General features: G+C 71.2%; 53 protein-coding genes, 2 tRNA genes and 1 pseudogene (1 of these 56 running past the window's edge). 34 read left to right on the top strand and 22 right to left on the bottom strand.

Going from position 1 to position 54,986, the window contains the following annotated elements; translation table 11 throughout:
• Window positions 1-2 precede the first annotated feature (2 nt).
• Window positions 3-494 carry a GNAT family N-acetyltransferase gene (locus ACN9M0_RS15100; RefSeq protein ID WP_366038426.1) on the top strand — a complete coding sequence of 164 codons (492 nt, stop codon included), beginning with the start codon at window positions 3-5 and terminating at the stop codon, window positions 492-494.
• On the opposite strand, the gene ACN9M0_RS15095 is transcribed toward ACN9M0_RS15100, so the two are convergent.
• Window positions 460-927, bottom strand: coding sequence for a carboxymuconolactone decarboxylase family protein (locus ACN9M0_RS15095; RefSeq protein ID WP_366038427.1), 468 nt, complete (start codon window positions 925-927; stop codon window positions 460-462). The two genes, ACN9M0_RS15100 and ACN9M0_RS15095, sit on opposite strands and share 35 nt — an antisense overlap.
• 194 nt (window positions 928-1,121) lie before the next feature.
• Window positions 1,122-1,865, bottom strand: a complete 744-nt coding sequence (locus ACN9M0_RS15090) for a GNAT family N-acetyltransferase (protein WP_426403756.1) — start codon at window positions 1,863-1,865, stop codon at window positions 1,122-1,124.
• Window positions 1,866-1,960: 95 nt separating this feature from the next.
• Between ACN9M0_RS15090 and ACN9M0_RS15085 the strand changes: the two genes are divergently transcribed.
• Window positions 1,961-2,788: an LLM class F420-dependent oxidoreductase gene (locus tag ACN9M0_RS15085; RefSeq protein WP_366038429.1), complete on the top strand. Its 828-nt coding sequence runs from the start codon at window positions 1,961-1,963 to the stop codon at window positions 2,786-2,788.
• Between the two features lie 136 nt (window positions 2,789-2,924).
• Window positions 2,925-5,507: a bifunctional FO biosynthesis protein CofGH gene (locus ACN9M0_RS15080; protein WP_426403755.1), complete on the top strand. Its 2,583-nt coding sequence runs from the start codon at window positions 2,925-2,927 to the stop codon at window positions 5,505-5,507.
• 21 nt (window positions 5,508-5,528) lie between these two features.
• Here ACN9M0_RS15080 and ACN9M0_RS15075 read toward each other — a convergent pair whose 3' ends face one another.
• Complete coding sequence (locus ACN9M0_RS15075; protein WP_366038432.1) at window positions 5,529-6,119, bottom strand: hypothetical protein; 591 nt, start codon at window positions 6,117-6,119, stop codon at window positions 5,529-5,531.
• 259 nt (window positions 6,120-6,378) lie between these two features.
• Between ACN9M0_RS15075 and ACN9M0_RS15070 the strand changes: the two genes are divergently transcribed.
• Window positions 6,379-7,497, top strand: coding sequence for an ADP-ribosylglycohydrolase family protein (locus tag ACN9M0_RS15070; protein WP_399698552.1), 1,119 nt, complete (start codon window positions 6,379-6,381; stop codon window positions 7,495-7,497).
• 22 nt (window positions 7,498-7,519) lie between these two features.
• Here ACN9M0_RS15070 and ACN9M0_RS15065 read toward each other — a convergent pair whose 3' ends face one another.
• From ACN9M0_RS15065 to ACN9M0_RS15055, 3 genes and pseudogenes are all read right to left on the bottom strand, one after another.
• Window positions 7,520-9,055 carry a sodium:solute symporter family protein gene (locus tag ACN9M0_RS15065; protein ID WP_366038434.1) on the bottom strand — a complete coding sequence of 512 codons (1,536 nt, stop codon included), beginning with the start codon at window positions 9,053-9,055 and terminating at the stop codon, window positions 7,520-7,522.
• Window positions 9,056-9,218: 163 nt separating this feature from the next.
• A complete protein-coding gene (locus ACN9M0_RS15060) occupies window positions 9,219-10,001 on the bottom strand; it encodes an SDR family oxidoreductase (RefSeq protein WP_426403754.1) in 783 nt (260 codons plus the stop codon).
• A 466-nt stretch (window positions 10,002-10,467) separates the two neighbouring features.
• Window positions 10,468-10,698: pseudogene (locus ACN9M0_RS15055) on the bottom strand (recombinase family protein); the annotation flags it as partial.
• Between the two features lie 260 nt (window positions 10,699-10,958).
• On the opposite strand from ACN9M0_RS15055, the gene ACN9M0_RS15050 reads away from it, so the two are divergent.
• The 3 genes from ACN9M0_RS15050 (at window position 10,959) to ACN9M0_RS15040 (ending at window position 14,705) form a co-directional block, all read left to right on the top strand.
• A complete protein-coding gene (locus ACN9M0_RS15050; protein ID WP_426403753.1) occupies window positions 10,959-11,807 on the top strand; it encodes a hypothetical protein in 849 nt (282 codons plus the stop codon).
• Between the two features lie 133 nt (window positions 11,808-11,940).
• Window positions 11,941-12,345, top strand: a complete 405-nt coding sequence (locus ACN9M0_RS15045) for a hypothetical protein (protein ID WP_426403752.1) — start codon at window positions 11,941-11,943, stop codon at window positions 12,343-12,345.
• Window positions 12,342-14,705, top strand: a complete 2,364-nt coding sequence (locus ACN9M0_RS15040) for a tetratricopeptide repeat protein (RefSeq protein WP_426403751.1) — start codon at window positions 12,342-12,344, stop codon at window positions 14,703-14,705. Before ACN9M0_RS15045 ends, ACN9M0_RS15040 begins: the two co-directional genes overlap by 4 nt.
• Window positions 14,706-14,826: 121 nt before the next feature.
• On the opposite strand, the gene ACN9M0_RS15035 is transcribed toward ACN9M0_RS15040, so the two are convergent.
• From ACN9M0_RS15035 to ACN9M0_RS15025, 3 genes are all read right to left on the bottom strand, one after another.
• Window positions 14,827-15,045 carry a DUF397 domain-containing protein gene (locus ACN9M0_RS15035; RefSeq protein ID WP_426403750.1) on the bottom strand — a complete coding sequence of 73 codons (219 nt, stop codon included), beginning with the start codon at window positions 15,043-15,045 and terminating at the stop codon, window positions 14,827-14,829.
• A gap of 194 nt (window positions 15,046-15,239) precedes the next feature.
• A complete protein-coding gene (locus ACN9M0_RS15030) occupies window positions 15,240-16,100 on the bottom strand; it encodes a helix-turn-helix domain-containing protein (RefSeq protein WP_426403749.1) in 861 nt (286 codons plus the stop codon).
• Window positions 16,101-16,290: 190 nt separating this feature from the next.
• Complete coding sequence (locus tag ACN9M0_RS15025) at window positions 16,291-16,989, bottom strand: GOLPH3/VPS74 family protein (protein ID WP_366038438.1); 699 nt, start codon at window positions 16,987-16,989, stop codon at window positions 16,291-16,293.
• 162 nt (window positions 16,990-17,151) lie between these two features.
• On the opposite strand from ACN9M0_RS15025, the gene ACN9M0_RS15020 reads away from it, so the two are divergent.
• The gene (locus ACN9M0_RS15020) at window positions 17,152-19,635 is read left to right on the top strand and encodes a serine hydrolase (protein ID WP_426403748.1); all 2,484 of its coding nucleotides are present in this window, start codon (window positions 17,152-17,154) and stop codon (window positions 19,633-19,635) included.
• A gap of 392 nt (window positions 19,636-20,027) precedes the next feature.
• Window positions 20,028-21,713 carry an MFS transporter gene (locus tag ACN9M0_RS15015; protein ID WP_426403747.1) on the top strand — a complete coding sequence of 562 codons (1,686 nt, stop codon included), beginning with the start codon at window positions 20,028-20,030 and terminating at the stop codon, window positions 21,711-21,713.
• A 58-nt stretch (window positions 21,714-21,771) separates the two neighbouring features.
• Here ACN9M0_RS15015 and ACN9M0_RS15010 read toward each other — a convergent pair whose 3' ends face one another.
• The 3 genes from ACN9M0_RS15010 to ACN9M0_RS15000 are packed head-to-tail and all read right to left on the bottom strand — an operon-like array spanning window position 21,772 to window position 23,249.
• Window positions 21,772-21,900, bottom strand: a complete 129-nt coding sequence (locus ACN9M0_RS15010) for a hypothetical protein (RefSeq protein ID WP_426403746.1) — start codon at window positions 21,898-21,900, stop codon at window positions 21,772-21,774.
• A gap of 10 nt (window positions 21,901-21,910) precedes the next feature.
• On the bottom strand, window positions 21,911-22,840 hold the full coding sequence (locus ACN9M0_RS15005) for a M56 family metallopeptidase (protein ID WP_426403745.1): 930 nt from the start codon (window positions 22,838-22,840) through the stop codon (window positions 21,911-21,913).
• A 4-nt stretch (window positions 22,841-22,844) separates the two neighbouring features.
• Window positions 22,845-23,249 (bottom strand): BlaI/MecI/CopY family transcriptional regulator, encoded by a 405-nt coding sequence (locus tag ACN9M0_RS15000; protein WP_366038443.1) that lies wholly within the window; start codon window positions 23,247-23,249, stop codon window positions 22,845-22,847.
• A 1,060-nt stretch (window positions 23,250-24,309) separates the two neighbouring features.
• Here ACN9M0_RS15000 and ACN9M0_RS14995 point away from each other — a divergent pair.
• Window positions 24,310-24,705, top strand: a complete 396-nt coding sequence (locus ACN9M0_RS14995) for a hypothetical protein (protein WP_366038444.1) — start codon at window positions 24,310-24,312, stop codon at window positions 24,703-24,705.
• Between the two features lie 197 nt (window positions 24,706-24,902).
• Here ACN9M0_RS14995 and ACN9M0_RS14990 read toward each other — a convergent pair whose 3' ends face one another.
• On the bottom strand, window positions 24,903-25,148 hold the full coding sequence (locus ACN9M0_RS14990; protein ID WP_366038445.1) for a hypothetical protein: 246 nt from the start codon (window positions 25,146-25,148) through the stop codon (window positions 24,903-24,905).
• On the opposite strand from ACN9M0_RS14990, the gene ACN9M0_RS14985 reads away from it, so the two are divergent.
• From ACN9M0_RS14985 to ACN9M0_RS14975, 3 genes are all read left to right on the top strand, one after another.
• A tRNA-Ser gene (locus tag ACN9M0_RS14985) sits at window positions 25,127-25,243 on the top strand. The two genes, ACN9M0_RS14990 and ACN9M0_RS14985, sit on opposite strands and share 22 nt — an antisense overlap.
• Window positions 25,244-25,441: 198 nt before the next feature.
• Window positions 25,442-25,879, top strand: coding sequence for a hypothetical protein (locus tag ACN9M0_RS14980; protein WP_426403744.1), 438 nt, complete (start codon window positions 25,442-25,444; stop codon window positions 25,877-25,879).
• Between the two features lie 582 nt (window positions 25,880-26,461).
• A complete protein-coding gene (locus ACN9M0_RS14975; protein ID WP_399698563.1) occupies window positions 26,462-26,995 on the top strand; it encodes a hypothetical protein in 534 nt (177 codons plus the stop codon).
• 219 nt (window positions 26,996-27,214) lie between these two features.
• On the opposite strand, the gene ACN9M0_RS14970 is transcribed toward ACN9M0_RS14975, so the two are convergent.
• A complete protein-coding gene (locus tag ACN9M0_RS14970; protein ID WP_426403743.1) occupies window positions 27,215-27,670 on the bottom strand; it encodes a hypothetical protein in 456 nt (151 codons plus the stop codon).
• 77 nt (window positions 27,671-27,747) lie between these two features.
• On the opposite strand from ACN9M0_RS14970, the gene ACN9M0_RS14965 reads away from it, so the two are divergent.
• The gene (locus ACN9M0_RS14965; protein ID WP_426403742.1) at window positions 27,748-27,975 is read left to right on the top strand and encodes a hypothetical protein; all 228 of its coding nucleotides are present in this window, start codon (window positions 27,748-27,750) and stop codon (window positions 27,973-27,975) included.
• A gap of 168 nt (window positions 27,976-28,143) precedes the next feature.
• Here ACN9M0_RS14965 and ACN9M0_RS14960 read toward each other — a convergent pair whose 3' ends face one another.
• Complete coding sequence (locus ACN9M0_RS14960) at window positions 28,144-28,824, bottom strand: YdcF family protein (protein WP_426403741.1); 681 nt, start codon at window positions 28,822-28,824, stop codon at window positions 28,144-28,146.
• A complete protein-coding gene (locus tag ACN9M0_RS14955) occupies window positions 28,821-29,615 on the bottom strand; it encodes a GntR family transcriptional regulator (RefSeq protein WP_366042292.1) in 795 nt (264 codons plus the stop codon). The genes ACN9M0_RS14960 and ACN9M0_RS14955 overlap by 4 nt, the downstream gene beginning before the upstream one ends.
• Window positions 29,616-29,769: 154 nt before the next feature.
• On the opposite strand from ACN9M0_RS14955, the gene ACN9M0_RS14950 reads away from it, so the two are divergent.
• The 11 genes from ACN9M0_RS14950 (at window position 29,770) to ACN9M0_RS14900 (ending at window position 36,500) form a co-directional block, all read left to right on the top strand.
• Window positions 29,770-30,102: a hypothetical protein gene (locus ACN9M0_RS14950; protein ID WP_093874845.1), complete on the top strand. Its 333-nt coding sequence runs from the start codon at window positions 29,770-29,772 to the stop codon at window positions 30,100-30,102.
• 2 nt (window positions 30,103-30,104) lie between these two features.
• Window positions 30,105-31,454, top strand: coding sequence for an FtsK/SpoIIIE domain-containing protein (locus tag ACN9M0_RS14945; protein WP_426403740.1), 1,350 nt, complete (start codon window positions 30,105-30,107; stop codon window positions 31,452-31,454).
• A gap of 76 nt (window positions 31,455-31,530) precedes the next feature.
• Complete coding sequence (locus tag ACN9M0_RS14940) at window positions 31,531-32,211, top strand: DUF2637 domain-containing protein (protein ID WP_426403739.1); 681 nt, start codon at window positions 31,531-31,533, stop codon at window positions 32,209-32,211.
• 20 nt (window positions 32,212-32,231) lie between these two features.
• Window positions 32,232-32,420, top strand: coding sequence for a mobile element transfer protein (locus ACN9M0_RS14935; RefSeq protein ID WP_426403738.1), 189 nt, complete (start codon window positions 32,232-32,234; stop codon window positions 32,418-32,420).
• Window positions 32,421-32,440: 20 nt separating this feature from the next.
• Window positions 32,441-32,596 (top strand): hypothetical protein, encoded by a 156-nt coding sequence (locus ACN9M0_RS14930; RefSeq protein WP_106975866.1) that lies wholly within the window; start codon window positions 32,441-32,443, stop codon window positions 32,594-32,596.
• A gap of 13 nt (window positions 32,597-32,609) precedes the next feature.
• Window positions 32,610-32,921 carry a SpdD-like protein gene (locus ACN9M0_RS14925; RefSeq protein ID WP_426403737.1) on the top strand — a complete coding sequence of 104 codons (312 nt, stop codon included), beginning with the start codon at window positions 32,610-32,612 and terminating at the stop codon, window positions 32,919-32,921.
• Between the two features lie 5 nt (window positions 32,922-32,926).
• Window positions 32,927-33,478, top strand: coding sequence for a GGDEF domain-containing protein (locus tag ACN9M0_RS14920; protein WP_426403736.1), 552 nt, complete (start codon window positions 32,927-32,929; stop codon window positions 33,476-33,478).
• Between the two features lie 91 nt (window positions 33,479-33,569).
• Entirely contained in the window at window positions 33,570-33,752 is a 183-nt protein-coding gene (locus tag ACN9M0_RS14915; protein WP_426403735.1) for a hypothetical protein, read from the top strand.
• A 5-nt stretch (window positions 33,753-33,757) separates the two neighbouring features.
• Window positions 33,758-35,161, top strand: coding sequence for a replication initiator protein RepSA (gene repSA / locus ACN9M0_RS14910; RefSeq protein ID WP_426403734.1), 1,404 nt, complete (start codon window positions 33,758-33,760; stop codon window positions 35,159-35,161).
• Complete coding sequence (locus ACN9M0_RS14905) at window positions 35,158-35,349, top strand: helix-turn-helix domain-containing protein (RefSeq protein ID WP_399698589.1); 192 nt, start codon at window positions 35,158-35,160, stop codon at window positions 35,347-35,349. Before repSA ends, ACN9M0_RS14905 begins: the two co-directional genes overlap by 4 nt.
• On the top strand, window positions 35,349-36,500 hold the full coding sequence (locus ACN9M0_RS14900) for a tyrosine-type recombinase/integrase (RefSeq protein ID WP_426403733.1): 1,152 nt from the start codon (window positions 35,349-35,351) through the stop codon (window positions 36,498-36,500). The genes ACN9M0_RS14905 and ACN9M0_RS14900 overlap by 1 nt, the downstream gene beginning before the upstream one ends.
• Before the next feature lie 76 nt (window positions 36,501-36,576).
• Here the strand turns inward: ACN9M0_RS14900 and ACN9M0_RS14895 are convergent.
• Together ACN9M0_RS14895 and ACN9M0_RS14890 are read right to left on the bottom strand one after the other, a co-directional pair.
• Window positions 36,577-36,652: transfer RNA gene (locus tag ACN9M0_RS14895), tRNA-Arg, on the bottom strand.
• Window positions 36,653-36,875: 223 nt separating this feature from the next.
• Window positions 36,876-38,375, bottom strand: coding sequence for a ricin-type beta-trefoil lectin domain protein (locus tag ACN9M0_RS14890; protein ID WP_426403732.1), 1,500 nt, complete (start codon window positions 38,373-38,375; stop codon window positions 36,876-36,878).
• A 236-nt stretch (window positions 38,376-38,611) separates the two neighbouring features.
• Between ACN9M0_RS14890 and ACN9M0_RS14885 the strand changes: the two genes are divergently transcribed.
• Window positions 38,612-40,354 carry a class I adenylate-forming enzyme family protein gene (locus ACN9M0_RS14885; RefSeq protein ID WP_426403731.1) on the top strand — a complete coding sequence of 581 codons (1,743 nt, stop codon included), beginning with the start codon at window positions 38,612-38,614 and terminating at the stop codon, window positions 40,352-40,354.
• Window positions 40,355-40,431: 77 nt separating this feature from the next.
• Here the strand turns inward: ACN9M0_RS14885 and ACN9M0_RS14880 are convergent, their stop codons facing one another.
• Window positions 40,432-41,706, bottom strand: coding sequence for a M6 family metalloprotease domain-containing protein (locus tag ACN9M0_RS14880; protein ID WP_426403730.1), 1,275 nt, complete (start codon window positions 41,704-41,706; stop codon window positions 40,432-40,434).
• A gap of 277 nt (window positions 41,707-41,983) precedes the next feature.
• Here ACN9M0_RS14880 and ACN9M0_RS14875 point away from each other — a divergent pair, with 277 nt between their 5' ends.
• Both ACN9M0_RS14875 and ACN9M0_RS14870 read left to right on the top strand, forming a co-directional pair.
• Complete coding sequence (locus ACN9M0_RS14875; RefSeq protein ID WP_366042311.1) at window positions 41,984-42,637, top strand: TetR/AcrR family transcriptional regulator; 654 nt, start codon at window positions 41,984-41,986, stop codon at window positions 42,635-42,637.
• 87 nt (window positions 42,638-42,724) lie between these two features.
• Window positions 42,725-44,254 carry an MFS transporter gene (locus ACN9M0_RS14870; RefSeq protein ID WP_366042305.1) on the top strand — a complete coding sequence of 510 codons (1,530 nt, stop codon included), beginning with the start codon at window positions 42,725-42,727 and terminating at the stop codon, window positions 44,252-44,254.
• A 175-nt stretch (window positions 44,255-44,429) separates the two neighbouring features.
• Here the strand turns inward: ACN9M0_RS14870 and ACN9M0_RS14865 are convergent, their stop codons facing one another.
• Window positions 44,430-44,936 carry a MarR family winged helix-turn-helix transcriptional regulator gene (locus tag ACN9M0_RS14865; RefSeq protein WP_366042306.1) on the bottom strand — a complete coding sequence of 169 codons (507 nt, stop codon included), beginning with the start codon at window positions 44,934-44,936 and terminating at the stop codon, window positions 44,430-44,432.
• Window positions 44,937-45,017: 81 nt separating this feature from the next.
• On the opposite strand from ACN9M0_RS14865, the gene ACN9M0_RS14860 reads away from it, so the two are divergent.
• Window positions 45,018-45,806, top strand: coding sequence for a dioxygenase (locus tag ACN9M0_RS14860; protein WP_426403729.1), 789 nt, complete (start codon window positions 45,018-45,020; stop codon window positions 45,804-45,806).
• Between the two features lie 4 nt (window positions 45,807-45,810).
• On the opposite strand, the gene ACN9M0_RS14855 is transcribed toward ACN9M0_RS14860, so the two are convergent.
• Window positions 45,811-46,824, bottom strand: a complete 1,014-nt coding sequence (locus ACN9M0_RS14855; protein WP_366042308.1) for a questin oxidase family protein — start codon at window positions 46,822-46,824, stop codon at window positions 45,811-45,813.
• A 501-nt stretch (window positions 46,825-47,325) separates the two neighbouring features.
• On the opposite strand from ACN9M0_RS14855, the gene ACN9M0_RS14850 reads away from it, so the two are divergent.
• The gene (locus ACN9M0_RS14850; protein WP_366042309.1) at window positions 47,326-48,327 is read left to right on the top strand and encodes a sigma-70 family RNA polymerase sigma factor; all 1,002 of its coding nucleotides are present in this window, start codon (window positions 47,326-47,328) and stop codon (window positions 48,325-48,327) included.
• A 447-nt stretch (window positions 48,328-48,774) separates the two neighbouring features.
• On the opposite strand, the gene ACN9M0_RS14845 is transcribed toward ACN9M0_RS14850, so the two are convergent.
• Complete coding sequence (locus ACN9M0_RS14845; protein WP_366039104.1) at window positions 48,775-49,731, bottom strand: helix-turn-helix transcriptional regulator; 957 nt, start codon at window positions 49,729-49,731, stop codon at window positions 48,775-48,777.
• Between the two features lie 62 nt (window positions 49,732-49,793).
• Here ACN9M0_RS14845 and ACN9M0_RS14840 point away from each other — a divergent pair, with 62 nt between their 5' ends.
• From ACN9M0_RS14840 to ACN9M0_RS14825, 4 genes are all read left to right on the top strand, one after another.
• Window positions 49,794-51,323, top strand: a complete 1,530-nt coding sequence (locus ACN9M0_RS14840; RefSeq protein WP_366039106.1) for an MFS transporter — start codon at window positions 49,794-49,796, stop codon at window positions 51,321-51,323.
• Between the two features lie 257 nt (window positions 51,324-51,580).
• Window positions 51,581-52,342 (top strand): DeoR/GlpR family DNA-binding transcription regulator, encoded by a 762-nt coding sequence (locus ACN9M0_RS14835; RefSeq protein WP_366039107.1) that lies wholly within the window; start codon window positions 51,581-51,583, stop codon window positions 52,340-52,342.
• Window positions 52,339-53,292 carry a 1-phosphofructokinase gene (gene pfkB / locus ACN9M0_RS14830; RefSeq protein WP_366039108.1) on the top strand — a complete coding sequence of 318 codons (954 nt, stop codon included), beginning with the start codon at window positions 52,339-52,341 and terminating at the stop codon, window positions 53,290-53,292. The genes ACN9M0_RS14835 and pfkB overlap by 4 nt, the downstream gene beginning before the upstream one ends.
• Window positions 53,289-54,986 carry the 5' portion of a fructose-specific PTS transporter subunit EIIC gene (locus ACN9M0_RS14825; RefSeq protein WP_399698602.1) on the top strand. It continues 342 nt past the right edge of the window, so the window shows 1,698 of its 2,040 coding nt (coding positions 1-1,698); it begins with the start codon at window positions 53,289-53,291; its stop codon lies off the right edge, out of view. The genes pfkB and ACN9M0_RS14825 overlap by 4 nt, the downstream gene beginning before the upstream one ends.

Below are 54,986 nucleotides of genomic sequence, written 5' to 3'. Positions count from 1 at the left end.
ACATGTATGCGGAAACGAACTGGGCGCTGCGCCCGGGCCGCGCGGAGGACCTCGAAGCCATGGTCGAGCTGCGGGCCGAGGTCATGCGCGAGGACCTGGTGCGCCTCGGGCGCTACGACGAGCACCGGGTGCGCCAGCGGCTCCGGGACGGCTTCTCGCCGGCGCACACCTCGGTGATCGAGCTGGACGGCGCTCTCGCCGGGTGCGTCACGGTGCGTCCGTACGAGAACGGCGAGGGGCTCTACCTGGAGCACTTCTACCTGGCCCCCGAGACCCAGGGCCGGGGCCTCGGGACGGCGGTCCTGCGCGAGCTGCTCGCCCGGGCGGACGAGGCGTCGCTCCAGGTCCGCCTGGTCGTGCTCCAGGGCAGCGCGGCCCGCCGCCTCTACGAGCGGGAGGGGTTCAGGTTCGAGTCCGAGGACCCGGTGGACGTCCTGATGGTGCGGGAGGCGCGTCCGGTCACAGGCCCACGCCGGCCGGCTGCCGGACGGTGACGTTGAGGCGGTTGAACAGGTTGGTGACGGCGACCATCAGCACGATCGCGGCGAGCTGCTTCTCGTCGAAGTGGTCGGCGGCGGCGTCCCACACCTCGTCCGGCACCGCGTCCGAGACGTCGGCGAGCCGGGTCGCCGCCTCGGCGAGGGAGAGGGCCGCGCGCTCCTCCTCGGAGAAGTACGGGGCCTCGCGCCAGGCGGCGACGGCGAACAGCTTCTCGTCGCTGACGCCGTTCTTCCTGGCGCTCTTGGCGCCGTAGTCGACGCAGAAGCCGCAGTTGTTGATCTGGCTGGCGCGCAGGTGCACCAGCTCGAGGATCGACTCGTCGACCCCGCCCTGACGGGTGGCCTTGACCAGGTTCTGGATCGCCGGACCGGCGTCGGCCAGGACGTAGGCGGGGTTGGTCATACGGGCCTGGGGCTGGTGCGCCATGGTGGTGACTCCTCGGTGTCGGTCGGTGTCGCTCGTGCGTCGCTTCACTCAACTGACGGACCCGGCGCCGAGGATGTGACACGACCGGAGAAGTTTTCCGAGATTTTCTTTCAGGCCTCGGCAGCCAGGCCTCGGCGGTCAGGCCTCGGCGGTCAGGCCTCCGCGGCGAGGCCTCCGCGGCGAGGCTTCCGCGATCAGGCTTCCGCGATGAGGGCGGTCGCGACCGTGCGGAAGCCGAGCCGGCCGTAGAGCCGGGCCACGTCCGCGTCCGAGGCCGTCAGGAACACGAGCTCCGTCCCGTGGGCGCGGGCGTCCGCGACCAGGGCGGCCGTGACCGCGAGCCCGAGACCCCGGCGCCGCGCCGCCGGGACCGTACCGACGCCGACGACCTCGGAGACCGCGCCGACGGGCTGGTGCTGGCCGGCCGCGAGCGCGTCCCCCGAGCCGTCGAGCGCCGCCGCGAGCTGGGTCCAGCCGGCCGTGATCCGGTCGGCGACACGGGCGGCGGCGCCGGGCGGGGCGGGGAAGCCGAAGGCGGCGTGCGGGGCGGCGACGGCGGTCTCCAGGGCGGTGTCGTCCGCGCCGACCATCCGTACGGTGACGCCCTCGGGCGCCGGTACGGCGAGCGGCTCGCCCTCCAGGACCATCAGCGGGTGCTCGTGCACGGTGAGCCCTGTCGCCGCCACGGCGGCCCGCAGCCCGGGTGTCGTCTCCGCGACCCACTCGAAGGCCTCGGGCACGCCCAGCTCCCGCTGCCGGGCCCGTACCTTCTCCACGTCCTCGACCGCGACCGCGCCGCCTTCGTACCCGAGCGCGGGGCGGGCGTAGTAGGGCCAGCCCTGCCCCTCCTGCACGAACAGGGTCAGCGGCCCGAACGCCTCGGCGCGGGCGGAGGAACGGGGGACGGAGTCGTAGTACGTCTCGATTCGCTTCAGCACCGGCACATCCAAGCAGCGGGTCCGGGGCGGCGCAGCCGGATTTCCGGTCTGCCGCGTCCCTCGGAATTCCGCACCGCACCCCCTACCGTGCCGCTATGCGGATCTCGACCACGATCTTCCTGACCGACGAGACCATCAGCCCGGTACGGCTCGCGCGCGAGCTGGAGCAGCGCGGCTTCGCCGGGCTCTATCTCCCCGAGCACACCCACACGCCCGTCTCCCGCGAGACGCCCTACCCGGCGGGTGGGGAACTGCCCCGGGAGTACAGCCGGACGCTCGACCCGCTCGTGGCCCTCGGGCAGGCTGCGGCCGTCACCGAACGCCTCGGGCTCGGCACCGGCATCACCCTGATCACCCAGCACGACCCGATCGTGCTCGCCAAACAGATCGCCACCCTCGACCACCTCTCCGGGGGCCGCTTCACCCTGGGCCTCGGCTTCGGCTGGAACCGGGAGGAGGCCGCCGACCACGGCGTCGACTGGTCCACCCGCCGGGAGCTCGGCCGCGACCGGCTGGACCTGATGAAGGCCCTGTGGGCGCCGGAACCCACGGCATACGAGGGCGAGTTCGGCTCCGTCCGGGCCTCGGAGGTCTGGCCCAAGCCGGCCGGCGGCGCCCCGCGCGTCCTCCTCGGCGGAGCGGCGGGCCCGAAGCTCTTCGCGCGGATCGCCGAGCAGACCGACGGCTGGATGCCGATCGGAGGCCGGGGTCTGACGGAGTCCCTCCCCGTCCTCCGCGAGGCCTGGGAGAGGGCCGGCCGCACCCCGGAGACCCTCCAGCTCGTCCCGTACGCCGTCCTCCCGACCCCGGGCAAGCTCGCCCACTACGCGGAACTGGGCTGCGACGAGGTCGTCCTCCAGCTACCGCCGGGCGACGAGAAGGAGGTGCTGGAGGTCCTGGACGGGTACGCGCGGTACCTCTGAGAAGCGGCCGGGCCCAGGCTCCCGCGGGGGACCCGGGCCAGGTCGTCCGGTTCCCGCGGGGACCTGGTCAGCCGGTCCTCCGGGTTCCTGCGCGGACCCGGGCCCTCGTTCGGCGGGGCGCTCGTATGCTCGGTTCATGACGGATCACCAGGCAGGACGACCCACCGAGAACGCCATGCGCCGTGCCCTCAAGCGGGCCAGGGACGGGGTCGCGCTCGATGTCGCCGAGGCCGCCGTGCTGCTGCGGGCGCGGGGGGAGGACCTGGCGGACCTGGTGGCGTCCGCGGGGCGCGTGCGGGACGCCGGGCTCGAAGCGGCCGGGCGGCCCGGGGTCGTCACGTACTCGAAGAGCGTGTTCATACCGCTCACCCGGCTCTGCCGGGACAAGTGCCACTACTGCACCTTCGTCACCGTCCCCGGCAAGCTCCGCCGCGACGGGCACGGGATGTTCATGTCGCCCGACGAGGTCCTCGACATCGCCCGGCGCGGCGCCGAGATGGGCTGCAAGGAAGCGCTGATCACGCTCGGCGACAAGCCGGAGGACCGCTGGCCCGAGGCCCGCGAGTGGCTCGACGCCCACGGGTACGACGACACCATCGCGTACGTACGGGCCATGGCGATCCGCATCCTGGAGGAGACCGGCCTCCTGTCGCACCTCAACCCCGGCGTGCTGTCCTGGACCGACTTCCAGCGCCTCAAGCCCGTCGCGCCCTCCATGGGCATGATGCTGGAGACGACCGCCACCCGGCTCTGGTCCGAGCCCGGCGGCCCCCACTACGGGTCCCCCGACAAGGAACCGGCCGTACGGCTCCGGGTGTTGGAGGACGCCGGCCGCTCCTCCGTGCCCTTCACCTCAGGGCTGCTGCTCGGCATCGGGGAGACCCTGGAGGAGCGCGCCGAGTCCCTCTTCGCGCTGCGCCGGATCGCCCGGGCCTACCACTCCATCCAGGAACTCATCATCCAGAACTTCCGCGCCAAGCCGGACACGGCGATGCGCGGAATGCCGGACGCCGAGCTCGACGACCTCGTCGCCACCGTCGCCGTCGCCCGGCTCATCATGGGCCCGAGCGCCTGCCTCCAGGCCCCGCCGAACCTCGTCGACTCCGAGTACGAGCGCCTGATCGCCGCCGGCATCGACGACTGGGGCGGCGTCTCCCCGCTCACCATCGACCACGTCAACCCCGAGCGGCCCTGGCCGCAGATCGATGAGCTCGCCGCCCGCTCCGCCGCCGTCGGCTTCGAACTCCGCGAACGGCTCTGCGTCTACCCCGAGTTCGTCACCCGGGGCGAACCCTGGCTCGACCCCCGGCTCCTCCCGCACGTCCGCGCCCTCGCCGACCCCGAGACCGGACTCGCCAACCCCGACGCGCCCGTGCGCGGCCTGCCCTGGCAGGAGCCCGACGAGGCCTTCACCGCCGCCGGCCGCACCGACCTGCACGCCACCATCGACACCACCGGCCGCACCCACGACCGGCGCGAGGACTTCGACGAGGTGTACGGGGACTGGGAGGCGCTCCGCGAGGCCGCCGCCCCCGGCATGGTGCCCGAGCGGGTCGACGCCGACGTCCGCGAGGCGCTCTCCGTCGCCGCCGACGACCCGACGAAGCTCACCGACGCCCAGGCGCTCGCCCTGCTGCACGCGGACGGCTCCGCACTCGACGCCCTCACACGGATCGCGGACGACGTCCGCAAGTCCGTGGTCGGCGACGACGTCACGTACATCGTCACGCGGAACATCAACTTCACCAACGTCTGCTACACCGGCTGCCGCTTCTGCGCCTTCGCCCAGCGGCGCACCGACGCCGACGCGTACACGCTCTCCCTCGACCAGGTCGCGGACCGCGCCCAGCAGGCCTGGGAGGTCGGCGCCGTCGAGGTCTGCATGCAGGGCGGCATCCACCCCGACCTGCCCGGCACCGCCTACTTCGACATCGCGCGCGCGGTGAAGAAGCGGGTCCCGGGCATGCACGTCCACGCCTTCTCGCCGATGGAGGTCGTCAACGGTGCCACCCGCACGGGCCTCTCGATCCGGGAGTGGCTGACGGCGGCGAAGGAGGCGGGCCTCGACTCCATCCCCGGCACCGCGGCGGAGATCCTCGACGACGAGGTCCGCTGGGTGCTGACGAAGGGCAAGCTGCCCACGGCGACGTGGATCGAGGTCATCAAGACCGCCCACGAGCTCGGCATCCGCTCCTCCTCCACGATGATGTACGGGCACGTGGACCAGCCCCGGCACTGGCTCGGCCACTTCCGCACCCTCTCCCGCATCCAGCAGGAGACGGGCGGCTTCACCGAGTTCGTGACCCTCCCCTTCATCCACACCAACGCGCCCGTCTACCTCGCGGGCATCGCCCGCCCCGGCCCGACGGCCCGCGACAACCGCGCGGTCATCGCGATGGCCCGGCTCCTCCTCCACCCGCACATCCCCAACATCCAGACGAGCTGGGTGAAGCTGGGCACGGAGGGAGCGGCGGAGATGCTCCGCTCGGGCGCCAACGACCTGGGCGGCACGCTGATGGAGGAGACCATCTCCCGGATGGCCGGTTCGAGTTACGGCTCGTACCGCTCGATCCGCGACCTGGAGGCGATCGCGGAGGCGGCGGGGCGCCCGTCCCGCCTCCGCACGACCCTGTACGACGAGGTCCCGGAGGAACGGCAGCGCACGGCCAGGTCCTCGGACGGCCACCTCCCGGAGCTCCTCCCGGTCCTGGGGGACTAGGGCCTGACCGGCGGGCGGCCTCTAGGACCGGCGGTCCCGGAGGTCGAAGCCGCCCTCGACGATCTGGCTGTTGGCAGCCGGGGCCATGCACCGGGTGAGCAGCGGCTCTCCCTTCAGGGTTCCCCCGGAGAGGCCGATGCGGCTCGGCCCCGCCCCCCTCGGGGGAACGAGGAAGCTCGCGCCCATGCGGAAGTGCGGGTCGAGGACGTCCAGCCAGGGGTGTCCGGGGCTGGTGCGGACGAGGGTGCCGGTCACGGTCGCCGTGGGGCCGCCGGTGGTCAGACAGTCGACCTTGAACTCCCCCCAGTAGGTCTGCGCCGGCTTTCCGTCCTGGGCCGGGTAGGTGTGGGAAAGGCGGAAGGTGCCCCACGAGCGGGTGGGGAGGAAGCCCGGGCCGAAGGTGGAGTGGGCGTCGACGCTGAACCGGACCTCCTCGTCGGCCATGGGGTACGCCAGCCGCCCCTCGCCCTTGAGGGAGGACCGGGAGAGCGAGACGGCCGCGGCGGCCTCGGTGGGTACGGGCACGGGCTCGGGCGCCGCCACGGCCGCGGGCGCGGCGACGGCGGCGATCAGCGCGAGGACGGCGACGGCCCGCAGGGAGTTCTTCAGCACGGTGAGGCTCCGATCACGGAGTGGGACGGACTCCACGAGCCTCACCGACTCCATGCCGACCGGACGTCAGCCCCGGGGACGGTCCACCTCCGCCGCGCGGCGGAGGAAACCGGCCGGAGCGCGCGGCCTGTGGGCAACGGTGGAACGCGGTCAAAAGCGGCCCGAAGGGCGTCCGATCACATAACGTTCTGGGCCCCGAGTGGGCGTACCCGGTCGATTACAGTGCTGCGCAGACCGGTCTACGGGGGGAGGGCACGTCGTGGTCACGACAGCCGCAGCCGTGTGGGGCCGCGCCGAGCAGCAGGACTTCCGGGCCCGGGTGCGGGGCTGTCTGCTGGGCGGTGCCCTCGGTGACGCGCTCGGCGCGGGGGCCGGGGGACGGACCCTCGCCGAGCTCCGCGAGGCCCACGGACCTGACGGACTCGCCGACCCCGTGCCCGCGTTCGGCCGCCGGGGCGCCGTCACCGCCGCGACCCAGATGACCCTCTTCACCGTCGACGGCCTCATCCGCGCCCAGGTCCGCCGTGACATCGGCGCCTGGCATCCGCCCACCGACGTCCACCGGGCCCATCTGCGCTGGGCGGCCACCCAGCGCGACTGGGGTCCCGACGAGCGGCGCAAGGACAACGGCTGGCTCGCCCACGAGGAGTGGCTCTACGCCCGCCGCAATCCGTCCCGCGCCTGCCTCACCGGTCTCGGCGACGAGCTCCTCGGCACCCTGGACAAGCCCAAGAACCCGGACGCCGCCGACTCCGGCGCCCTCGTCCGCTCGGCCCCCTTCGGGCTGCTCGTCGGCTGGGAGCCCCAGCTCGTCTGCCAGCTGGCCGTGGAGTGCGCCGCCCAGACGCACGGCGCCCCGGCCGCCGGCCTCGCGGCGGGCGCCTTCGCCGTCACCGTCCACGGCCTCGCGCGCGGCGGTTCCGTCGAGGCGGCGGTGGCCGGGGCCCTGGAGCAGCTGGCGGTGCGCCCGGGCCACGAGCCGGTCGCCGGGGCGCTGGAGGCCGCGCTGACCGCCGTACGGGAAGGGGCGCCGGACGCGGACCGGGTGGCGGCTCTCGGGGCCGGCGAGGACCGGGCCGAGGGGCAGCTGGCGGCGGCCGTCTACTGCGCCCTGGTCGGCGAGGACGTACGGCACGGGCTGCGGCTCGCGGTGAACCATGACGGGCCCTCGGCGGTCACCGGCGCGCTCACGGGGTCCCTGCTCGGTGCGCTGCACGGCGAGACGGCCCTCCCGCCGGCCTGGCTGGCCGAACTGGAGGGCCGTGCGACGGTCCTGGAGCTCGCGGACGACTTCTCGATGGAGATGACCCAGGGCGCCGCCCTGCACGGCGCCGCGGAGTCCTCCCCGGGCTGGCTGGCCCGCTACCCGAGGGGCTGATCCGTCCGCTGGCCCTGGCCCGTTATCCCAGGGGCTGATCCGTCCGCGCCCCCGCCTGCGCGGGGACCGCGCTCCCGCCGCCGTCCGAGCCGATCCGGTCCAGGAGGGCGTCCCGCTCCGGGGTGTCCTCGGGCCGGACGAAGCCGATGAGCACGTACAGGACGAGCGAGGTCGCGAGCGGCGAGACGATCTGGATCTGGAGCTCGATGCCGTCGAGGCCGTAGTTGGTGAGCCAGAAGACGAAGAGCCCGGCCGCCCAGGAGACGAGCGCCGCCGTGGGACCCGACTTCCGGAAGGTGCGGAGCAGGCCGAGCATGAAGGGGATCGCGATCGGCCCCATGAGCCCGGCGACCCATTTGATGACGACGGTGATGATGTCCTTGAAGGTGGGGGAGTTGACCTGGGTGGCGACGGCCATCGACAGGCCGAGGAAGGCGATCGTCGACCAGCGCGCGGCGACCAGCCCGGCCCGCTGGGTCCAGCTTCGCGCGGCCTTGCTGAGGACGGGCGCGATGTCCCGGGTGAAGACGGCCGCGATGGCGTTGGCGTCGGAGGAGCACATGGCCATGGTGTGCGAGAAGAAGCCGACGACGACGAGCCCGAGGAGGCCGTGCGGCAGCAGCTGTTCGGTCATGAGGGCGTACGCGTCGGAGCCGTCGGGCTTCTTCGGGTGGACGAGCAGCGGCGCGCACCACATGGGGAAGAAGAGGACGAGCGGCCAGACGAACCAGAGCACGGCGGAGAGCCGTCCGGAGCGGGTGGCCTCGCGGGCGGACGGGGTGGCCATGTAGCGCTGGGCCTGGTTCCACATGCCGCCGCTGTACTCGAAGGTCTTGATGAAGAGGTAGGCGAGGAGGAAGGTCAGCGTGTACGGGCCTGCCGTGGGCGCGGTGTGCCCCTGGAGCTCGGGGCGGTCCCACACGGTCCACAGGGCCTCGAACCCGCCCAGCTTGCCGAGCACGGCGACGAGCATCGCGATGCCGGCGAGGAGCTGGATGACGAACTGGCCGAGTTCGGTGAGGGCGTCGGCCCAGAGTCCGCCGACGGTGCAGTAGATCCCGGTGACGACGCCGGTGATGAGGATGCCCTGATTGAGGGAGATGCCGGTGAAGACGGAGAGCAGGGTCGCGATGGCGGCCCACTTGGCGCCGACGTCGACGATCTTCAGGAGGACGCCGGACCAGGCGAGGGCCTGCTGGGTGGGGAGGTTGTAGCGGTCCTTGAGGTATTCGAGCGGGGAGGCGACGCGGAGGCGGGAGCGCAGCCGGTTGAGGCGGGGTGCGAAGAGGTGGGCGCCGATGGCGATGCCGATGGCGATGGGGAAGGACCAGGTGACGTAGGAGGTGACGCCGTAGGTGTAGGCGATGCCCGCGTATCCGGTGAACATCACGGCGCTGTAGCCCGACATGTGGTGCGAGATGCCGGAGAGCCACCAGGGCATCCGGCCGCCGGCGGTGAAGAAGTCGGAGACGGTGTCCACGCGCTTGTGGGACCAGACGCCGATCGCGACCATGACGCCGAAGTAGCCGATGAGCACGGCCCAGTCGAGACTGTTCATTGCGTCCCCTCCATGGGGTCCGGTCCGCCTTGTGAACGCCGTTCATCGTGTGGGGAGTCACAAGGCAGGGACAATGCAATGGAGGGTCAAGGGGCAGTAAAATCGTTCTGTTTACTGACCCTTGTTCATGTCTATGAACTTGTGGCGGTGCCGGGAGAGGGGCTCAGCGCATCAGCTCCCCCGCGTTGACCAGCAGCGACTGCCCCGTGATCGCCCGCGCCCGGTCCGAGGCGAGGAAGGCCGCGGCCTCCGCCACGTCCCCGTCCGTCGCGAGCTCCGGCAGCGCCATCCGCTCGGTGAGCCGGGCCAGGACCTCGGCCTCCGGCACCCCCTCGGTGTGCGCGGCGAACTGGACGTACGCCTGGACCGGCGGTCCCCACATCCAGCCCGGCAGCACGGTGTTGACCCGGATCCGGTGCGGTCCCAGCTCGTGCGCGAGCGAGTACATGGCCGAGGTCAGCGCGCCCTTCGAGGCCGCGTACGCCGCCTGCCGCACCTGTGTGGGCGCCGCCACCGCCGACTGCGTCCCGATCAGGACCACCGAACCCCCGCGCTCCTTCAGCGCCGGCAGGCAGGCCCGGGTCATCCGCAGCGTGCCGAGCAGGTTCACGTCCAGGACCCCCTGCCAGGTCGCGAAGTCCGCGTCCTCCAGGCCGCCGAAGTAGGAGTCCCAGGCGGCGACGTGGACGACCGCGTCGATCCCGCCGAAGCGCTCGACGGCGAGCGCGGCGAGGGCCCCGCACTGCTCCTCGTCGGTGATGTCGGTGACCCGGTACGCGGTGCGGCGCCCCTCCGGGTCGATCTCGGCGGCGGACTTGGCGAGATTGGCCTCGGTGCGGGCGCCGAGCACGGCGTTGCCCCCGTCCCGTACCACCGTCTCCGCGATCCGGTGCCCGAGCCCGGCACCGACCCCCGACACGACGACCGTCTTTCCGTGGAGCAGCATGCGGGTGCCTCCTGGAACGGGAATGAAGTTCTGACGCTGCGTCAGAATAGGAGGGATGCGTAGAGGGGGGAAGGTGTCCGGCCGCGTCGGTCAACGCAGGTACTGCGGTTTGATGTGGTCGGGGTTGAACGGAGCGCGCCCCTTGCCCGACGGCATCACATGGATGGCGCTGAAGATCTCCCCCACCAGAGCGCGGCGCTGTTCCAATCCTCCGGTTCGCCCATTCACTTCCGTGGTCTCGTGCCCGGCGACGCCGGGCGTGCGCGCTGTGCTCCGACAGCTCGCCCTCCAGTCGGTCGAGTTCGGCGTTCATCGAGGCGAGGGCTTGGTCGTAGTCGTCGGGCCTCAAGCCCTTCACGCAGTCTCCAGGAGCAGATCCGCGCGTCGGCTCACCTTGCGGTGGTTGGCCCCCCTGGGGATTGCGCAGGATGTCGCGCCGCTCGTCGAGTAGCCTTCGGCGATCCAGCTCAAGTTGGGTATCGGACCACATCTTCTTCGAGATGACCGGCTCCCACCGGCCCAGGACGGGTAGCCCGTCTTCGCCGAGCAGGACGCGCCCCCAGCCGTCCCGCTGCCGCCGGATCTCGCTCCGATGCTTCCCCTGGTAGGAGACGAAGCCGCAGTAGCGAGGGTTGGTGAGGATCGCCTTCACGGTGGGGTGTGCCCACTTGGTGCCGCGCGGGGAAGGAATCCCGTCCTCGTCGAGGTCCTCTGAGCTCGGGGATCACCACTCCGTCCCATGACGTGTCGAGCTCGGTTGTGTCGGTGGCGTCAGAGGTATCCACGGTTCCTCCAGGTGGCGGCGGATTGCACCCTGAATCCAGTTACCAATGGTGCTGCTGCAGGCGCAATGGGTGGCGGCCGCCCGCATGGGGATCGCTCGCGCGAGCGTTCCCATGCGCCACGACCTGACATACCGTCAGGTGTGTTCAGTCGAACTCTGTCGTGGGAGGGTGGATGGAAGTGGACGGGCGCGAGGAGCATCACCTGGAGATGTACGCCGAGTTGGCGTCAGTCGGGCCGTACGGTGTGAAGGTCGGACACGCCTTGATCACTATGGTCGAACCGCACGCTGGGCACGAGCTCGCGTACCACAGATGGTATGAAGACGATCATTACTACGCGGGCGCCATGGCCATGCCCTGGATGTACGCCGGCCGGCGCTGGGTCGCCACCCGCGAGCTCCAGGAGCTCCGCGTCCCCGAGAAGTCCGCCGTCACCCGGCCCGTCACCGCCGGCTGCTACCTCTCCACGTACTGGATCACCGAGGGCCGCTACGACGAGCACATGAAGTGGACCGTCGGCATCAACAAGCGGCTCAACCGGGACTCCCGCGTCCACCACGAGCGGACCCACGTCTTCACCGCGTTCCAGGACCACGCGGCGACCGTCTACCGCGACGGCGCGGCCGGCCCGCGCGACTTCCACGCCCTCGACCACCCCTACGCCGGGCTGATCCTCCAGGTCGTCGACACCGAGGGCCCCGAGGAACGGGACGCGCTGCTCGACCGGCTGCGGACCCGGGAGCTGCCCCGGCGGCTCACCGGCTCACCGGCGGCGATGGTGACGGCCTTCCGGCCGACCCCGCTCCCCGGCGACCGCATGACGTACGTGAAGCAGGTCGAGGGCGTCGACAACCGGCTGACCCTGCTGTGGTTCCTGGAGGAGGACCCGCGCGCGTGCTGGACGGAGCACTTCGCGGACCTGGAGTCCCTGGACGGGGCCGGGGGAGCCCGGGTGGAACTGGTGGCCCCGTTCATCCCGACGGTGCCGGGGACCGACCGCTACGTGGACGAGCTGCGGTGAACCGCGCGGCCCGCTCCCGTGCCCGCAGGGAGGCCTCGGCCTGACAGTAAAAGGCCCCGCGCCTATGGTGGATGTTCGTCCGGAGCGACTGCCGTCCTACCGGCGGAACATGGGGGCATTGATGGAAGCAGAGATGGTGGAACTGGCACGGGCCGCGGGCACGGCCGTGGTCACGCTCATGGCCACGGACGCCTGGGAGCGGACACGGGACGGGGTCGTGGCGCTGTGGCGTCGGGTCAGCCCGTCCCGGGCCGACGGTGTCGAGGGGGAACTCGAGGCGGCCCGCGATGACTTGCTGACGGCCAGGGAGAACGGGGACGACCTGACCGAGCAGGAACTGCGTGAGGAATGGGTGGGCCGCGTGCGCCGCCTCCTCCGCGAGCAGCCCGAGATCGCCACAGAGCTGCGCCGCGTCCTTGCCGAACTCGCCCCCGAGCCCCAGGACACCGTCGCCGGGACGGTGCACATGAGGGCCGAGGCGTCCGGCAGCGGCCGCGTCTACCAGGCCGGTCGAGACCAGCACATCACCGAACGGTGAGCGGAACGGAGGGGCACCCCGAGCCGGTGGTGCAGGGCAGGGCGTCCGGCCAGGGCCGCGTCTACCAGGCCCAGGGCGATCAGTACGTGACGGAGCATCACCACCACTACCCGGCGGACGGTGCTCCGTCCCTCTTCGTCCCGTCGCTGGGGCGAACCGTCGTCCAGGTGTCCCAGGGCGCCTTCGGCGCGGTCCCGGGCATACCGGACTCGGTGCGCAACCCGCTCGTGGGACACACCCCGAAGGTACTGCGAGACCGTCTGGAGCTCATGCCAAGGCTTGTTACGGCGGCCCGGGACGAGACCGGGGGAGTGCACGTCGTCCACGGGCTCGGCGGCTGCGGCAAGACGGCGTTGACCCATGCCGTGTTCAATGAGGTAACCCGCGAGGGCGGACGCATAGGCCTCTGGGTCAACGCCTCCGAACGCTCGACCCTTCGAGCGGGCATGCTGGCCGTCGCCGCGGACCGCGGCGCGGAGGCCGGTGAACTGGCCGCGGCCTACGAAGGGCGGCGCGCCTCGGCCGATCTGGTCTGGAACTACCTCCACTCCTCCCCAGAGCCGTGGCTCCTCGTCCTCGACAACGCGGACGACCCCACGGCGCTGGGGGAGGGCGGCTGGCTGCGGCAGAGTCCGCGAGGCACGGTCCTCGTCACCACCCGGCAGGCCGGCTCCCCGGTATGGCAGGGAGCGCTGCTTCATCCTTTGGGCGTACTGCCGGTGGAAGACGCCGCGTTGGTGCTGCGCGACCTCGCTCCTGAGGCAGGATCGGCCGAGGACGCGGAGACGGTGGCGCGCAGACTCGACTGCCTTCCTCTCGCGCTGACGCTGGCCGGGTCCTTCCTGTCGCGACAACTTCTGGAGAGCTGGTCCATGAGCGACTACCGCCGCCATCTGGACGACAACCCGATGGAGTTGATCGACCGGGGGGCCGGCCCGGGGAATTCGGGGCGAAACGCCCGGCAGTTGGTGGGCCGCACCTGGGAGATCTCGCTGGCTGCCCTCGCGGACGACGGCGTCCCCGAATGCGCCTCGCTCCTGCGGCTGCTGTCGTGCTGGAGTTCTGACCCGGTGCCGCTGTCCCTGATCCGCCCCGAGGCCGTGAACGCGACCGAACTAAGTGCTCTCCATCCACCGCTCACCGGGGCGCGCGTCGAGGCGGCCCTCCGGGGGCTCCTCGACCATTCACTCGTCTCGCTCGTGACCCTCGACGTCGGCGGGGACGTGGTGCGGTGCGTCAAGACACACGGTGTGGTCCTCGACAGTGTCGCCGCCGCTGCTCCCGACGACCAGCGGGCCCTGCTTGTAACGGCTGCTGCGGAGCTCCTCCACCGCGCCGCCCCGGAACGCGCCGCCCGGATGCGGGAAGCACGTCCGGTGGACCATCTGGTGCCCCACGCCGCTGGCCTGCTCGCACGCGTCTGCGACGCCGGAAGCGCCGGCCCGGTGGTGGAGCTCGGTACGTGCCTCGCCGCGAGCCTCTTCGACGTCGGTGACTTCCAGGCCGCGCTGTTCCTGGCGCAGGCAGCAGTGGAAACGGCCGGGCGGTGGCTGGAGGCCGACGATCCGGCGCTGCTTCGGGCGCAGCACCGCGCGGCCAAGGTGCTGTTCCGGCTTGGGCGCTTCGAGGAGTCGGAAGCTCTGTTCCGAAGGGCGCTGGACGCCCGGGCACGGGTGCTGGGACCGGAGCACCTAGAGACGCTGGAGAGCCTGCAGGACATTCACGAACCGCTCGGCCAGCTGCAGCGGGTCGAGGAATGCATGGCCGTTCTGCGTGAAACGGCCGAGATCCGCGCGCGGGTCCTCGGCGAACACCACCGGGACACGCTGCACGCGCGCGCCCTTCTCATCGAGTACCTCGCGGTCACTGACGCCGTCGACGAGTTCAGCCGTGTGGGGCCGGAGATCATCGCCGCGTGCGAGGAGCACTTGGGCGAGGATGATGCCTTCACCACGGTAACGGCCCGCCACAACTACGCGTACGGCCTCCACCGTTTCGGACGGACGGCGGAGGCGGAGGGGGAGGCCCGCAAGGCGCTCGCGGAGCGTGAGCTCGTGCACGGGAACGACCATGCGTACGCCCTCTCTGCTGCCGTACTGCTGAGCTGGATTCTCGGCGACCTCGGACAGCTGGAGGAGTCCGTCTCGCTCGGGCGCCGGGTCGTCCTCGGGCAGGAGCGGTCCCTCGGGCGGGAGCACCCGTACCTCCTGACGAACCGCACCGGCCTTGCAGAGACCCTGGCGGCGGCGGGCGAGACGACCGAGGCGCGGGCCCTGGCACGGGAGAATCTGCCGCTGTGCGAGCGGGTACTGGGACCGACGGACCCGGTCACGGTCAGGACGCGAGCCCTTCTCGTATAGGGGCGACGGGTACAGGTGGGGCTGCGGGCCCTTGGAACGCAGCGAGCCCCCTCGGCCGTGACGGCGATCCAGTCGAGAGGGCTTTCCCGCGGGTGCGGTTTGGTGCGGTGCGACGTGTTCGTCAGGCGCCAGGGCGGCCGACTTCGGTCACGCCGGTGACGTCGAAGAGGAACGCCGACCAGGTCTCGGCCGAAAAGCCGAGGCCCGGGCGGGCGATGTCCTTCGAGTCCCGGACGAGGACCAGGTGGTGCCCTGGCGCCTTGACTTCTACGCAGTCGCCGTTGACAGCCGAGTACGAGGACTTGGTCCATTCCGCCAGCGCGTCGTGCCGAAACAGCATCGTGACTCCGATGGTTGTGCCAGTGGGGTGAGGTGATGCGTCTTCTAGCCGCTGCGGCAGCGGCTCTGTCCTGAAGCTACGCCGCAACATCTGGGCTGGTGGAACGCGTTCACCCATCCGGATGGCATATTCCGTTGAAATCTTTGCGCCGGCGTTCGGGCCGTGTATCGTGCCTGGCTCCCACCGAACTCCTGCTATTTCGGTTGCAGTTCCTGGGCCACGTTCAGGATGAACTCCCGTGAGGCCTCGGCGCTCAGCGCCTTGGCCCTGAGGTGTTCGTACATCACCGCGTAGCTCTGGACGTCGTTGGCCTTCTCCAGGTACAGGTCGCTGGTGACGCCCTCCAGGTAGACGACGCTGGCGTCCATAGCCTCCTGGAACTCCAGAATGGCGAACTTCCCGTACATGCCGGGATGGGCGCCGACGCCGTACGGCAGTACCTGGAGGGTGACATGTGGCTTCTCGCTCAACTGGGCGAGGTGCCTGAGCTGATCGACCATGATCTCCGGATTGCCGACGACACGGCGCAGCAGGGCCTCGTCGATGACGGCCCAGAACCGTAGCGGATTGACCGCGTCGGAGAGGCGGTCCTGGCGCTTCAACCGGATCTGGATGCGCTTGTCGATCTCACTGGGCGTGGCCTCCGGCCACATCCCCTCGATCACCGCCTGCGCGTACTCGCGCGTCTGCAAGAGGCCGGGAACGATGAGCGACTCGTACACGCGCAGGGAAGCCGCGTCCGTCTCCAGGCCGATGTAGACGCTGTACGGGATGTCGCCGAAGGCGTGCCACCAGCCCTGCTGGCGGGAGTCCTTGGCCATCTGCATCAGCGAGTCGACGATCCGGTGATCCTCGACCTCGTACACACCGCACAGGTCCCGGACGTCACGCTGGCTGATGGAGCGGCGGCCGTTCTCCAGTCGGCTGATCTTGGACTGGGAGACGAGAAGGCGCTCGGCGACCTGCTCGGCCGTCATGTTCTTCGCCTCGCGGAGCTTGCGCAGCTCCTGGCCCAATCGGCGTCGCCTGACGGTGGGGTTGACGTTGGACGCCACGGAAACTGCACCTCCGGCTGTCTGCTGCGTAGCTGTGAGTATCTACCGCTTGGCAGACTGCCACCAATGGCCGGGTGCGCGCTGGGAAACCAGGACAACGCACATGTGCGGGACGGTCGTCCAGACCGTCCCGCACAGCTGTGCGGCTCCCGGATGGTTCTTGGTGCCCTTGTCGCAGGTCGCGCCCGTGTCAGTGCGCGGCCACGCGGGCCATGCTGCCGCGAGGCTGCGCCGGGACGCCCGCGGCGCTCCGGCGCGGCTGCGCCGCCGCCCCGTTCTGGACGTCCATCACGGCGTGCGCCACGAGTCCGCCCATCGGGTCGTGCCGGATCAGGTCGCGCAGCCGGGACCGCGACGACCGTCCTTCGTTACCGGGGTAGAGGTGCTTCCCGAGACCGACCGCGTGGGCCAGCGCGGCAAGCGCCGCGGTCCGCGGGTCCGGCGGTACGCCGGTGCGGATCGCACTGTCCAGCCGGGTACGGATCTCCCGACTGATCGCCGTGTCCGTCGCCTGGTAGCGAGTCGTCGGCAACACCCCGCACATCTGGCCCTCCACGGCATGCACCATGCCGCATCGCTCCAGATGCGAGAGATACGTCTGACGGAGCCCCAGGCGGGGTCCGCCGATCCAGTGGACGGCCCGAACCGGGCTGCCGCGCCTGCGCAGCAGTTCCAGCGCGGAGTCCAAGGTCGGATCTCCGGTCGGCCGTGGCATCACCACGGCGATACGATCCCCGTCAGGGGCTATCCGGCCTGCCAGAGCCAGCTCCACTAGCTGTGCTCCGGCCAGACCGAGGTCGAGCGACTGCGGCTGCGCTGTGGTACCCGTGGTCGGGTCCAGAGCGAGCAGCAGAAGCTCTTCCGGAATAGTTCTGCGGCTCCTGCCCATCCATGCCTCCCCGCGTGGATGAATGACAGGGTGACCCCTCTCACATTCATCTGTCGAGAGTGCCTGGGTGGTTCATCCGGGAACCAGTAGGTATGTCGTTCTCGTCTAGCACGGGAGCCAAGGGGTTCACACAGGACACTGGTAGACGGTTCGGACGTATGCATGACGCATGGAGGAGGCACGGTGGCGGGCGAGTCCCCCGACAAGGCGGAGCAGCAGGGGTCGTCTCAGGAGACGACGGCCTCGGGCGGCGGCGGCCGGGATCCTCGGCTTTCCGTGCTCCGTGAGTCAGACGCCGCGCCGGCCTCGGCGGTTCAGGTCGATCAGCCGACGGCCGTGTTCAAGACACTGGCCCCGCGCACGCCGGAGGACGACGAGCCGTCGGTGACGGCTGAGGCGGAGTCGGCGGCGAAGTCGGGTGCGGAAACCGAGCCTGAGTCGGAGGGCGATCGGCTGAAGGCGGCCGTGGCGGCCTGGGTCGCGACGGCGGAGGAGCCCGAGGTCGAGGAGCCCGAGGTCGAGGAGCAGGTCGCGGCCGACGGGCCGGAGGCCGAGGACGAGCCGGAGGACGACGGCGAGGACGAGCCGGAGGACGAGACCGAGGTCGACGACTCCGAGGCCGAGGACGAGCCGCAGGACGAGCCGGACGACGAGCCCGAGGGCGGGCCCGAGGACGGGTCCCAGGGCGGGCCCGAGGAGGCGGACGACGAGTCCGCCGACGAGACGTCCGACGACGAGACGGACGAGGAACCGGTCGACGCCGTCGAGGACAAGGCGCCCGCCGCGTCCTGGTTCGCCGCGCGGAAGCCGTCCGCCGACGAGGAGCCGGCGGAGCCCTCGGACTCCTCCTCCGCGTCCAGTGAGTCCAGTGGGTCCAGCGCGTCCAGCGAGTCGAGCGGTTCCTCCGAGCCGTCCGGGTCCAGCGACTCCTCCGGGTCCAGCGACTCCTCCGAGTCCAGCGACTCCTCCGACTCCCCGGCGTCCTCCGACTCCTCGGAGGACGAGAAGCCCGTCGACCAGCCGACGACCATGTTCAAGATGGTCCGGCCGCCCGTCGTGGACCAGCCGACGACCGCCCTGAAGCTCCCGTCCGCGCTGACCGCGGACTCCGACAGCGAGCGCACCAGCGTCTTCCGCGCGCTGCGCGCCGACATCCCCGCCGAGCAGAAGGCCGAGAAGGCCCGGGAGGCCGAGAAGGCGGCGCAGGAGGCCGCCAAGGCCCCCGCGGCCCCGGCGCCGGGCTCCCAGGCCGCTCCCGAGGCGGCCGCGCCCGAGAGGGCCGCGCCCAAGGCGGCCGCCCCCGTACCGCCGCCGGCGGCGCTCGCCGAGCCGGAGCGGACACGGCAGCAGCCGCTGCCGCCGCTGCCCCCGCTCGACCTTCTCGCGGAGCTGACGAACACGCCGCCCCCGCCGGCGAGCCCGATGCGGACGACCCTGCGCCGGGTGCGGATCTGGACCCCGCTGGTCCTGCTGCTCCTGATCGTCTTTGCGATCGTGCAGATGGTCCGCCCGCTGCCCCCGCCCGAGCTGACCCTGTCGGCCGCGCCGACGTTCACCTTCGAGGGCGGCGAGCTGAAGATGCCGTGGCCCACCGAGGGGCAGGGCACCGTCGAGGTCGAGGGCGTCGGTTCCATGGGTGAGTACGGAGCGCAGAAGCCGGCTCCGATCGCGTCCGTGACCAAGACGATGACGGCGTACGTGATCCTCCGCGACCACCCGATCAAGGGGAAGCAGCAGGGTCCCGAGATCACGATCGACAAGAAGGCCGCCGACCAGGGGAAGCACGCGTCGGAGTCGACGGCGCCGGTCCAGGAGGGCCAGACCTACACGGAGAAGGAGCTCCTGGAGCTCCTGATGATCCCCTCCGCGAACAACGTGGCCCGGCTGCTCGCGCGCTGGGACGCCGGTTCGGAGGCCGCGTTCGTCGAGAAGATGAACGCCGCCGCGAAGGAGCTGGGCATGACCCAGTCCACGTACACGGACCCGTCCGGTCTGCTCGACAGCACGATGTCGACCCCGCAGGACCAGCTGAAGCTGGCGAAGGCGGTCATGCAGTACGACGTGTTCCGCGAGATCGTGAACATGCCGAACGTGACGGTCGACGGCATCCCCGGCCGGATCGAGAACAACAACAACATCCTCCTCGAACCGGGTGTCAACGGCATCAAGACCGGCTCCTCCACCCCGGCCGGCGGCAACCTGCTCTGGGCGGCGAACACCGTCGTCGACGGCCAGAACCGCCGCATCCTCGGCATCGTCATGGGGGCCAAGGACGCCAAGCTGCTCATCGACAAGCTGCAGCTCGCCATCGACAACAGCCTCAAGCTGATCCAGCAGGCCCAGAAGGACGTCACCTCGGCGGCCGTGGTCAAGAAGGGCCAGGTCCTCGGCTACGTGGACGACGGCCTGGGCGGCCAGACCCCGGTCGTGGCCACCAAGGAGCTCAAGGCGGTCGGCTGGCCGGGCCTCCAGGTGAAGCTGGAGCTCACGGACGGCGGCAAGGCCGTCCCGCACTCCGCAAAGGCGGGCGACATCGTCGGCCAGGTGTCGATCGGCACCGGCACCGGCAAGGTCAGCTCCCCGGTCGCCCTCCAGGCGGACCTGGTGGAGCCCGGCTTCGACAAGAAGCTGACCCGCCTGGGCTGAGAGGCCACCCGCTCGGCCGGGCGCCCCGGATCTCCGGGACGCCCGGCTGTTAGCGTCTCCGGGGGACGAGACGCACGCGTGACCCACGCGAGAAGCGAGAAGCGAGACGGGCAGCAGCACGGGAAAGGGCCGCAGTGACCACCGCCGAGCCGACACGCGCCGACCGCGCGGACTCCGACCCCGACGTCTACCGTGATGCTCATGACGCTCGTGACGCTCGTGACGCTCGTGACGACAAGGACGCCGGCGACAGCTCGCCGCTCACGGATACCGGCCCCACTTCGCCCTCGCGAATAGTGCTCCCGACGCAGCGGCCCGCCCCGGCCCCGGCCCCGGCCCCGGCACGACCCGCCTCCGCTCCCGCGCCGCGGCGCAAGCGCCGGTACACGGTCATGGTGGCCACCGGGCTCGCCGCCCTCACACACGTCCTGTGGTTCTTCCTCTTCGCGAACAGCGGCGGGGACCTGGCCGCGCAGGACGCCTGGGCCGAGTTCGTCGGACGGCACCCGGACTCCGCGTACAACCTGGCCTGGTACGGCGGGATGCACCCCGTCTCGTACAGCGTGGTCTCGCCCTACCTGATGTCGGTGCTCGGCGTCCGCAGCACGATGATGGTCGCGGGGACACTGTCGGCCGGTCTGACCGCGCTGATCCTGGTGCGGGTGCGCGCGGTCCGCAACCCGATGGTCTGCTCGATCGCAGGCGTCTTCGCGTTCCTCTGCAACGCGCTCTCGGGCCGGGTGACCTTCGGCCTCGGCATGATGTTCGCGCTCGGCGCGGTCGCCGCCGTCTTCTGCTGGCCGCACCGCTGGCGCTACAGACGCTGGGCCAAGGCCGCGGTCGCCGCCCCGCTGGCCGGTCTGGCGACGGCGTGCAGCCCGGTCGCCGGACTGTTCCTCGGGGTCGCCGCGGCGGCGCTCTTCCTCAACAAGCGGCGCCCCGGCGCGTACGCCCTCGGTCTCGCCCCGGTGGCCGTCGTCGCGCTCTCCTCCTGGCTCTTCCCCTTCTCCGGCACGCAGCCGATGGCCTTCGCCTCGACGGCACTCCCGCTGCTCTTCGGGGTACTGACCTTCGTCCTCGTCCCGAAGGACTGGCGTACGGTCCGCACGGCCGCCGCCGTCTACACCATCGGCACGCTCCTGACCTGGCTGATCGACTCCCAGATCGGCTCGAACATCTCCCGCCTGCCGATGCTCTTCGCGGGCGTCGTGCTGCTCGCGGCCCTGCCGTACACCGCGCCGCGCTCACGCCGCTGGTACGCGCTGCTGCTCGCCGTCGCGGGACTGAACTTCTGGATCGGCTTCAAGGGCGTCGACGACGTCATCCGCACCGCCCCGGACGCGTCCTGGGCGCGCGAGCTCGCGCCGCTCGTCAACCAGCTCCAGGTGCGGGACGCGGGCAAGGCGCGGGTCGAGGTCGTGCCGGCGTCCAGCCACCGCGAGTCCTCCGCGCTCAGCCCGTACATCAACCTGGCGCGCGGCTGGAACCGGCAGGCCGACATGGAGCGCAACCCGCTCTTCTACGACGACACCCTCAACGCGGTGAACTACGAGGAGTGGCTCGACCGCTGGGCCGTCCACTACGTGGTCCTGCCCACCGGCGCCCCCGACTCGGGCGCCGAGCAGGAGGCGGAGCTGGTCCGCGAGGGCCTGCCGTACCTGAACCAGGTCTGGTCGGACGAGAACTGGCGGCTGTACGAGGTCGAGAACCCGACCCCGCTCGCGGACCCGCCCGCCCAGGTGCAGAGCGCGGAGGAGAACGAGGTCGTGATCCGGGTCGACAGCCCCGGCCGGGTCCTCATCCGCGTCCCGTACTCCCCGTGGCTCGCCCTCATGGACGAGAACGGCGGCAAGATCGAAGCGCCGCAGGAGACGGAGGCGTCGAAGCTGGCCCGCGAGGAGTCGGAGACCGAGATCCCCAAGGTCTTCGCCAACGAGAAGGGCTGCCTCTTCAAGGCCGAGGCGGACACCGACGGCGACGAATGGACGGAACTCGTCGCCCCGAAGGCGGGCGTCTACCGCCTCGCCGCCCCCTACAAACTGTCGCGCGGCACACCCTGCCCGGAAGAGCTGCGCTGAGGCTGGGTGCCGGCCCCGGAGCTGTGTTCGTCCACGAACGGCAACGTCACCCTGCCGGTCAAGCCAGGTCCGTCAGTTCTTCCGCGTACACCTGGGACAACGGCTGCGGTCCGACGTACTGCCGGCAGTTGCACCGGCCGGCCTCGTACCGGACCGGCTTCTTGTTCTCGTCCCAGGCCGTCGGCACCTCGACCCGCTCAGAGCGGGGTCGCGGCCTTCAGGATCAGGAACAGGGTCACGGCCGAGTTCGCCGAGGAGAGCGCGGAGACCGTCGTACCGGCCGCCGCCCCCCACGTGGCGAGGCCCGCGGTGGTGAACACGGACGGCCAGGGGCGGGTGGCGGGAGCGGGGGCGAGGAGCGACGCGACGCGGCGCGGCACGGGTCCGGCCGAGGCGAAGCCCGCGAGGGTCACGGAGGGCGCGCCGCGGGAGAGCAGCGCGGCCTTGCCGACGGCCCGGGCCACGGTGCGGCGGCTGCGGATCCGGGTGGCGGCGTCCTCGTCGGCCCAGCGCTCGGTGGTGTAGCCGACGGCGGTACGCAGGGGCCGCAGGAACGGGTTGGCGCGGGCGGCGAGCTGCACGGTCAGTAGGAACCGGTGGTGCCGTGCGTGCAGGTGGGCGCGTTCGTGGGCGAACAGGGCGCGGCGTTCGGGACCGGTCAGCGTGGCGAGCATCGCGGTCGTGACCACGACGCGGTCCTTGCGGCCCGGGAGGGCGTACGCGTAGGGGCTCGGGTCGGACAGGACGACGACCGAAGTGGCGGGCAGGCCGGCCAGGGCCCGGCCGGCGCGGCGGCGGACACGGTGGTGCCGCCACGCCGCCCTGGCGCAGGAGGCGACGACGAGGACCAGGGCGGGGACGGCGAGTCTGCCCGCGATCTCGTCGTAGGGGACGGCCGCGCGGACCTCGGGGTCGGACCAGGCGTCCGGCAGGGGGTTGCCGGGCAGTTGGGCGGTGCCGACGACCATCAGCAGGGCCAGGGACAAGGTGCTGCACACCGCGAGCACGGCCGAGAGGCCGGTGAGCAGCCAGGTGGCCATCCGGGGATGGAGGTGGTGCGCGGCGAGGCGGGCGACCGGCCACGCCGTCAGGGGCAGGACCAGCGGCAGGAGGACGAAGACGCCCATGCGGTCACCCTTCCGCCTCGCCGGGCTCCTGGGCCAGCAGGTCCCGCAGCAGGCGCTCGTCGTGGGGGGAGAGGCCCGTGACGAAGCTGGCGAGGACCGCCTCGCGGTCGGCCTCGGCGTCCAGGACCTTGCGCATCCGCAGGGCGGCGAGCCCGGCCTCGTCCGCGACGGCCGTCCACTCGAAGGACCGGCCGGACCGCTCCCTGCTCACGGCGCCCTTGGCGCGGAGGCGGGTGAGGATGGTGATGACGGTCGTGTAGGCGAGCCCGCCTCCGAGCCGTTCCTGCACCCACCCGGCGGTACGGGCGCCGGACGCCTGCCGCAGGACGGCCAGCACCTGCGCCTCGAGCTCACCCTGACCGCGCCGCCGGGGAGCCGCGTCCTGCCCCTCCCGCTCGTCCTTCGTCACTCCGCCGCCGCCCCTCCCGCCGATCCGTCCTGCCCTGTGGGGCGGTTCATCGTACTGAGACGACACGGGCGGGCCCGCCGGCGTTTCCCCGCTGTTGGCGGGGATGCCACAGGGAGGAACCGGGAGTGACACGTGGTGCCTCGCACCGTGTCACGGCGGTCTGTGGAGCCAGGGGGGCGGTAAGTGATGCGAAGAGTGGCACTCCAGCTGGTGGCGGGATGCGCAGCGGTGCTGTCGGCCACATCCTGTGCCGCGCCGGCGAGCCCAGAGCGGTCACCGGTGCCGACGGCACACCGTGAGAGCAGGACTGCGACCGCGGCTCCCGACCCTTCCGGCGGCGAGTCGTCGCGCACCGACAGCGCCGCCGCCATGGCGGCCGACCAGATGCGCGCTGTCGCCGTCGGCGCCAACTCCCGGCGGAGCCGGGGATGCTGGTCGCCGCCGAGTCGAACAGGGGGCCCTTTTCGTTTGGGAGACGGCGGATGACCGGTTCTGCCATGGCGCCGCGCTGTCGCCGGGGATGACGACCGTCGTCTGTACCTCCCCCCCCACACGCCTCCGGTGGGGGAGAAACCGCGGCTCGTACCGCTGGTCCGCATGATGGCGACGGGATGGAACGTGGTCTTCGGCGCGGAGCACGAGACGGTGGAGTCGAACAGTCAGAGCGGGCGGGCGACCAGGACCTGGCAAGCTGCGGCTCCGCCCAGCACTAGGACGGGCGCGTCCAAGTCACGCTCCTGCGTGCGACGGCACGACGGTGACCACGAGAAAGGGCCGGCGTCGGGGGAATGTCCCCCTGAGCCGACCCCTCTTCTTGTGCCCCCGGCAGGATTCGAACCTGCGACACCCGCTTTAGGAGTTCGTTCCAGCTTCTGTGAACCCAACGTTCTACTACCGCGCACCGTATGCCCGCTGTCCAGGAGGTACGCCGATGTCTGAGGTTGTTGATGTCAACGATGGATGTCAGGCAATGGTTCGATGACCGTGGCCGATGCGTGCTCGTTGGCCGCCTCGACATCCCCTTTGCTGCCCAGACGCCCTGGCCTGCGAGAGTGGTCCCGTGCTGCTGAACCCTGAGAACACTCTGTTCGTCCGTGGTGGAACGCCCGTGCTCCTGCTGGCTGACGCGCCTGTTCATGATGCCCTGCCGCTCCTGACCGCGTCGGACGGAGCGGTGCCCTTGTGCGAGGGCTGGAACATCGTTCCCCGACTCACACTGTGTGTCGTAGACGGACCTGGGGACCACGGGCTCGTCGTCCCCGCTCTCGCTGCGCCAGTGGTCGGCGGAGCCGAAGTCGACACGGCATCGAGCGGCATGGGCGATTGGTGCGCGGATGCCGAGCAGGCCGGCGGAGCAGTCGTTCTGTCTTTGGACCGCCTGCCTGAGGCACTCGACTGGTCCGCCCTGCTGTCCTCAGGAACCGCGCGTGGCGGCTTCATGCCTGCACTGGCCTGACCGCAAGAGCGTCGGACTCGTAAAGCGAGCGTTAAGCATGCTCGCTTTACGAGCCTTGAACTCCGGACCCCTTCATCCCGAAGCAACTCGGGTGGGAGCTCTCCCTTGGGGTGGGAGGCTCCTCACCTGCATTGACGGTCCGCATACGTTCGCGCTTGTCCGCCGCTGTTCGTCGGCGTTGTCACGCAGTTAGACACTCACTGCTTGTTCGCCTGCTTGAGCCGGCGCTCCTCAGCGAACTCCTCTTCTGTCTTGCTCAGTGCGTAGGCCCGCCTGGCGAGATGCATCAGCTCCTTGGCCCTCGGCTTCACGTCGTCGGGCGTTGTCTCCACCAACAGGTCAGCGACCTTCAGCAGCCGCTCGAAACCGAGCATCAGGCCACGGACGTTGTTCTGTAGGGAGTCGACCCTCTGCTTCAGGAGGTCCTCGTCGGCATGTGACATGGCCAGATCGTAAGCAGTCACAGCGCACAGGAGGAACGGTCTTGAAAACCGTCGTGGCAGCGATGTCACCGTGGGTTCAAATCCCACACCCACCGCAGGTGAACGGCCCTTGACCAGCCAAGACGGTCAGGGGCCGTCCCCGTTCCCCTTGACCGTGGCCTCCCGGCGTTCCCCGTGCTTCCCTGTTCGATCGGGCACGTACGGGGCACGGCGACGATGCTGTGGTCTCCAGAGCTGCGCCTGATGGCGACCTGCCGTTTCGGCCGATCAGGACGTCAAGCATGATGTCCGGCATGCTGCTGACTTTCGGCCCGGACCGCCAAACACGCGAGTTCACGTGCGACTGCTGCGAAGCCCCCATTGAGCGGGCCTGGGACTACATCTACGCGGACGGAAGCCCGTACGCCGTCTACTTCGCAAACTGCTATCACCACACCGACCGAGACCACGACGCATGGATAGACGTGATCTTTGGTACGTGGGGTGTGAGCCCTGACGAGTGGACAGATCATGTTGCGTTCGCCTGCCGAGTGGGCCCAGTAGCGGGACAGTCCACGCCCGCCTCCACCCTGGTGACCGCCGGCCTCGCTAACCCGGACGGACCTCTCTTCGGCCTCAAACTCGATCGGGAAGCCGCTCTGCAACATCCGAAGTTGAGCGAATTCTGGAAGGTCTCGGACTTCATTCTGGAGAACGACCCCCTGGTGCGCGGGCACGTCTACGGTCACTGAGGTTGGCGACCAACGAGCTGCCTGAGGACGGCTGAACGACACGCGCATCAGCCACAGTGAAACGGGTACCGACGCGGAGCGACCACACCGGCCTTCGCCACATCGCGGCAGCAGCTGCTCCCCGCCCGCCCCTTCCCGGTGGTGCGGTCGCCTCACGCACTCGTCATCCGCGACGGCGGGGGTACGGTGCCCTGCCCCACTCAGGTCCGGTAGCCAGTCACCGTGGCGGAAGAGGCCATCCCTCCCCTCGCTGCTAGCCGTCTTTGGTCGCCCGTCTTGGCCGCAGTCGGCGGCGCTCGTGGCTACGCATGCCATGTGGCGGTTGCCGTGCTTGAAGTCCTGCTTCGTCTGCCCATCAACCCGAGCCGTAGGCGTGCGGCCGGCGGCCGGGCTGGAGCGGGGCGCAGACAGGAGCGCAGGCCCGGGCGACGGGCCGCGCGCGCCGCGCCGTGCGCGGCGGGTGCCCTTGATGAGGTAGAGAAATCTGTAACAGCTGCCCGGATGCTTGTGGGGCCGCGCCCCCGCTAACGTCTGAGCCACTCGGTAGTGCCGGGTTTCTTGAAGGCGTGGAAGGCGGCAGTTGTGACGCGCGAGTGGCTCGACTGGGAGTGGGTCCGGACCTGGTGCGACCAGACTGAACCAGAGCTCGGGAGGCTGATGCAGTCGTTCGAGGCTCGGCACGGCTTCCCACCCGGTGAGAACGTCATCACGCTGACCACAGACGAGAGCAACGAGGCAACGTCTGCCCTCGTGGACCTCACCTTCCCTTTCGCTCCGTCCGATCTGATCACGCTGTACTCCGTGATCCGCGACATCTCTCTGCCCGACGTCGACCACGGCCACTTCATCCACTCGCCGGCGACGGCTGCCGATCACTTCCGCGAGTACGGCTCCATCCAGGTCGCCGGAGACGGGCCTGCACTCGTGTTCGCCAGCGACGGTGGCGGCCACCTGTTCGCCGTGGCAGGGACCGGACGGGTCTGGAAGTCGACGACGGCCTCCTGGCACGCCGACTTCGAGGTTGCCGCAGACGGCATCCAGGAGTTCCTCGAACGCCTCGGCTGCAGAATCGCGGACCAGGCCCTAGACGGCCGTGATCGATTGGGCAGCTCCTAGTGCTGCATCAGCCAACGTTTGCCCTGCACGTACGTCGGGACATGGATGCCAGCGGCCACCCGACGCTTGGCTGGCCGCCGGAGACGATCGAGGAGTGCCGGGCGCAGCAGCTTCAGGAGTAGGCGTCAGAGGCTTGACCAGCCGAGGAGAAACAGAACCCCGCGGACGCGATGCCCACGGGGTTCTGCCCTGCTCGGCCGGCCGAGTGGGAAGTCGGCGTCACTTCCCGCACTTGACCTTGAAGCCGTCCAGCAGAGCCTTGCCGGCATCGGAGTTGTCACGTACATACACGCTACCGCTGATGCTGATCGAGGTGTCACTGGTCGAGATGGGCTCGCTGCCGGTCCGCTCGTTGCGGGTGTCCTCTCCAGCGACCGTCCAGATGATCTGGGACTGATCCTTGTTGAACTCGCCGGTGCTGGTCACGTCCGGCTTCTCATAGACACCATCGCAGTCGTACTCATGATGCGAGACGCTGTTGCCCTTGACAACCAACTGGCCGAGGTCGGACGTGCCGTTGACGTCCTTGATGTAGTAGGTACCGTCGCGCTTGCTGCCGCTGCCGCTGGCGCTGCTTCCGCTGCAGGCGGTGAGTATGAGTGAGCCCGCGGCCAGGGCCCCGATGGACACGGCGATCTTGGCCTGCGTCCTACGAGTGGTCCTGGTGATGCCCATGGCGTTCCCCGTTCGTTCGTTCTGGATAGTCGGTTTGAGATAGAAGGCGAGTCAAAATATCCTATGGATAGCTGGCTTTGACTGACCCGGACCGCCTGTCAGGCGCCTTCTCGGAGGTTGTCGAGCCGATGCTCAGTCAGCGCGAGCGCGAGCGCGACCTCGGCCTGATTGAGCGCGTGTTCGCCATCCTGGATGCGCCAGTGCAGACGCTGCACGGGCGGGGCGTCTGCTCCTTTGACAGCCAGGTCGCCGAGTTCACGCAGCTCCGCCTACGCTCCCTGCATCTGTTCCTCGTGGTGTGCTGACCGGATCCTGAGGCGGCCGGCCCGCTCTTCCCACCTTCGTTGCGCGAGGGGGTGGTCGACGGCATCAGCTACGAGGGCCTTCGGGTCCTGCTCCATCTGGAGGAACAAGAACGCTGCCGATGAACGGCTACGCGATCTCGTCAAGGGCGAACGTTGCCTGATGTGGCACTAGACGGTGGGCTTGAGGACCTCGCCCTCGCTATCTCGCAGCAAGCGGTTTGCGTATCCGCCCTGGGATAGACGCTCGTACGCGTCGAGCACGTCGGCTGGGACTTGCTGGCTGATCATGAAGCCCTGCTCCGGGTAGACCAGCAGTCGCTGGAGGGCTCCCACGAGCATGTCGATGACCAAGCGGGCGTCTCCGATGGAGTCGACGTAGTCCCGGAGCGTCATCGGGCTAGAGGCACTGACGATCTCGACTTCGGGCCACAGCTTTCGTGTCGTGGCGTACGAACGTCGTTCCTCGTACGGCTTGCTGATCAGGAGCACGGAGGACACGGTGATGCCGGCCTCGGCCAGGAGGTCCCGGGAGAAGCGGATGTTCTCGCCGGTGTTCCGGGCCCGCGGCTCCACCATCACCGCCGAGGCAGGAACGCCCAGTTCGATCGCCCGCTCCTGGTAATGCACGGCCTCGCCGCGGGGCATGCGGTCGCGGGTGGTCGGGCTGGTCGCCCCGGTGAACACGAGGAGTGGGGCCATGCCGCGCCTGTACAGGTCGACTGCGGTGTCGGCCACGCCCAGGTCGTGGCTGCCGAGTCCGATCGCCACCGAGCACGGCCGGGGCGTGTGGCCCATCTGGTGGTAGTCCCAGAGCTGTTGAGTGTCGGCCCAGTCCTGAGCGGAGATCACTGCTGAACTCCCTTGTCCTTTGCGGAGTCGGGGACCTTGAAGTCGTACTCCCAGGCGAAGCGGGAGGCGGCGTGGATGCCGATGGCGAACTCGACCACGGTGCCGTCAGCCGTGTACGTCGTCCGGTGCAACTCGACCACGGGCTCACCGGGCGGCAGTTGCAGGAGCTTCACCTCGTCCGCCGTGGGCGTGCGGGCGAAGAGCGCCTCCTTCATGTGGTCGATCTCGTAACCCGCGTCGTACAGAACGCGGTAACCACCGCCGCGGCCGGCCGGACCGGGAGTCGGGTCGACCAAGCGAGTGCCCTCCACGTGCTCGGGGCGGTAATAGCTGGTCAGCGTGTGCGTCGGCTGATCGCCCTCCTTGACCAGCCGGGCCCGTGCGTAGACCGGAGCTCCCGTCTCCAGGCCATGGGCCGCGGCCACAGCGGGCGGGGCTTCGACGCGACTGACCGTCTGCGTCTGCTCGTTGCGGCGGTACGCCCGGCCTGAGGCGACCCGGTCCGCGATGAACGCCACCTCGTCGCCGTCTCGCCACTTGGCCTTGTCGTACCGGGCGATGCCGAGCCGCTTGAGAGGTACTTGCTGGCGTACGACGGTCCCGTGACCGCGCGTGGAGGTGACCAGGCCTTCCGCCTCCAGTGCCTTGTAGGCGGCATTGACCGTGGCCTTGGAGCCTTCGCCTGCGTCGACCAGGTCTCTGATCTGCGGCAAACGCTGCCCCGGCTCGTAGTCACCCCTCCTGATCTCCTCGGCCAGCTTGTCTGCCAGCTCCCGCCATTTGGGCGCCATTTCGTACCCCTCTCAACGAGAACAAGTCAAACACAGTCCTAGGACTGTTGACAGTCCTAGGACAGCGGGCCACTATCTACTCAGCCGCTCGCAGTCCTAGGACAGCGCGGCCGGTAGTTCCCATTCGGGCTGCCCAACAACGTAGGGAGTGCTCATGCCGTCCTTCAAGATCGACCTTTCTACCGCCGTCGTGTTCGTCGCGACCGCTCCCACGCCGAAGCTCGTGAGCAAGCAGACCGGTGAGCGGGCCATGGACCGGGAGACCGGTGCCGGCCTCTCCACGGTCGGGCTGCTGATCTCGGACGAGGGGGAGGGCAACCTCTACCAGGTGACCATCCCGGAGACGGGCCTCCCGGAGAACCTGACGCCGGGCATGCCGGTGACGGTCATCGGCCTGAAGGCCCGGGACTGGGAGAACACCTTTAACGGCCAGACCCGGCACGGCATCTCGTTCCGCGCCGTCGCCGTGACCCCGATGGGGGCCTGACCATGACGGACATCGCGACCTTATGGGAGATCGGCCTCCCACTCGCCGGAACCGCCGGAGGCCTCGGCTACGCGAAGCTCCGCGCACCCCGGCTGTTCTGGTCGCTGGCGGGCCTGCCGGTGGCCACGACCCGGTTCGCGGTCACCTACCGCTCCACGATGGACGTGTGCGGGCTGACGGTGCAGCCGTCCCGCTTCCGCGCCTTCCTCGTCCGCAACGTCGCCCGCCGCCCCGACGTCCAGCCGGTGCCGCCGAAGGTCCGCCGGTTCCGGGGCACCTCGACCGGCCTTCGCGTCACCCTCCGGCTCCCCGCCGGTCTGGAGCCCGCCGACGTGATGGCCGCCTCCGAGCGACTGCGGCACGCCTGGGGCGTCCACTCGGTCACCGTGGTGGAGACCAAGCCCGGGTTCGTGGAACTGCGGATGACCGGATACGACGTCCTCAAGAAGGTCCGGATGCCCCGCCAGCAGTTGTCCGGGCCGATGACGGTGCCGGTCGCTCTCCGCGAGGACGGCACGGCGTTCGTCCGCGACTACCTCAAGGTCCCGCACGCGCTCACCCTCGGCGCGAACCAGTCGGGCAAGTCCATGTACCAGCGCAATCTGATCGCCGGACTCGCCCGGCTCCGGGTCGCCCTGGTCGGCATCGACTGCAAGCGGGGCGTGGAACAGCAGCGCTACGCGCCCCGCCTGTCCGCGCTCGCCATCACGCCCGAGGAAGCGTCGGGGCTCCTGGACGCGCTGATCGAGGAGATGGAGGACCGGTTCGACCTGCTGAGCGACCATGGCGCCGCCGACGTGTGGGAGCTTCCCGACGCTGTCCGCCCGTTGCCGGTCGTGCTGTTGGTGGACGAGGTCGCGGAGCTGTTCCTCGTGGCGACCAAGAAGGACGAGGAACGGCGGGACCGGATGGTCACGCAGCTGATCCGTCTGGGGCAGATGGCCCGCGCGGCCGGCATGTTCCTGGAGGTCTGCGGGCAGCGCTTCGGCTCCGACCTCGGCAAGGGCGCCACCGCACTGCGGGCCCAGCTCACCGGACGCGTCGTGCACCGGGTCAACGACAAGCAGACGGCCGAGATGGGTCTGGGCGACATCGCCCCGGACGCGGTCGTGGCCGTGACGTCGATCCCGCCCGACCTGCCCGGCCTCGCGGTGGCTGGTGACACCTCCGGCGGCTGGTCCCGCATCCGCACCCCCGAGCTGACTACGGCCGACGCCGCTGCCATCTGCTCCGAGCACGCGTACCTGACCCCGGACGTCCCGCGATTCGCCCCCTTCCGGCCGACCGTTCCCGCCGTCGTCGGGTCGGCCGGACCCGTCCCGCTGGTGAAGCCGATCCCGGCGACCAGCTGACACCCCTCTTCCCTCGGTTGGCGTGACCGTCTCACGCCAGGTCCCTACCCGACCCATGCCCGAAAGGAGGTGAACCGTGTCCCGACCCCTCCGCCTCGACCCTGTACTCATCCAGGCCGTCATCGCCGGTGCCCTGTCCTTCGCCCACCTCCACGACCTGGCAGCCGCAGCCGGACAGGACGGCTGGAAGGCCTGGGCCTACCCGGTCTCCGTCGACCTGCTCCTGGTCGCCGCCTGGCGCAGGATGCGCAAAGACGGCGGCAACCGTGACGCCTGGCTCTGGTTCGCCATCGCCCTCATCGCATCACTCGGCGCCAACGTCGCCACCGCCGGACTCCTCGACATGAACGACGTCCCCGACTGGCTGCGCATCCTCGTCGCCGGATGGCCCGCCCTCGCCTTCCTCGGCGGCACCCTCCTCGCCCACGCACCCACCACCGAGCCCGAGCCCACGGCTGAGCCTGACCTCGAACCTGTCACGCCGGGCCTGGTCGTCGAGCGTGTCCCGGACGCGGCTCCCGAACTGCCGCCGGCCGAACCAGCCCCGCAGGGACCGCTGTCGGCACCCGAAGCCGTGCCGGAGCCCGTCACCCCGACGCCTGCGGCATCCGTGCCTCCCGCGCTGCTCGACCACGCCCGGAAGATCGCTGACGCCCATCACGCCCAGACCGGTGCCCCGATCGACGCGGCCACCCTCCGCGCCCGCCTCGGCATCCCGGCACCGCTGGCCGACTCCATCGCCCTTCAACTCGCCTGACCAGAAAGGAGGCAAAACCCGTGCGCCCGAACCGCTTCCACAACGTGCTCCGAATCGGCCCGGTGCAGGTCGGCGACCACTACGACGGCCGGGGCCGGACCAAGCACACCGCCGTGTGCACCGCCCCGCGCTGCGACTTCTCCGCCGACTACAACACCCGCGCCGCCGCCGAACTCGCCGCCCGCACCCACCGCTGCCAGCCCCGCTAACCCCTGAGGAGAACTGCGTCATGGACGTCCCGCTCTGGCTCGCCCTGATCGTCGTCGGCGGCCTCGGCATCAAGCTCATCCGCCCGCCCTGGTGGCTCGTCGCCGTACTTCTCCTCGGCGGCTACCTCCTCGCCGACAGCCTCCTCGCCCCCCTCATCGACACCACGATCAAGTAGGGAGAACCGCGTCATGCTCCAGCCCCGCATCCCGGTCAACCCGCTCCCGACCGGCATCGTCACACCGCCCATCCAGCCCACGCCCATGACCGACGTCGAGCCGGTCCAGGTCCCCGCCCCGGCACCGGTCACCGCGCCCCGGACCACGGTCCAGCTCACTCCCGGCAGCGCGCTCGCCCTCGCCGCCGGCGGTGGCGCCGTCGTCCTGGTCGTCGGCGCGGTCCTCGTCTCGATGCTCCTCGCGGTCGCCATCACCGGCGTCTCCATCGCCCTGATCGCGGTCGTCCTGCGGCTCCTGGTCCGCGACATGCAGAAGGGCCGGTAACCCGCGTGGACACGCAGACGATCGCCGCTGCGGGCTTACCGGCCCTGGGCTGGGCCCTGCACGGCGGGCTGCTCTGGCGCCGCCTGGCCACCGCCCGCCGCGACCCCCTCACCGGCCTCCACACCCGCGCCGGATGGACCACCCGCGCCGAGCACCTGTTGGCCAAGCACGCGAACGCGCTCGTCCTCCTGGTCGACCTGGACGACTTCAAGGCCGTCAACGACACCCACGGCCACGCCGCCGGAGACGCGGTCCTCACCGCCACCGCGGAGCGTCTGGCCGAGTGGTGCGGACGTCACGGGATCGCCGCCCGCCTCGGCGGAGACGAGTTCGCCGCCATCGTCACCGACCCCGCCCACACCGCCGGCCTCTACGCCCTCCGGATCGCCCTCGACGAGCCGGTCCACCACCACGGTCACGTCCTGCCGGTCTCGGCCTCCGTCGGCCGCTGCCACCGCGACCAGCTCCCGGTCCCGACCCTCACCGACGCCCTCTCGGCCGCCGACGCGGCGATGTACGCGTCCAAGGGCCACGGCAGGCGCAACAACTCACGTTGAGCGGCCCCCGGGACGGCCTCCGTCGCCAAACTTCCGCCGCCCCGGGCGCCTGAACCCACTCCAGATCCAACGGACCCGAAAGGGAAACCTCATGATGCCCCAGACCCCGGCTGCCCGTGTCTGCTCCCACTGCGACGGCTTCCCCGTCGTCCACATCACCAGCGGCAGCCTCACCCCCGACGGACGGCGCGACACCCTTGCCGCCACCTGCCCCCGCTGCCAGGGCACCGGCGCCCGCACCACCCCGGCCCCCCTCGCCCGCGCGGGGAAGTGACCGCGTTGACCGACACCGCCCTCCAGGCGGGCCTGGACCCGGCCACCCTGAGCGACCTGCTCCGGCTGGCCGGGTCCCCCGGCTTCGACCGCCTCACCGAACAGCTCCGCCGCACCGGCGGCTGCACCGCCCCCATCCGCCTCACCGGCGGTACCAAAACCCTCGACCCTGCCACCAAGACCGTCCTCCACGCCTACAACACCGACGCCGAACCCGGCGGCGTCCTCCGCGTCGCCTGCGGCAACCGGCGGGCCTCCCGCTGCCCCTCCTGCGCCTGGACCTACGCCGGAGACACCTACCACCTCATCCGCGCCGGACTCGTCGGCAACCCCGACAAGGGCACCCCGGAGACCATCCGCGACCACCCCCGCGTCTTCGCCACCCTCACCGCCCCGTCCTTCGGACCCGTCCACAACCGGCCCGGCACCCGCCCCTGCCGATGCGGGAAGCAGCACCAGGAGCACGCGCCCGAACTCGGCACTCCGCTCGACCCCGAGTCGTACGACTACGCGGCAGCGGTGCTCTGGAACAACCACGCCTCCGAGCTGTGGCGCTACTTCACGATCTACCTCCGCCGCGAGATCGCCGCCCGCGCCGGCCTCACCCAGAAAGCCGCCCGCGAACAGTCCCGCGTCTCCTTCGGCAAAGTCGCCGAGTACCAGAAGCGCGGCGCCGTCCACTTCCACGCCGTCATCCGCTTCGACGGCCCCGACGGACCGGCCACCCCGCCCCCGCACTGGGCCACCCTCGACCTCCTCACCGACGCCATCCACGTCGCCGCCACCCGCGCCCAAGTCGTCGTCCCCGCCGCCCCCGCGCACGGCGTCGGTCAGGACCTCACGCTCACCTGGGGCACCCAGCTCGACGTCCAGCCCATCGGCGCCTTCGGCAACGGCGAAGACCTCACCGAACAGGCCGTCGCCGCCTACGTCGCCAAGTACGCCACCAAAGCCGCCGAGACCACCGGGTCGGTCGACCACCGTGTCGGCAACAAGGAAGCCCTGATCCTCCTCGACGTCCCCGACCACCCCCGGCGGCTCATGGAAGCCTGCATGGACCTCGATGCGGCGTACCCCGACCGGCGCCTTCGGGCTTGGGCTCACATGCTCGGCTTCCGCGGCCACTTCTCCACCAAATCCCGCGCCTACTCCACCACCCTCGGCGCCTTACGCCAGGTCCGCGCCGACTACCGCGCCGCTCAGCAACGCACCGCCCTCGGCCTGCCCGACCCCGACGACGACCCCGAGTCCACCCTCCTCGTCGTCGCCCACTGGACCTACGCCGGCCACGGCGCCACCCCCGGCGAGTCCTGGCTCGCCGCCAACATCCGCCGCGACCTCCAGCACAACCGCGAACACGCCCGAGAGATCCGCGCCGAATTGTCCGAACTGGAAGGGGATCTGGCATGACCACCGCCACCACCACTGAACTGCTGACCGTGCCCGAGGTCATGGCCCGACTCAAGCTCGGACGCTCCACGGTCTACGACCTCATCCGCTCCCGCCGCCTGGTCTCCATCACAATCGGCCGCTCGCGCCGCGTCCCCGCCGACGCCGTCCGGGACTTCATCGACAACCAGATCGAGGAGGCCGCCTGATGGCCACCCAGCGGAGGCGCAACCCCAACGGCGCCGGCACCATCACCCAACGGAAGGACGGACGCTTCCAGGCAGCCGTCTACGTCCTCCAGCCCGACGGCACCCGCGCCCGGAAGTTCGCCTACGGCAAGACCTGGGCCGAGTGCGACACCAAACGCCGCGCGCTCCTCGAAGCGGTCGACAATGGCATCCCCGTGCCGACCCGCTCGGCCAAGCTCTCCGAGTGGCTCCCGTACTGGCTGGACAACGTCGTGCAGCCGCGCCGCAAGCTCAGCACGTACGACAAGTACGAGGCGCACGTCCGTCTCTACCTCGTCCCGATGATCGGCTCCAAGCGGCTGGAGTCCCTGAGCGTGGCCGACGTCCGGCGCTTCCTCGTCCAGCTGGAGAAGAAGACCACCGCGGCCACGGCCAAGGAGTCTCACCGCGTGCTGCGAACCGCCCTCACCGCTGCCTGCCGCGAGGAGCTGATCACGCGCAACGTGGCGACCCTCGTCGAGCCGCCCCGCCCGAAGGTGCGGGAGCTGAGCCCCTGGTCTCTGGACGAGACGCTCGACTTCCTCGCCGCCGCCCGCCGAGACCCTCTGTACGCCGCCTTCGTCCTCGCCATCGCCATGGGGCTGCGCCGGGGCGAGCTGATCGGCCTCCGCTGGGCCGACGTCGACCTGGACCACCGCGTCCTCTACGTCCGCCAGCAGATCCAGTGGCGCCGGGGTGTCCTGTACGACGACGATCCCAAGGGGCGCCGCCGCCGTGCCGTACCGCTTCCCGCTATGTGCATCGCGCCCCTCCGCTGGCACCGGATGCGGCAGAACGATCAGCGGGCCAGGGCGGGGGAGGCGTGGAAGGGGAGTGACTACGTCTTCACGACGCGTACGGGCAGCCCGGTCGAGCCGCGTAACGTGTACCGCTCCTTCACCCGCGTCGCCGCCTCCGCCGGGCTCCGGGTCATCCGGCTCCACGACGCCCGCCACGGCTGCGCGACCCTGCTCACCGCCGCCGGCGTCGCGCCCCGCGTCGTGATGGAGATCCTCGGGCACAGCCAGATCAGCATCACCATGGACGTCTACACGCACGTCGTCCAGGACACCCAGCGCGAGGCGATCAGTCACATGGACCGGCTACTCAAGAGGCGGCCCGGTCGTCCCTGACTGCCGCCGTTGATGTCAGCTGTGGATGTCAAAGGCCCCTCACATACGGATATCCGTATGTGAGGGGCCTCTGAACTGGTGCCCCCGGCAGGATTCGAACCTGCGACACCCGCTTTAGGAGAGCGGTGCTCTATCCCCTGAGCTACGAAGGCGTGTGCTGGTCAGGCTTCTTTCGGGGCGGGTTCCCGGGTGGGGGGCCCTGAAGGTCGACTGGCCGCTGACAGCCTAGCGGATCGGGCTTGGGGAGGTCGCCCCCATAGGTGCTGTCAGTCGCTGTGGGTTCCCTGTATTTCTCTGACCTGGGGGAATGTGGTGGGACGGTTCGGTTCGGGAGGCCCCGCGGCGCTGGGTCCGGGGGCCTCCTCGTGCGGTGGGTTACGCGAAGCGCTGGGCCGGGGAGCCGTTGCACGGTTGGAGTGCTGCCGCCTTGTTCGCGGCCGGTTGCGTCAGGCACAGGCCGTTCGCCGTTGCCGGGCGGATCGTGCCGTCCGTGGGCCTCGTCCACTTCTGGTTCGTGCCGCCGTGGCAGTTCCACAGGATCGCGGCCGTGGGCGCGGCGATGTCGCGGGAGTCGAGGCACCGGTCATGCGACAGGCCGACGTGGATCGAACCCTGCTCCGGGTCGTACCACCAGGTCTGGTTGCGGCCCCCGTGGCAGTCCCAGCCCACCACGGCCGTGTAGTTGCGCGAGGAGCCGCCCACCGTGTCCAGGCACTGGCCGGTGGCCTCGTTCCTGATCGGCTTGAACATGTCGTCCCACGCTCCGGCGTACAGCTTCGGGGTGCCGGTGGAGGCGGGGTCGGCGCACGACGCCTCGCGCAGACCCGAGGCGTAGAACTGGGTGAAGCACGCCGCGAACGCGCCGTGCCCGGCCGCGTTCGGGTGGTACGACTGCCGTACGGAGTTCTCGTCCGGCGGGAACGCGCCGCTGTAGAAGAAGCCGCGCGCCCAGGTGGACTCCATGCACACCTCGTGCCCGTGGAACAGCCGGGAGGCGTCCAGGTAGGAGGCGCCGGACAGCTGGGCCGCCTTGCGGATGCCGCGCTCGAAGACGGGGACGGCCGTGTTGCGGCCCCATGCCGCGTCGGAGTCGTAGCCCAGGCAGCCGCCGGGGAGCTTCCCGGGGAAGTTCGGGTTGTCCTGCATGTCGGGGCTGATCGGCGACGGGTAGCTCATCAGGGCGAGCTTGTACGCGTCGTCCGCGTACCCGGCGTCGCGCATGACCTTCCTGAGGTCGGTGACGGTGGCCGCCACCTTCGGCGCCATGCCGTCCACGCGGGCCTGCCAGCCCGGCGCGTACGTCGGCTCGCACGTGCCCTTGGAGAGCACCCAGCGCTCCACGCAGTCCGTCATCACCGGACCGAACTGCACGTCGTCGTTGGCCCCGAGGACCACGACGACCATCTTGATCCGGGTGTTGCGGGCCTTGATCGCGAGGTGGTCGCTCTGCACGAGCTGGTCGGCGTACTGCTTCACGCCGCCGATCTTGACGTGGTACGTGGCCGCGCCCGAGCACGCGATGTTCGTGGAGACGTCGGCCGGGATGCCGGTGCGGTAGATCGCGGCGTCCTGCGAACGGTGGCACCAGTTCGTCGGGCCGTCGGTGCCCGGCCAGTACGCGCCCGCGCCCTCGCCGGAGATCTCCGAGTCGCCGATCGTCACGAGCCCGGTCTTCCGCTCGGCCATCGGCCGTTCCTCCGGGCTGCCGTACAGCGCGGTGGCCTCGGTCGCGCGGATCTGCTCCAGTTCCGCGGGGAGCGGCGTGGATGCCGCCGCCGCGGTGGTGGTCGTGCCGGTGGTGCCGGCGGCGCTCGCCGAGGGGGCGGCCGGCGCTGCGAGTGGCAGGGCCGCGGCGGCTGTGACCGCACAAGTCATCAGCCATGGCCTGGTGTGGGGCATGGAACCTCCCGGAGTTGGTGTTACCCCCGGTAATTACCGGGGGTGGGCAGCTCTGGGAACCCCCTGAACATGACAACTGCTCAAGTTTTTCGGACGGGGCCTCCCGACCTGTCGTGATAGACGTCGACCATTGATCCAGGGGTGGGTTGACCGTCTTCGGGGGTGCGCATAGCGTCGCCGGGGACGACTGAGCGGGCGCTTAGGAGGATGGTGTGGTGGTTGGCGGGGTCGAGCGGCTGACGGCTGACGGGGCGCCTTTCGCCGTCGAGGGCGGGGTGTACGCCGGCGGGCCGCGGACGCTGCGCGAATTCGCCGAGGTGACCTGGGCCTACGGGGACCGGGTGTTCCTCGTGTCCGAGGGCGTGCGGATGACCTACCGGGAGTTCTTCGACGCCGCCTGCGGGCTCGCACGGCGGCTCGTCGGGGAGTACGGGCTGCGGCGGGGAGACCGCGCCGTCGTGGCCATGCGGAACCTGCCCGAGTGGCATGTCGCCTTCTGGGCCGCGCAGTTGGCCGGGCTCGTCGCCGTACCGCTCAACGCCTGGTGGACCGAGGACGAGTTCACGTACGCGCTCGACGACTGCTCACCGGGTGTGCTGCTCGTCGACGGGGAGCGGGTCGGCCGGGTGCGGGCCTGGGCCGCGCGGAACGGCGTGCCCGGGATCGTCTTCCGCGGGGAGACCGAGGAGGAGAGCGCCCTTCGGGGAGCGTCCGAGGAGGGATTCGTCTCCCGGACGGGCGCCGAGGAGGGATTCGTCTCGCGGGCGGAGGCCGAGCACGGGTCCGTCTCGCGGGCGGGCGCCGAGAAGGGGTTCGTCGCGTACGTCGCCGACGTCGATCCGATGCTCGGGCCGCCGCCCGTCGACGTCCTGCCCGAGCACGACGCCACCATCATCTACACCTCCGGCACCACCGGGCGCCCCAAGGGGGCCGTCGCCACGCACCTCGCGCAGGCCGGGGCCGCCATGAACCCGCGGTACTTCGCCGCCGCCGCGGCCCTCGCGCGCGGCGAGGTGCCGGGTACGGGGCCGGCGCCCGTGTCCCTGACCACGTTCCCGTTCTTCCACGTCGCCGCGTTCACGTCGTTCTACGCCGTCATGGCGGCCGGCGGGACCCTGGTGATGATGCGGAAGTGGGACGCCGGCCGGGCCCTCGCGCTGATCCGCGAAGAGGGCGTCACCCACTACGCCGGGGTGCCCACCACCGCGCTCCAGCTCCTCGCGCTCGCCCGGAGCACCGGCGACCCGCTGGCGAGCCTCACGCTCCTCAGCACCGGGGGCGCCGCCGCCCCGCCCGGGATCGTCGCCGGGATCACCGAGGGGTACGGGGAGCGGATCGAGCCCCGGAACGGCTACGGGCTGACCGAGACCTGCGGAGGGGTCCTCTCGAACGTCGGGGCCGAGTACCGGGCGCACCCGGGGAGCGTCGGGCGGCCCTCGCCCGTCACCGAGGTGCGGATCGAGCGTCCCGACGCGGCGGGCGTGGGGGAGCTGTGGCTGCGCGGGCAGTCCCTCGTCCGCGGGTACTGGGGGAACGAGGCCGCCACCCGTGCCGCCTTCACCGAGGACGGCTGGTTCCGGACCGGCGACCTCGCCCGCGTCGACGAGGACGGGCGGGTCGCCATCGTCGACCGGCTCACCGACATGGTGATCCGGGGCGGCGAGAACGTGTACTGCGTCGAGGTCGAGGGCGTGCTGCACGAGCATCCGGATGTCATCGACGCCGCCGTGCTCGGGGTTCCGCATCCGCTGCTCGGCGAGGAGGTCGTGGCCGTCGTGCGGCTGCGGCCCGGCGCGGACACGGGCGCCGGGGCGACCGAGGCGCTGCGGGCGCACGTGGGGGCGCGGCTCGCCGCCTTCAAGGTGCCCGCCAGGATTTTCGTACGGGCGGAGGAACTGCCCCGGAATCCGACCGGCAAGATCCTCAAGCGCCAGTTGCGGGATCTGCTCGGCTGAGGGATCTGATCGGCTGAGGGATCTGCGCGGCTGAGGGACCCGCTCGACCGAGACACCTGCTCGGCTGAGGGTCCTGCTCAGGGCCGTGTGATCCGGACCCGGTACGTCCCCGTCGTCCCGTCCTCGTCGAGGACCGTGATGCGGATGCCGTTCGCGTGGTCCGTGAACGTCTCGCCGGGGCCGTACGGGGCGTCCGACAGCTCCGCGTGGACGTTGGCCCTGCGCGTGCAGCCGCCGCTGGCCCGGTCGCTGTCGGCGACGCTCACCGGGCCGTGGCCGGTGTCCACGTCGGACTCCACCCGGTAGACGAGGACGCCCTGCTCGCAGACGGCCTCGTCGTTGCCGCCCTTGCTGCGGACCTCGACCGCGTATCCGGAGGTGCCGGAGAGGGGGACGAAGGCGAGCTTGGGGCCGCCGGGGACCGAGAGCGGGGTGAGGCTGTAGTCGCCGGTGCCGGGGGCGGAGGCGCAGCTGACCTGGTCGTTGTCGAGCCAGCCCAGCTTCCATTTGTGCCAGCCGAGGAGGTCGTTGTTGGCGCCCCAGTCCTCGGACATGATGTCCCAGTGGCCGACGGTGCCGCCGCCGTCCGAGGTGTAGAGGTCGGGCAGGCCGAAGACGTGGCCGTTCTCGTGCGGCAGGACGCGGTAGCCGGTCTCGGAGAAGCTGCCGGAGCCGTCGTCCTGGCGGCTGTAGACGAAGGACGTGTTGGCGAGCGGCACGCCGTCGGCGTAGGGGGCGTCGTCGTTGCCGGAGAAGGTCACGGACAGGACGGTGTCGAGGGCGGAGGGCCCGGCGTTCGGCGTGACCAGGATGTTGACCAGGTCGTACGCGCTGAAGTCCACGCGCGTGTCGGCGGCCTTGACGATGTCCTCGACGAGGGAGCGGTAGCCCGGTTCGTAGGGTGAGCCGCGCTCGATGCCGTACGCGGAGAACGCCCGGGGCATCCGCAGCCAGTCGGGTATCGGGGCCTCGGCCTGGTAGTGCAGGCGCCCGTACGAGCTGGTGCGGAACCAGTCGGCGGTCTGCGGGAAGAACTCGCGGAAGCGGCTCATGGCCGTGCCGTCCCCGGGCGCGTCCGGGAAGTCGATCATCATGTTGAGGGCCCTGACGCGGCCCGTGGAGCGCACGTATCCGGGGGCCGTGGGCAGCCCCTCCGACATCTGCACGCCCATCGTCGTGGCGATGCGGCACGGCCCCAGCTGGGCGCCGCTCGGCGCGGCGGCCACGGGGCCCGCCGAGGCCGGGGCGGGCCCGGGGAGGGTGGTGCTCGCCGAGGCGAGCAGGAGGAGGGAGAGCGCCGTGGTCGCCGCCAGGGCGACGGGTCTGCGTATCCGTCGGCGGGGGTGCTGCATACGTCGCCTCTCCGGTGGGGGCAGGTCGGCGCCGCGACCCCTTCGGGGGGCCCGCGCTGTGCGATCAGCCTGTGACGGGTGATCCGGGTGCGCGCGCCGGGTGGCCCGATCGTGGGATTCCGCGGAATCGGGCGCTTGTGAGGCAGGTCACATGAAGGCGGGGAAATAACCGGGGACTGGGTCCCCGTTTACGCCTGTGTCCAACGAAGTGGGGAATCCTTCCCCGGATGTTCCGGAGACTTCCGGACGAGTGTGAGGAGGCCGTGGCGTGACCGGCATCGCAGACACCGCGCCAGCCCGCCGCGTACCCCGCCCGCGGGCCGACGCCCTGCGCAACCGCGAGCGGATCGTGACGACGGCCCGCGAGATGTTCGTCGAGTTCGGGCCCCAGGTCCCGTACGACGAGGTCGCGCGCCGGGCCGGCGTCGGGAACGCCACGCTCTACCGGAACTTCCCCGAGCGCGCCGACCTCGTCCGCGAGGTCGTCCTCTCGATCATGGCCCGCGTCACCGAGCTCGCCGAGCGGGCCACCGAGGACGAGGGCGACACCTTCGCCGCCCTCCGCCGGTTCACCCACGGCGCCGCCGACGAGCGCATCGGGGCCCTCTGCCCGATGCTCGACGGCGCCTTCGACAAGGACCACCCCGACCTGATGGCCGAACGCGAACGCCTGGAGGAGGCCGTCCAGGGCCTCGTCGACCGGGCGCAGCGGGCCGGCCGGCTCCGCGCCGACGTGGGCGTCGGAGACCTGATGGTGGCGATCTCCCAGCTGACCCGCCCGCTCCCCGGATCGGCCTGCGGGACCTTCGACCAGTTCGTCCACCGCCACCTGCAGCTGTTCCTCGACGGCCTGGAGGCGCCCGCCCGCTCCGAGCTGCCCGGGAAGGCCGTGACCCTGGAGGACCTGAGGCGCGACTCCTGCTCGTCGTGACCGGCCTCCGCCAGGGCCCCTGACTTACAACACCCCCGCTTCCTTACGTCCTTTTTCACCAGTACGCGCCAAGAGGTGGCTCCACCCATGCCGAAAATCCCCGACAGGACAGCGATCCAGGCCGACGCCGGCCGCTGGAAAGCCCTGATCTTCATCGCCCTCGCCCAGCTGATGGTCGTGCTCGACGCGACGATCGTGAACATCGCGCTGCCCTCCGCCCAGCACGACCTCGGGATCTCGGACGGCAACCGGCAGTGGGTCATCACCGCCTACGCCCTCGCCTTCGGCGGTCTGCTCCTCTTCGGCGGCCGCATCGCCGACCTGTGGGGCCGCAAGCGGACCTTCATCACCGGCCTCATCGGCTTCGCCGCCGCCTCCGCCCTCGGCGGGGCCGCGACCGGCGAGGCCATGATGCTCGGCGCCCGCGCGCTCCAGGGCGCCTTCGGCGCGCTGCTCGCGCCCGCCGCGCTCTCGCTGCTCGCCGTGACCTTCACCGACGCCAAGGAGCGGGCGAAGGCCTTCGGCATCTACGGCGCGATCGCCGGTGGCGGCGGCGCCGTGGGCCTGATCCTCGGCGGCTTCCTCACCGAGTACCTGAACTGGCGCTGGACGTTCTTCGTCAACATCCCGTTCGCCATCGTCGCCGCCGTCGGCGCGTACCTCGTCGTCCGTGAGCCCGAGGGCAGCCGCAACCGCTCCGCCCTCGACATCCCCGGCGTGATCCTCTCCACCCTGGGCCTCGTCGCCCTCGTGTACGGCTTCACCCGCGCCGAGTCCGCGGGCTGGAGCGACGCCGGCACGATCGGCCTCTTCATCGGCTCCGCCGTGCTGCTCCTCACCTTCGCGCTCACCGAGTCGCGGGTGAAGTCCCCGCTGCTGCCGCTGCGCGTGGTGGCCGACCGCAACCGCGGTGGTGTCTACCTGTCGCTGGGTCTCGCCGTCATCGCGATGTTCGGCCTGTTCCTCTTCCTGACGTACTACCTCCAGGTCGTGAAGGGGTACTCGCCGGTCAAGACGGGCTTCGCGTTCCTGCCGATGATCGTCGGCATGATCACGGGCTCGACCCAGATCGGCACGCGCCTGATGACCCGCGTCCCGCCGCGGTTCCTGATGGCCCCGGGCTTCCTGACCGCCGGCGTCGGCATGCTGCTCCTCACCCAGCTGGAGATCGGCACCTCGTACGCCGGGCTGATCCTGCCCGCGCAGCTGCTCCTCGGCCTGGGCATGGGTACGGCCTTCATGCCGGCCATGTCGCTCGCGACGCTCGGCGTGGACCCGCGGGACGCCGGTGTGGCCTCCGCGATGGTGAACACCTCGCAGCAGGTCGGCGGCGCCATCGGTACGGCCCTGCTGAACACGATCGCCGCCTCGGCGACCACCGCCTACCTGACCGACCACGCCGCCGGCGCGACGACCCCGTCCGCGCAGAAGCTGCTCCAGCTCCAGGGCATGGTCGAGGGGTACGCCGCGGCCATCTGGTGGGCGGTCGGCATCCTGGTCGTCTCGGCCACGATCGCCGCGGTCCTCATCAACACCGGGAAGCCGGGGACGGGCGTGGTCGCCGCGTCCGGCGCGGGTGCGGAGGACGAGGTGAAGGTGCCGGTCGTCGCCCACTGATCCCGTACGTCGGCTCGTACTGCCCTGATCCGTTCCTGCCCTGGCTCCGCTTCCTCAGCGGGGCCGGGGCAGGTCCGTTCTCCGGGGGGATCGCTCAGCGGGGCCGGGGCAGGTCCGTTCTCCGGGTGGATCGCTCAGCGGGGCCGGGGCGGGTCCGCGTCCCCGGGTGGATCGCTCAGCGGAGCCAGGGCAGGTCCGCGTCCGCGTCCGTGGGTTCGAGGCCCTCGGCCATCACGCGCATGATCGCCCCGAGCTGCTTCACCTGTTCGGGGGAGAGCCGGTCGAACATGGCCTGGCGGACGGCCGCGACATGGCCCGGGGCGTTCTGCCGGAGGACGTCCATCCCGTCGTCCGTCAGCTGGGCGAACTGGCCGCGCTTGTCGGAGGGGCAGTCCTCGCGCCGTACCCAGCCGTTCTTCTCCAGGCGGGCGATCGCGTGGGAGAGCCGGGAGCGGGTGATCTTGGCGCTCCTGGCCAGTTCGGTCATCCGCAGCCGGTGGCGCGGGGCCTGGGAGAGCTGGACGAGGAGCCCGTAGTAGACGTGCGGCATCCCGGCGTCGCGCTGCAACTGGCGGTCGAGGTGGTCCTCCAGGAGCGTGGTGGCGTGCAGGTAGGCGCGCCAGACGCACTGCTCCTCGTCGGTCAGCCAGCGGGGTTCGGTCATGTCTCCCATGGGTCCCATCGTACGACTCGTTCTTGAAAGTTGAACTATGTAGGTTTACGCTGCACCTTGAAGCTTGAAGTTTCAAGAACGGAGGCCGTCATGGACACCACGCTCGAACGGATGCCCGCCCTCTACCTGTCCCACGGCGCCCCGCCGCTCGCCGACGACCCGATCTGGCCCGGCGAGCTCGCCGCCTGGTCCGCCGGCCTGCCGCGCCCCAAGGCGATCCTCATGGTCTCCGCCCACTGGGAGGAGGCCCCGCTCGCGCTCGGCGCCACCGAGACCGTCCCCCTCGTCTACGACTTCTGGGGCTTCCCCGACCACTACTACCGCGTCCAGTACGCCGCCCCCGGCGCCCCGCAGCTCGCCGAGGCCGTCCGCAAGCTGCTCCGCGCGCCCGGCACGCCCGTGCAGGACATCCCCGACCGGGGCCTCGACCACGGCGCGTACGTGCCGCTCGTCGAGATGTTCCCCGGCGCCGACATCCCCGTCCTCCAGATCTCCATGCCCACCCTCGACCCGCGCCGGCTCATGGACATCGGGCGCAGGCTCGCCCCGCTGCGCGACGAGGGCGTCCTGATCGTCGGCAGCGGCTTCTTCACCCACAACCTCGCCGCCCTCCGGCACACCGGCCCCGGCGTCCCCGGCTGGTCCGCCGAGTTCGACGCCTGGGGCCACGAGGCGCTCGCCGCGCACGACGTCGACGCCCTCCTGGACTTCGAGCACAAGTCGCCGGCCGGCCGCCTCGCCCACCCCCGTACCGAGCACTTCGCGCCGCTCTTCGTCACCATGGGCGCGGCGGACGCGGCCGGCGACCTCGACGCGGAGCGGTCGGTGATCGACGGCTTCTGGATGGGGCTCGCCAAGCGGTCCGTCCAGTTCGGCTGATCCGCTACAGGACCGGCGGGTTGAGGTCGATCGAGCGGACGGCGGCGGCCAGCGCGAGCGGGTCGCCCACGTCCAGGGCCGTGTCGGTGAACTTGATCGTGTGGTCGTCGCCGTGCGCCGCCGCCCGCTCGAAGACCTCCTCGGCGGTGAGGCCGGTCTGCGCGTACGGGGCGGCCTCGCGCGGCGTGTAGGCCGCCGTCACCGCGGCCGCCGCCGCCCAGGCCGCCGCCACGCTCGGCGCCCACAGCTCGCGGGGGAGCGCGGGCAGGATCCGCAGGACCGCGTTCGGCGCGGTCGCCGCGTGCACCAGCATGATCGGCTCGCCGTGGCCGTGGGACGCGTACCGGTGCGTCGCCGCCGTCACCAGCTCGGTGAGCAGCTCCTTCGCCGCGTCCGGGTCCGGTGCCTCGCCCCAGACCGGGAAGGCCGACAGCTGCGCGAGCCGGGCCCGGATCCCGCCGTCCTGCTCCGGGACCGGCGGTACGGCGTCCAGCGCGGCCGCCGCCGAAGGCGCGACGGCCAGCGGGGCCAGAGGCGGCAGCGGCTGGTGGCGGGCGGCCCAGTAACCGAGGGCGTGCGCCAGCTCGGCGCGGCGCGGTGCCGTCTCCTCCGCGCCGGGCGTCAGGAGGGTCCGTACGGCGTGACCGGTGCGGATCACCGGATGCGTCGCCCCGCCCGCGATGCCGGGCAGCAGCCGGGGCCACCACTCGGCGAGGACCGACCGCCAGGGCCGGTCCGCCAGCTCGCGGGCGAAGAAGCGGGTCCAGTCGGTGCTCCGGGCCGGGTCGCCGAGCGCCTCCCGCCAGACGTCCGCCGTGACCGGGAGGTGCGGGGGCGGCAGCTCCTCCAGCTTGGGCGCGTAGTGGTCGAGCCAGCGGTGCACGGCCGGGGCCCGGCCGTGGCGGACCAGGGCCTCGACGGCCATGGGGGCGTGGTTGCTGAGCCAGCCGTTGCGCTCGGGTCCGGAGGTGTGGAGCCGTTCGAGTGCCTCGTCGAGGGTGCCGGTGGTGTCGGTCATGGGGCGACGCTAGGCCGGGGCGGCGGTGCGGCGGAACGGGCTGGGGACCTAGGCCGCAGGGCGGAGGTGGCGGCGGGTCGCGGGCTCCGGCGCAGGCGAGGGCGGGTCCTGGTGGAGGCGACGGCGGGGCGCGGGTCCCTGCGGAGGCGACGGTCGATCGTGGGCTCCGGCCGAGCAACCGTCGACCGTGGGCTCCGGCGGAGCAACCGTTGATCGCGCCACGGCGTCTGAAGGGATGGCGCCGCAGGTGTGATCGCGGTCTCACCGACAGTGTGGTCGTGGGCTCCGCGAGGGGGCGCCGGATCACCCTCCGTGCCCGGTCTGACCTGCACTTCCGTGGGTGCCCGCGGCATGCCCGCGAGGGCGGCGGCCGCGCAGGATACTGCATGATCGCGAAAATCCATGTGCCGGGTGGGAATTCTGTCCTGATTCCAGTCGTTGTTTCCGTCGGATGCAGGGCACCCGAAAGGGTGTCGCGACCTACTCAGCAAGGGAGCACGCATGGCAACCCGTGCCGTCGCCCGTCGTCAGACCTCCGCCAAGAGCGGGGCCGCACGGGCAAGCAGCGTTCGCGCCGTGGGCGGGGAGATCGCCGACCGCGACCTGGTCGGCATGTACCTCGACGAGATCGCGCGCACGCCCCTGCTCGACGCCGCCAAGGAGGTCGAGCTCTCCCAGACGATCGAGGCGGGCGTCTACGCCCAGCAGATCCTCGACAACGAGGTGGAGAGCGAGGCGGGCGGGGCGACCCGCGAGGAGCTCGAAGCCCTGGTCGCCGAGGGCGAGCGGGCCAAGGACCTCTTCATCAAGTCCAACCTGCGGCTCGTGGTGGCCGTCGCCCGGCGCTACCCGCGCAGCGGGCTGCCGCTGCTCGACCTGATCCAGGAGGGGAACGCGGGCCTGGTGCGCGCGGTCGAGAAGTTCGACTACGCGAAGGGCTTCAAGTTCTCCACGTACGCGACGTGGTGGATCCGTCAGGCCATCACCCGGTCCATCGCCGACCAGTCCCGGACCATCCGGCTCCCCGTCCACCTGGTGGAGGAGCTCGGCCGGATCCGGCGGGTGCAGCGCGAGTTCAACCGGGAGAACGGGCGCGAGCCCGAGCCCGCCGAGATCGCCACCGAGCTCGGCTCGACGCCGGCGCGCGTCACCGACGTCCTGGACTGGGCGCGGGACCCGGTCTCGCTGAACATGGGGGTGGACGACGAGGGCGAGACCCAGTTCGGCGACCTCCTGGAGGACACGTCGGCGGTCTCCCCCGAGCAGTCCGTCCTGACCCTCCTCCGCAGCGAGGAGCTCGACGACCTCATCGACAAGCTCGACCACCGGACGGCGTCGATCATCCGCATGCGGTACGGGATCGAGGACGGCCGCGAGCGGACGCTGACGGAGGTCGGCAAGCAGCACGGGCTGACCCGCGAGAGGATCCGCCAGATCGAGAAGCACGCGCTGCTGGAACTGAAGAAGATGGCCCACGACACGGGCTTCGACGCGGTGGCCTAGAGCGGCCGGCGGCCCCGTTGCGGTGACCCCGCACGACCGGTGGGCCCCGACGGGCGCGGGCCCACCCGGCGTGGCGGCCCGCCCCGTCGGGGTCGGCCGCCACGCTGGGCCGCCGCCCCCGTTGTGGGCATACGTTCCGCAAGGGCGGAACGGGTGGGCACAACGGACGGCGCCCTTGCCGGCGCCAGAGGCTTCCGCGCGTGAACCCTCACCCCTTGGTGCGCCGTGCTCGTGGTGCGGGCCGGGGCGCGGAACGCGGAGGCGCCGCTGAGGGCGCCGTCCCGTGGGCTTGCCCTCCCCCAAGCTCTCGGCTTCGCTCGAGCAGGGGGGACCCCGGTGCGCGAGGGTGCGGGTGCCGCCCGCGCAGGGGAGCCGGCCTGACGGTGTGCCCCGGCACCGGGTCCGCGCCCGTGACCCGGCACGTCGAGTCTGCGGTCCGCGCCCGCCCTACGCCGTCGCCGTCGCCAGTCTCGTCGACAGGTCCCTCATATACGTGATCAGGGGCTCCGGGCCGTGGACCGTGAAGTCGATGTCCATCAGGGCCAGCCGTAGCGCCAGCCATTCCACCGAGTCCGCGACCCGGGCGCGCAGTCGGCAGCGGTCCGGGCCCTCCGCGACCGGCACCAGGTGGGACGGGAGGCGCGCCACGACGAACTCGGCCGGCGCCGCGAACGAGACGTCGAGGTCGACCTCCCCCTGGGCCCGCGCCATCGAGCGGGCCATATAGGTCGCCGCGTCACCCGACGGCAGCTCCCGCGGCGTGAAGCGCGCGCCCGTCGCGAACGGCTCGCTCACCCGGTCCACCCGGAACGTCCGCCAGTCCTCGCGCCCCAGGTCGTACGCGACGAGGTACCAGCGCCGCCCCGTCGACACCAGCCGGTACGGCTCCACCAGCCGTTTCGTCTCCGTCCCGTCCCCGGCCCGGTAGCCGAACCGCAGCCGCTCGTGCCCCGTCACCGCGCCCGCGAGGGCGGTCAGGGTGGCGGGGGTGACGGTGGCTCCGTCGCCCCGGGTCAGCGGGATCGTCGCGTTCTGCAGGATGGACACCCGGTGCCGGAGCCGCGCGGGCAGCACCTGCTCCAGCTTCGCCAGGGCCCGTACGGACGCCTCCTCGACGCCCTCGATGGCGTGCCCCGCCCCGGCGCGCAGGCCGACGGCGATCGCGACGGCCTCCTCGTCGTCGAGGAGCAGCGGCGGCATGGCCGTACCGGCGACGAGGCGGTAGCCGCCGACCGCGCCCATGGTCGCCTCGACGGGGTAGCCGAGGTCGCGGAGCCGGTCGATGTCCCGGCGGATGGTGCGCGCGGAGACCGAGAGTCGTTCGGCGAGTTCGCTTCCGGGCCACTCGCGCGGTGTCTGGAGGAGCGAGAGCAGATTCAGGAGTCGTGCCGGGGTGTCCGTCATGTCTTCCAGGATGAGGCCCATCTAGGACATGAACTGACCTACATGACTTCTATCTTCTTCGTATGAGTTCACACGACGCCGCCAGAGAAGCCGCAGCGGCCAGCGACAAGCGGCGCTGGATCGCCCTCGCCATCGTCATGACCGCAGCCTTCATGGACCTGGTCGACGCCACGATCGTCAACATCGCGATCCCCAGCATCGAGAAGGACCTCGGCGCCTCGTTCGGGGCCATCCAGTGGATCACCGCCGGGTACGCGCTCGCGTTCGCCGCCGGCCTGATCACCGGCGGACGGCTCGGGGACATCTACGGCCGCAAGCGCCTCTTCCTGCTCGGCACCGCCGGCTTCACCCTCGCCTCGGCGCTCTGCGGTTTCGCGGCCAACCAGGAGATGCTGGTCGGCTCCCGCCTGCTCCAGGGCGCGGCGGCCGCGATGATGGTGCCGCAGGTCCTGTCGATCATCCACGTCACCTTCCCGGCACACGAGCGCGGCAAGGTCTTCGGGATGTTCGGCGCGATCATCGGCCTCGGCGCGGTCTCGGGCCCGCTGCTCGGCGCGCTGCTCACCCAGTGGAACATCGCGGGCCTGGAGTGGCGTCCGATCTTCCTGATCAACCTGCCGGTCGGCGTCGCCGCCCTGTTCCTGGGCCGGAAGTTCATCACCGAGTCGAAGGCGCCGAAGGCGCTCAAGCTCGACATCGTCGGCGTGCTCCTGGTGACGGCCGCGCTGCTGATGCTGGTCTACCCGCTGACGCGCGGCCGTGAGCTGGACTGGCCGCTGTGGGGCCACCTGATGATGGCCGGCAGCCTGCTCGTCTTCGGCGCGCTCGTGGCGTACGAGAAGTACAAGACGAAGAAGGACGGTTCGCCGCTCATCGAGCTGTCGCTGTTCAGGGTGAAGAGCTTCGCGGCCGGCATCGCGGTGCAGCTGACCTTCGGTGTCGTGCTCGGCATCTTCTTCCTGGTCTGGACGCTCTACATGCAGATCGGGCTCGGCTGGAGCCCTCTGAAGGCGGGCCTGACCGGGGTGCCGTTCTCCATCTCGGTCTCGGTGGCCGCCGGTATGTCCGTGCAGAAGCTGGTGCCGCGCTTCGGCCGCAAGGTGCTCCAGGCGGGCGCGCTGACGATGATCGCGGGCATCCTGCTCTACTTCTTCGTGGCCGGCCGGTACGAGACCGGGATCCACTCCTGGCAGATGATCCCGCCGCTGGTGGTCATGGGTCTGGGCATGGGCCTGATCGTGGCGCCGCTGACGGACGCGGTGCTCTCGGAGGTGCCGAAGGAGCACGCCGGTTCGGCCTCGGGCCTGATCAACACCACCGGGCAGATGGGCAACGCGCTCGGACTCGGCCTGGTGTCGGTGGTCTTCTTCGGCACGATCGACGACGAGCGGCTCGCGAAGGCTCCGGCCGAGGTGGGCGCGGCGTTCACGAACGCCTTCCAGAACTCGCTGGGCTGGGCGGCGGGCGTGCTCGCCGTGATCTTCCTGGTGATGTTCGCGCTGCCGTCGAAGCCGAAGCAGCACCTGGAGGGCGGCGGTGACGACGAGGCCGTCGCCGACGAGATCGAGAAGGAGCCGGTGCTCACGCACTGAGGCCATCTGAGGCCATCTGAGGCCACTCAGGCCACTGAGGCCGGTCACGGAAGGGCCCTGATCCCGGGATGCGTCCCGGGGGCGGGGCCCTTCGGCATGCCCCCGCCGCGCCGGGGCCGGTTCCTTCGGCATGCTCCCGCCGCGCCGGATGTCCGTTCATGCCCGCCTGAATGCCCGAATCCGTTTACTTGGCGGATATCCGGGCGTAGCCTGACACTGAAACCACAGGTTCGGGCATCGAACGGATGTAGACAGGCATGTACGCACCCGAGCGCCAGCAAGAGATCCTCCGGATCGCCCGCGAGAGCGGACGCGTCGACGTCCTCTCCCTCGCCGAGGAGTTCCAGGTCACCGCCGAGACCGTACGGCGCGACCTCAAGGCCCTCGACCGGGCCGGACTCGTCCGACGGGTCCACGGCGGCGCCATCCCCGCCGGACGGCTCGACTTCGAGCCCGACCTCGCCGAGCGCGAGTCCACCGCCGCCGACGAGAAGGACCGCATCGTCCGGGCCGCCCTCGCCGAACTGCCCCAGGAGGGCAGCGTCGTCCTCGACGCCGGCTCGACCGTCGCCCGCCTCGCCGCCGAGTTCCCCCTCGACAGCACGCTGACCGTCGTCACCCACGCCCTCCCCGCCGCCGCCCGGCTCGCCGACCACCCCGGCATCGACCTGCACCTCGTCGGCGGACGCGTACGCCACCGCACCCGCGCCGCCGTCGACGCCTGGGCGCTCCGGGCGTACGGCGAGATCCGCGCCGACGTCGCCTTCCTCGGCGCCAACGGCTTCTCGGCCGAGCACGGACTCACCACCCCCGACCTCGCCGAGGCCGCCGTCAAGCGGGCCGTCGTCGCCGCCGCCCGCCGGGTCGTGCTGCTCGCCGACTCCGCCAAGCACGGCCAGGAGCACTTCGCCCGCTTCGGCGACCTGACCGACGTCGACCTGATCGTCACCGACAGCGGGCTCAGCCCGGCGGACGCCGCCGCCATCGAGGCCGCCGGAACGGAAGTCGTACGCGCATGATCCTCACCGTCACCCCCAACCCCTCCCTGGACCGGACGTACGAGGTTCCCGCCCTGGAGCGCGGCGAGGTGCTGCGCGCCGCCGCCGAACGCGTCGACCCCGGCGGCAAGGGCGTCAACGTCTCCCGGGCCGTCGCCGCCGCCGGACACCGCACCGTCGCCGTCGTCCCGCTCGGCGGCGCGCCCGGCGCGCTCGTCGCCCAGCTCCTCGCCGGGCAGGGCATCGAGGTCGCCCCCGTCCCGGTCACCGGCCACACCCGCTCCAACATCGCCCTCGCGGAACCCGACGGGACCCTCACGAAGATCAACGCGCCGGGCCCGGAGCTGAGCGGCGAGGAGGCCGAGACCCTGCTCTCCGCCGTCGGCGCCCACTCGCCCGCCGCCGACTGGATCGCCTGCTGCGGCAGCCTCCCGCGCGGCCTCGCCCCCGAGTGGTACGCCCGGCTCGTCACCCGCGCCCACGGCGCCGGGGCCCGGATCGCCCTCGACACCTCGGGCCCGTCCCTGCTCGCCGCGCTCACCGCCCGCCCGGACGTCGTCAAGCCGAACGCCGACGAACTCGCCGAGGCCGTCGGCCGCCCGCTCGCCACCGTCGGCGACGCGGTCAAGGCGGCCGAGGAACTGCGGGACCTGGGCGCGGGCGCCGTCCTCGCCAGCCTGGGAGCCGACGGCCAGCTCCTCGTCTCGGCGGCCGGCGTCTGGTTCGGCTCGGCGCCCGTCGCCGCCGTCCGCTCCGACGTCGGCGCGGGCGACGCCTCCCTCGCCGGCTTCCTCGCGGCGGGCGGCGAGGGCCCGGAGGCCCTCGCGGCCGCCGTCGCCCACGGGGCGGCCGCCGTCCAGCTGCCCGGCAGCGAGATGCCCACCCCGGGCGACCTGGACCCGGCGGCGGTCACGGTGACCGCCGACGTACCCCTCGACCGAGTACTCAGCGAGCAAGGGAGCCCGCGATGAGCAGGATGATCACCGCGGACCTGGTCGATCTCGACCTGTCCGCCGACAGCAAGGAAGCGGCGGCCCGTTCGCTCGCGGAGCGCATGGCCGCACTCGGGCGGGTGACCGACCTCGACGGCTTCCTCGCCGACGTGGCGGCCCGCGAGGCCCAGATGCCGACCGGCCTGGACGGCGGCATCGGCATCCCGCACTGCCGCAGCGCCCACGTCACCGAACCCACCCTCGCCTTCGGCCGCTCGGCCGCCGGCGTCGACTTCGGCGCCCCGGACGGCCCGGCGGACCTGATCTTCCTGATCGCCGCCCCGGCGGGCGCGGACGACGCCCACCTGACGATCCTGTCCTCCCTGGCGCGCCACCTGATGGACGGCGAGTTCACGGACGCGCTGCGCTCCGCGACGTCCCCGGCGGGGGCGGCGGCGCTGATCGCGGGGGAGGAGGCGCCGGTGGAGGAACCGGAGCCACTGTCCGAGGCTCCGGTGGAGGCTCAGGCGGAGACGTCGCCGGAGGCTCCGTCCGAGGCTCCGTCCGAGGTTCCGGCCGGCCCCGGGGCCCCGGCTGCGGCGCCCTTCCGGATCGTCGCCGTCACCTCCTGCCCGACCGGCATCGCCCACACCTACATGGCCGCCGAGGCCCTGGAGAAGGCGGGCGAGGCGGCGGGTGTCGAGGTCGCCGTCGAGACGCAGGGATCCGCCGGGTTCACCCGGCTCGACCCGGCGGTCGTCGCGGCCGCCGACGGCGTGATCTTCGCGCACGACGTGCCCGTACGGGAGAAGGAACGGTTCGCCGGGAAGCCGACCGTCGACGTCGGCGTCAAGGCCGGCATCAACCGCCCCGCCGAGCTCATCACCGAGGTCCGGGGCAAGGCCGCGCGCGGCGAGGTCTCCACCGCGAAGCCCACCCCCGTCGAGAACGCGGGCGAGCCGAACGAGGGCTACGGCACCAAGCTCCGCAAGTGGCTGATGTCCGGCGTGAGTTACATGGTCCCGTTCGTCGCCGCGGGCGGTCTCCTCATCGCCCTCGGCTTCGCCATCGGCGGCTGGGACATCAACAAGGCCCCCTCGGTCACCGAGCACTTCGCCTGGGGCCAGGTGGACAGCTGGGCCGCCCTGATGTTCCAGATCGGCGGACTCGCGTTCAGCTTCCTCGTCCCGGTCCTCGCCGGGTACATCTCGTACGGGATGGCCGACCGCCCCGGTCTCGTCCCCGGCTTCGTCGGCGGCGCGATCGCGCTCACCGTCAACGCGGGCTTCCTCGGCGGTCTCGTCGCCGGTCTGATCGCGGGCGGCACGGTCCTCGCCATCCAGCGGGTGCGGATCCCCGCCGTCCTCAGAGGCATCATGCCGGTGGTCGTGATCCCGCTGTTGTCCTCGATCGTCGTCGGCTTCCTGATGTTCCTGGTGGTCGGCAAGCCGATCGCGAGCCTCCAGAAGGCGCTGACCGACTGGCTGTCCGGCCTCTCCGGCGCCAACGCGGTCATCCTCGGCGTCATCCTCGGCCTGATGATGTGCTTCGACCTCGGCGGGCCCGTCAACAAGGTCGCGTACGCCTTCGCCGTCGGCGGCCTCGCCAACCCCAACGAGGGCTCCCTCAAGGTCATGGCCGCCGTGATGGCGGCGGGCATGGTGCCCCCGCTCGCGATGGCCCTCGCCACGACCGTACGGGGCCGGCTCTTCACCAGGACGGAGCGGGAGAAC

It is taken from the genome of Streptomyces sp. R-07, assembly GCF_049913175.1.
GTDB lineage: Bacteria > Actinomycetota > Actinomycetes > Streptomycetales > Streptomycetaceae > Streptomyces.
This window is presented reverse-complemented; position numbering and strand designations above follow the sequence as displayed.

Coding starts and splice junctions, on each gene's coding strand:
- ACN9M0_RS15100 (WP_366038426.1), top strand. CDS start 3: ATGTATGCGGAAACGAACTGGGCGCTGCGCCCGGGCCGCGCGGAGGAC.
- ACN9M0_RS15095 (WP_366038427.1), bottom strand. CDS start 927: ATGGCGCACCAGCCCCAGGCCCGTATGACCAACCCCGCCTACGTCCTG.
- ACN9M0_RS15085 (WP_366038429.1), top strand. CDS start 1,961: ATGCGGATCTCGACCACGATCTTCCTGACCGACGAGACCATCAGCCCG.
- ACN9M0_RS15080 (WP_426403755.1), top strand. CDS start 2,925: ATGACGGATCACCAGGCAGGACGACCCACCGAGAACGCCATGCGCCGT.
- ACN9M0_RS15065 (WP_366038434.1), bottom strand. CDS start 9,055: ATGAACAGTCTCGACTGGGCCGTGCTCATCGGCTACTTCGGCGTCATG.
- ACN9M0_RS15060 (WP_426403754.1), bottom strand. CDS start 10,001: ATGCTGCTCCACGGAAAGACGGTCGTCGTGTCGGGGGTCGGTGCCGGG.
- ACN9M0_RS15050 (WP_426403753.1), top strand. CDS start 10,959: ATGGAAGTGGACGGGCGCGAGGAGCATCACCTGGAGATGTACGCCGAG.
- ACN9M0_RS15045 (WP_426403752.1), top strand. CDS start 11,941: ATGGTGGAACTGGCACGGGCCGCGGGCACGGCCGTGGTCACGCTCATG.
- ACN9M0_RS15035 (WP_426403750.1), bottom strand. CDS start 15,045: ATGCTGTTTCGGCACGACGCGCTGGCGGAATGGACCAAGTCCTCGTAC.
- ACN9M0_RS15025 (WP_366038438.1), bottom strand. CDS start 16,989: ATGGGCAGGAGCCGCAGAACTATTCCGGAAGAGCTTCTGCTGCTCGCT.
- ACN9M0_RS15020 (WP_426403748.1), top strand. CDS start 17,152: ATGACGCATGGAGGAGGCACGGTGGCGGGCGAGTCCCCCGACAAGGCG.
- ACN9M0_RS15015 (WP_426403747.1), top strand. CDS start 20,028: ATGGTGGCCACCGGGCTCGCCGCCCTCACACACGTCCTGTGGTTCTTC.
- ACN9M0_RS15005 (WP_426403745.1), bottom strand. CDS start 22,840: ATGGGCGTCTTCGTCCTCCTGCCGCTGGTCCTGCCCCTGACGGCGTGG.
- ACN9M0_RS14990 (WP_366038445.1), bottom strand. CDS start 25,148: ATGTCACATGCCGACGAGGACCTCCTGAAGCAGAGGGTCGACTCCCTA.
- ACN9M0_RS14980 (WP_426403744.1), top strand. CDS start 25,442: ATGCTGCTGACTTTCGGCCCGGACCGCCAAACACGCGAGTTCACGTGC.
- ACN9M0_RS14970 (WP_426403743.1), bottom strand. CDS start 27,670: ATGGGCATCACCAGGACCACTCGTAGGACGCAGGCCAAGATCGCCGTG.
- ACN9M0_RS14955 (WP_366042292.1), bottom strand. CDS start 29,615: ATGGCGCCCAAATGGCGGGAGCTGGCAGACAAGCTGGCCGAGGAGATC.
- ACN9M0_RS14950 (WP_093874845.1), top strand. CDS start 29,770: ATGCCGTCCTTCAAGATCGACCTTTCTACCGCCGTCGTGTTCGTCGCG.
- ACN9M0_RS14945 (WP_426403740.1), top strand. CDS start 30,105: ATGACGGACATCGCGACCTTATGGGAGATCGGCCTCCCACTCGCCGGA.
- ACN9M0_RS14930 (WP_106975866.1), top strand. CDS start 32,441: ATGGACGTCCCGCTCTGGCTCGCCCTGATCGTCGTCGGCGGCCTCGGC.
- ACN9M0_RS14925 (WP_426403737.1), top strand. CDS start 32,610: ATGCTCCAGCCCCGCATCCCGGTCAACCCGCTCCCGACCGGCATCGTC.
- ACN9M0_RS14915 (WP_426403735.1), top strand. CDS start 33,570: ATGATGCCCCAGACCCCGGCTGCCCGTGTCTGCTCCCACTGCGACGGC.
- ACN9M0_RS14905 (WP_399698589.1), top strand. CDS start 35,158: ATGACCACCGCCACCACCACTGAACTGCTGACCGTGCCCGAGGTCATG.
- ACN9M0_RS14900 (WP_426403733.1), top strand. CDS start 35,349: ATGGCCACCCAGCGGAGGCGCAACCCCAACGGCGCCGGCACCATCACC.
- ACN9M0_RS14890 (WP_426403732.1), bottom strand. CDS start 38,375: ATGACTTGTGCGGTCACAGCCGCCGCGGCCCTGCCACTCGCAGCGCCG.
- ACN9M0_RS14880 (WP_426403730.1), bottom strand. CDS start 41,706: ATGCAGCACCCCCGCCGACGGATACGCAGACCCGTCGCCCTGGCGGCG.
- ACN9M0_RS14870 (WP_366042305.1), top strand. CDS start 42,725: ATGCCGAAAATCCCCGACAGGACAGCGATCCAGGCCGACGCCGGCCGC.
- ACN9M0_RS14865 (WP_366042306.1), bottom strand. CDS start 44,936: ATGGGACCCATGGGAGACATGACCGAACCCCGCTGGCTGACCGACGAG.
- ACN9M0_RS14860 (WP_426403729.1), top strand. CDS start 45,018: ATGGACACCACGCTCGAACGGATGCCCGCCCTCTACCTGTCCCACGGC.
- ACN9M0_RS14855 (WP_366042308.1), bottom strand. CDS start 46,824: ATGACCGACACCACCGGCACCCTCGACGAGGCACTCGAACGGCTCCAC.
- ACN9M0_RS14850 (WP_366042309.1), top strand. CDS start 47,326: ATGGCAACCCGTGCCGTCGCCCGTCGTCAGACCTCCGCCAAGAGCGGG.
- ACN9M0_RS14845 (WP_366039104.1), bottom strand. CDS start 49,731: ATGACGGACACCCCGGCACGACTCCTGAATCTGCTCTCGCTCCTCCAG.
- ACN9M0_RS14840 (WP_366039106.1), top strand. CDS start 49,794: ATGAGTTCACACGACGCCGCCAGAGAAGCCGCAGCGGCCAGCGACAAG.
- ACN9M0_RS14835 (WP_366039107.1), top strand. CDS start 51,581: ATGTACGCACCCGAGCGCCAGCAAGAGATCCTCCGGATCGCCCGCGAG.
- pfkB (WP_366039108.1), top strand. CDS start 52,339: ATGATCCTCACCGTCACCCCCAACCCCTCCCTGGACCGGACGTACGAG.